Genomic DNA, 56,039 nt, shown 5'->3' with positions numbered 1-56,039 from the left:
GGTGCAGACCGTGCCCGCGACGCTGGAGGGCGACGCGCTGCTGGACCGGCTGCGCGCGTCGGGCCTCCAGACGGCGCTGGTCGTCGACGAGTACGGCGGCACGGCCGGCCTGGTGACGCTGGAGGACCTGGTCGAGGAGATCGTCGGCGACGTGCGCGACGAGCACGACCGGCGCGAGACCTCGCCGGTGCGACCGCTGGGCCGGGACAGCTGGCTGGTGTCCGGGCTGCTGCGCGACGACGAGGTGGCCGAGGCGACCGGGTTCCGGATGCCCGAGGGCGACTACGAGACGGTCGCGGGCCTGGTCATGGCCCGCCTGGGCCGCATACCCGACGCCGGTGACGAGATCCGCGTGGACGGCTGGCGCATCACCGTGGTGCAGATGGACCGGCACCGGGTGGCCGAGCTGCGGGTGGCGCGGGTCGAGGCGACCTCCACCGCGTCGGAGGCGGTCCGATGAGCCTGCTGTTCGTGTTGCTGCTGGTGGCGGGCAACGCCTTCTTCGTCGGCGCGGAGTTCGCGATCATCACCGCCCGCCGGGACCGGCTGGAGGCGCTGGCCGAGCGGGGCAGCGGCCGGGCCCGGACGGTGATCCGGGCCGGCCGCGAGCTGCCGCTGCTGATCGCGGGCGCGCAGCTGGGCATCACGCTGTGCTCGCTGGGCCTGGGCGCGCTGGGCGAACCGGCCGTGGCGGCGATGCTGGAGGCCCCGTTCCACGGCGTCGGCGTGCCGGACGCGGTGCGGCACGGCGTCGCGTTCGCGTTGGCGCTGGTCATCGTGGTGGCGCTGCACACGGTGCTGGGCGAGATGGTGCCGAAGAACCTGGCCATCGCCGGTCCCGAGCGCACCGCGTTGCTGCTGGTGCCCGCGCACCTGTGGTTCTGCCGGCTGGTCGCGCCGCTGCTGCGCGCGTTCACCGTGGTGGCGACGGCGGTGCTCAAGCGGGTCGGCGTGACGCCGCGCGAGGAGCTGGAGTCGGCGTACACGCGGGACGAGCTGGCGCTGCTGATCCAGCAGTCCCGCCGGGAGGGCCTGCTGGAGGACTCGGAGCACCGGCGGCTGGCGCAGACGCTGTCGTCGGCGGAGCGCACCGTGGCCGACGTGCTGGTGCCGCTGGACCGGATCACGTCGGTGCCGGCGCGGCCGACCATGGGCGAGGTGGAGGCCGCCGTGTCGGCCACCGGCTTCTCCCGCTTCCCGGTGCGCGACGAGGACCGGTTGGTCGGCTACCTGCACGTGAAGGACGTGCTGGACATGGCCGACGCCGACCCGTCGACGCAGGTGCCGGCCGGTCGGGTGCGGGGCCTGCCGGAGGTGCCGGTGGACGCGCGGCTGGCCGAGGCGGTGGCGGTGCTGCGGCGCACGCAGAGCCACCTGGCGCAGGTCGTGTCCGCGGACGGCTCGACGCACGGCGTGGTGGCCCTGGAGGACCTGGTCGAGGAGTACGTGGGCACCGTGCGCGACGGCACGCACGTGCGCCGGGAGGTGTGAGGCGCGGGCGGGCGCTGCCGCGCCCGCCCGTCCCGCTCGCCCGGGTCCGATCAGGCCGAGCGCACCGCGGGCACGCCGACCAGCCCGCGGTCCTCACCGGCCAACCTGCGGTCCTCACCGATTGGCCCGCGGTCCTCACCGACCGACCTGCGATCCTCACCGACCGACCTGCGATCCTCACCGACCGGCCCGCGGTCCTCGCCGGCCTCCAGCACCGGCACGCCGACCAGCTCCAGGTCCTGCTCGGCGGCCCGGTCGAGCGCCGAGACCACCCACGCCTCGAAGTCGGCGTTGGCGGCCGCGGCGGCCCGCCGCCACCGGTCCAGCGCCCCGCTGGCCGCGCTGACCCGCGGCAGCACCGCCCGGTAGGACTTCGAGCTCGGGTCCCGGTGCTCCCGCAGCGCCCGGCGCAGCGTGGTGCGCGACCAGCTCTCCCGCTCGGCGCGGTCCAGCCACAGGTCCTGCTCCGCCGGCGGCAGGGCCGCGACCTCGGCGTGGTGCTGGAACGGCAGGCCGGCACGGCGGCGCACCGGCTCGAACTTGCGCGCGATCCACGCGTAGTTGCGCAGCGTCTGGTAGTCGAGGCCGACGGCTTCGACCGCCCGCCGGTACCGGTCGGTGTACTTGTCCTGGCCGAACACGAGCCAGTCGCCGAGGTACCACGCGGACGAGCTGGCGATCCGGGAGATCCGCTTGCCCGCCTGCTCCCACGACTCGAACGTGACGTCGCGGGGGAACGCCAGCCCCACCGGCGTGGTGAGGATCTGCTTCTCGGCCGGGTTGGCGGGCTGTCTGCGCTGCGCCACTGCGTTCACCTTGTTCACCGGTAACCCCCCAAGTGTCCGCTTCCAGGTCTCCTGCCTACCGAAGAGCCCTCACACACCGGTCAACTTCCGCTCACACCGCCGCCGGGGCGGGGTGGGACCGGCGCGTCCGGCGCCGCCCCACTACGGTGGCCCGCGTGGACCCGCGTGACGACGAAGAAGAGGACGACTTCGACCCCGAGGACGAGGACGGGTTCGACGAAGAGGAAGAAGAGGACGAGGACGACCTGTTCGGGGTGACGTCGGACGCGCGCACGATCTGCCACCTGTGCGGCGGGGCCGGTTTCATCGCCAACCCGACGACGGCGGTGATCGGCGGCGCGCCGCGCACGGTCGACAACGGCCGGGAGTGCCCGCACTGCAACGGGGCGCGCAAGTTCCCGGGCCTGGTGCCCCCGCTCTGACCGGCCCTCACGCCGGAGGGCCCGGTTCGGCGGCCCGCCCGGCAGCCCGCCTAGCGGCCCGCCGCCACCAGCTCGGCCTCGCGGAACGCCTTCGGCGACAGCCCGGCCCACGTCACGACCAGCGCGACGAGCTGGACCAGCGCGCCCATCACCCACACCGCCCGCAGCCCGGACTCCGCCGCCACCAGCCCGCCGGCCAGCGCGCCCAGCGGCGTGAAACCCCAGGCCAGCGCCCGGTGGCTGGTCAGCACCCGCCCCAGCAGGGCGGGCGGGGTGAAGCGCTGCCTGCTCGACTGCGAGCACACGTTCCACACCATCACGATCATCGACTGCGCGAACCCGGTGACCGCGACCGCCCACGCCCACGGCGGCAGCACGGCGACCAGCCCCACCGTCACCACCATGCCCAGCTGCGACCACCGCATCGCCCACGAGTAGCCCAGCCGCCCCACCACCGGGCCCACGACCGGCGACGACGCGATCCACCCGGCCGCTATGCAGGCCAGCAGCACGCCGTACCCGACGGCGCCGACGCCCAGGACGTCCTGCGCGTACAGCACGAACATCGACATCGCCGCGCTCGCCCCGAACGAGCCGAGCGCCACCGACAGCGTGATCCACCGCAGCAGGGGCGTGCCCACCAGGTAGCGCAGCCCCTCGGGGATGTCGCGCAGCGGGTTCCTGCCCGACGGCTCGGCCCGCGCCGAGCGCAGACCCCTGACCAGCACGAGCGCGACCAGCGCGGCCACCACCGCCACCCACGCGGGCGCGCCGAGGCCGACCCCGACCAGCACGCCCGCCACCGGCGGCACGCCGAACTGCACCACGCCCCGGTCGATGACCATCAGCCGCGTGTTCGCCGCGGGCAGCCGGTCCGGCGGCACCACCTCGGGCACCAGCGCGCCGGACGCGCCGTCGCCGAGCACCTGCGCCGAGGTCACCACGAACGCCACGACCATCAGCAGCGGCAGGGTGAACGCGTCGAGCGCGCCGGCCGCGGCGATCACGAGCGCCGCGCACAGCTGCACCGCGTAGGCCGTGGCCAGCACCGCGCTGCGCCGCACCCGGTCGATCAGCACCCCCGCGAACAGCGAGAACAGCAGCCACGGCGCCTGGCCGACCACGTTGACCAGCGACACCTGGCGCGGGTCGTCGGTGATCGTGGTCGCGATCCACGGCAACAGGGTCGTCATCAGGCCTTCGGCCACCGAACCGGACACCGCGACGGCTTGCAGCCGCACCCACCCCCTGGACATGTCCCCACCTAACCAACGCGCCCCGACGGGGCGGAACGATTTAGCGTGGGGTGAGCCCGGGGCCGGCCTCGACCCGGAGCCGCTCCGGGGCCAAGTACCCTGGTGGCGTGGGGGAAGTCCTGTCCGAGACCGAGTGGACCGCGCGCCGGGACGCGCACGCGGCCCGCGCGCGGAGGTGGACCGGCCCGCACCACGAGCGCCGCGCGGCCGGCCTCAAGCACCCGGTGCTGGACTTCCTGTTCTCCTACTACTCGCACCGCCCGTCCCGGCTGGAGCGCTGGCACCCCGGTCCCGGCGTGGTGCTGGAGGGCGACGCGGCACGCGCCTACCTGCGGTGGCCGGTCTACCGGGAGACCGGTGACGGCGTGGAGCTGGACGTGGCGGCGTTCGCGCGGGAGCGGGCGAACACGGTCGACTTCGCCCGCCGGCTGCTCACCGCCACCGCGTCCCGCGCGCCCCGGCTGGGCTGCTTCGGCTTGCACGAGTGGGCGATGGTCTACCGGCAGCGGCCGGACCAGGTGCGGCACGACGCGTGGCCGCTGCGGCTGGGCGGGGCGGGCACCGACGCGGTGGTCGAGTCGCAGCGCGTGCAGTGCGGGCACTTCGACGCGTTCCGGTTCTTCACGCCCGAGGCACGGCCGCGCAACGCGCTCCAGCCGACCCGGGAGACCCAGGTGGAGCTGGAGCAGCCGGGCTGCCTGCACGCCAACATGGACCTGTTCAAGTGGTCCTACAAGCTGGACCCCGCGACCCCGTCCGAGCTGGTCGTGGACTGCTTCGAGCTGGCGGTGCGGATCCGCGGGCTGGACATGCGGGCGAGCCCCTACGACCTGTCCTCGCTCGGCTACCGGCCGGTGCGGGTCGAGACGCCCGAGGGCCGGGCGGAGTACGCGCGGGAGCAGGCCGCGTTCGCCGAGGAGGCCGCGCCGCTCAGAGCCCGGCTCGTCGAGCTGACCGGCGTGCTGTCGCGCGAGCTCGTTCCCGGCAGCTGACGTCGCGGTCACCCCGGGTTACTTCACCCGAGTCCCAAATGTCACCTGTTAGCGTGACGCCGGTCGGGATTCGCCAGTCGGTATTCGCCAGTCGTGGTCGACGCTGAGAGGGAAGACGATGTCTCGACACCGCGCACTGCGGACGAAGGTGCGGCGCGGCATCGCCAAGTGGCCGGTCGCGATCGTCGGCCTGGTCGCCCTGCTCGTGCTCGGGTGGCTGGGCTGGACCTGGGTCGGCGGCGTCGTGGAGCGGCGCGCGGTGGTCGAGGCCGGCGCGTGCGACCAGGGCGAGGCGCCGCTCCGGGTGTCCGCGACGCCCAACGTGGCGGAGGCGGTCAAGCAGGTCGCCGAGGCGTGGAGCAGGCAGCGGCCCGTCGTCTACGACCACTGCATCCGCGTCGAGGTGCTGTCCATCGACTCCGAGACCGTGCTGGCCGGCCTCACCCAGGGCTGGGACGAGGGGAAGCTCGGCGCCCGGCCCCACGCGTGGATCACCGACTCGATGCTGTGGGCGAACCGGCTCGGCGCGCAGAACGCCTCGCTGCTGGGCGCGGTGCCCGAGTCGATCGCGGCGAGCCCCGTGCTGCTCGCCCTGCACCAGGAGCCGGCGCAGGCGCTCCAGGCCGGCGACGGGTTCCGGTGGACCGACCTGCCCGACCTGGCGGGCGCGCCCGACGGGTGGGGCCGGTTCGGCAAGCCCGAGTGGGGGCGGTTCGAGGTCGCCCTGCCCGACCCGGCGACCAACGCCGCCACCGCGATGGCCGTGCAGTCCGCGCTGGCCGGCGCGAGCCCGGAGGGCAAGGGGCCGGTGACGACCGGGATGCTCGCGCTCGACCCGGTGAAGACCACGATGGGCAAGCTGACCGCGGCCAAGGCGCGGGAGACGCCCGCCGGGACGTGGGAGGCGCTGAACCTGCTCGCGGACGCGACCGGCGTGAACGAGGCCGGGTTCGGCGCGGTGCCCGTGTTCGAGGTGGACCTGTACCGGCACAACACCGGCAAGGACGGCGGGACGGCGCCGCTGCACCCGCTGTACGGGGTGGTGGCGGGCGGGCCGACGCCGGTCGCGGACTTCCCGTTCGTGCCGCTGGCCGGTGACTGGGTCGGCGAGGCGCAGGTGCGGGCGGCGCAGGCGTTCCGGCAGTTCCTGAAGGAGGACGAGCAGCAGCGGACCCTGGCGCTGGCGGGCCTGCGGGTGGACTCGACCACCGACCGGCCCAAGGAGTCGCCGGGCGTGCGGTGGGCCGCGATCACCGACGAGCTCGCCCCCGCCGACGCCGGCACCACCCAGCAGATCTCGGCCGCGTGGGCGACCGCGGACGACGGCCAGGTGGTGCACGTGCTGGTGGACACCTCCCAGTCGATGGGGGAGCCCGGCGGTGACGGCCGCAGCCGGGTGGAGTGGCTGAGGGAGGCGCTGTCCGGGCAGGTCAACCGGTCCGTGTCGGGTTCGCTGGGGCTGTGGGAGTTCTCCGGGCAGCTCGACGGCGACAAGCCGTACCGGCAGCTCGTCCCCACCGGCCCGGTCGCGACCCAGCGCCAGGCGCTGCTGGACGGGGTGGCCGAGCTGGAGCCGCGGAGCGCCAGCCGGCTCTACACCAGCGTGCTGGCCCTCCACGAGCACGCCCTGGCCAACTTCCAGGACGGCAAGCGCAACCGGATCGTGGTGCTCACCGACGGCGCGAACGACGGCGGCCTGACCTTCGACGAGCTGAAGTCGCGCCTGGCCGCGGCCGGGCAGCCGGGTAAGGACGTCGCGACCAGCGTCATCGCCATCGGCCCGGACCCGGAGCACGAACCCCTGTCCGAACTGGCCCGCTCCACCGGCGGCACCCTGTCGGTCGTCGAGGACGGCCGCGGCATCGACGCCGCCCTGTCCCAACTCCTCTCGACCTGAACGCAGAACTCAGGGGTCCCGAACGTTCGACACGGTCGACCCGAACGTTCGACTCGCGCACCCTGAACGTACGACTCGCCGGTCCCGAACGTACGACTCGCGGGTCCTGGACGTACGACTCGCGCGGCCTGGGTGTTCGACTCGCGCGCGAGTCGTACGTTCAGGGCCACCGTGTCGTACGTCCAGGCACCCCGAGTTCTGCGTTCGCGTCAGTCGTAGACGGCTCGCATGGCGGTCAGGGTGGACTTGACCCGGTCGCGCAGTTCGGGTGGGGCGACGACCTCGGCGTCCGCGCCCAGGCGCATCAGGTCGACCAGGGCGTGGTCCAGGGACTCGACGGGCAGGTCGACGGTGGTCCAGTCGCCCCGGGGGGTCACGCCGTCCAGGGCGCGGGAGGCGACCAGGCTCAGCAGGACCCGCGCCCGGGACAGGCCCGCGGGCGTCAGGCGGACCGTCACGCCCATCGGGTACATGCGCCGCTCGAACCGCTCCGACCAGTCCGCCCAGTAACCGGCCAGGTCGAAGCCGCCGGGCCGGTCGAAGCCCTCGTCCAGCACCGCCGCGTCGAGCACCCGGGACACGCGGTAGGTCCGCAGGTCCTCGCCCGAGCGCACGACCAGGTACCAGAGGCCCGCCTTGAGCACCAACCCCAGCGGCTCGACGGTCCGGGACACCTCGACGTCGTTCCACCGCCGGTACCGGACCCGCACCCGCCGCTGCCGCCACACCGCGTCCGCGACCGCCGCCAGGTGCGGCACCTCCTCGGCGCCCCGGAACCAGCCCGGCGTGTCGAGGTGGAACCTCTCCCGCACCCGGCCCGCCCGCGACCGCAGCTCCGGCGGCAGCGCCGCCAGCACCTTCAGCTGGGCCGCCGCCACCACCGCCCCCAGCCCCAGCTCGGCCGCCGGCCCCGGCATCCCGGCCAGGAAGAGCGAGTCGGCCTCCTCCGTGGTCAGCCCGGTCAACCGCGTCCGGTACCCGTCGAGCAGCCGGTAGCCGCCCGCCGGGCCGCGGTCGGCGTACACCGGCACCCCGGCCCCGCCCAGCGCCTCGACGTCCCGGTAGACGGTCCGGACCGACACCTCCAGCTCGTCCGCCAGCTCCCGGGCCGTCATCCGGCCGCGCGACTGGAGCAGCAGGAGCAGCGACAACAACCGGCCCGCGCGCACGGGTCGGTTCTACCTGACAAGACCTGTCAGGTACAGCCGCCGGGCTGTCCGCATGACCACGCACGCCACCGCCGAGGCCGAGATGACGAGCTGGACCGAGCGCACCCGGGACGGGCGCCGCCACGACGAGGTGACCGGTCCGAAGCAGAGGGCCGGCGCGCCGGCCAGCCGCGAGGGCACGTTCGTCCTCCGGCACGAGGGCGGTTTCCGCGACGGCGTGGCCGACGCGACCGTCACCGTCGTCTCGGCGGGCGGCGGGCCGGCGGGCCTCACCGGTTCGGGGCGCATCACCCGGAACGGCCCCGGCCGCCTCCACCTTGATCACGCGCTCTGAACAGGCACTTCACCCGCTCTGATTGTTCAGCGTTCGCTGTGCACGAGCCAAGTCCTGATCGTGAACAACGTCGAACGGGTAGAACTGACACGTCGGCGCAGGGGGGAGAGGAGCCGACAGCAGGGGGCTCAGGGGCGGGGGGAACGAGGTCTGGTCGTTCCCCCCGCCCCTGAGAGTTCTCCGGGGAGGAGCGGGCCCGGGGGCGTCAGCCGCCGTAGGCCGACACCGGCGGGCAGGAGCAGACCAGGTTCCGGTCGCCCTTCGCGCCGTCGATGCGCCGCACCGGCGGCCACGCCTTGACCGCGGTGACGCCCGCCGGGAACACCGCCACCTCGCGGCTGTACGGGTGGTCCCACTCCGCCGTGACGCAGGCGGCCGTGTGCGGGGCGTTGCGCAGCGGGTTGTCGTCCGCCGGCCACTCCCCCGCGCCGACGCGGTCGATCTCGTGCTTGATCGCGACCATGGCGTCGATGAACCGGTCGATCTCGGCCAGGTCCTCGCTCTCGGTCGGCTCCACCATCAGCGTGCCCGCCACCGGGAACGACATGGTCGGCGCGTGCAGCCCGTAGTCGGCCAGCCGCTTGGCCACGTCGTCCACGGTCACGCCGGTCGCCTTGGTGATCTGCCGCAGGTCGAGGATGCACTCGTGGGCCACGAAGCCGCCCTCGCCGGTGTAGAGCACCGGGAAGTGCTCGTCCAGCCGCCGTGCCACGTAGTTCGCCGCGGCCACCGCGGTCAGGGTCGCCCGGCGCAGGCCGTCGGCGCCCATCATCCGCACGTACGCCCACGAGATCGGCAGGATCGACGCCGAGCCCCACGGCGCGGCGCTGATCGGGCCGACGCCCGTGGCGGGGCCGGCGGCCGGCTGGAGCGGGTGGTTGGGCAGGAACGGCGCCAGGTGCGCCCGCACGCCGATCGGGCCGACGCCCGGGCCGCCGCCGCCGTGCGGGATGCAGAACGTCTTGTGCAGGTTCAGGTGGGACACGTCCGAGCCGAACTTGCCGTACTGCGCCAGGCCGATCAGGGCGTTGAGGTTCGCGCCGTCCACGTACACCTGGCCGCCGGCCTCGTGCACCAGCCCGCACACCTCGCGCACGGTGTCCTCGTACACGCCGTGCGTCGACGGGTAGGTGATCATGATGGCGGCCAGGTCGTCCTGGTGCGCCTCGACCGTCTCGCGCAGGTGCCCCAGGTCGACGTTGCCCTTGTCGTCGCACTTGACCACCACGACCCGCATGCCCGCCATGACCGCGGACGCGGCGTTGGTGCCGTGCGCGCTGGAGGGGATCAGGCACACGTCGCGGTCCGCGTCGCCGTTGGCGCGGTGGTAGGCGCGGATGGCCAGCAGGCCCGCGAACTCGCCCTGGCTGCCCGCGTTGGGCTGGAGCGACACGGCGTCGTAGCCGGTGACCTCGGCCAGCCACCGCTCCAGGTCGCCGATCAGCTCCAGGTACCCGGCGGCGTCCTCGACCGGCGCGAACGGGTGCAGCTCGGCGAACTCCGGCCAGGTGATGGGCTCCATCTCGGCCGTGGCGTTGAGCTTCATCGTGCACGAGCCCAGCGGGATCATGCTGCGGTCCAGCGCCACGTCCTTGTCCGACAGGGACCGCAGGTAGCGCAGCAGCGCGGTCTCCGAGCGGTGGGTGTGGAACACCGGGTGGGTCAGGTACTCGGAGGTGCGGCGCAGGTCGGCGGGGATGCCGTCGGCGGTGTCGGCGTCCAGGCCGTCCACGTCGGCCACGGTGACGCCGAACGCCTGCCACACCCGGTCCAGGTGCTCGCGCGTGGTCGTCTCGTCGCAGGCGATGGACACGACGTCGTCGTCCACGCGCCACAGGTTCACGCCCAGGTCGCGCGCCGCGGCCACGACCTCGGCGGCCCGGCCCTCGACGCGGGCGCGCACGGTGTCGAAGAACTCGCCGTGCACCACCTCCACGCCGGCCTCGCACAGGCCCGCGGCCAGCACCGTCGCCATCCGGTGGGCGCGGGTCGCGATGGCCTTCAGGCCCTCGGGGCCGTGGTAGACGGCGTACATGGAGGCGACCACGGCCAGCAGGACCTGCGCGGTGCAGATGTTGCTGGTCGCCTTCTCGCGGCGGATGTGCTGCTCGCGGGTCTGGAGCGCCAGCCGGTAGGCCGGGTTGCCGTCGGCGTCGACGGACACGCCGACGAGGCGGCCCGGCAGCTGCCGCTCCAGGCCCTGGCGGACGGCCATGTAGCCGGCGTGGGGACCGCCGAAGCCCATCGGCACGCCGAAGCGCTGGGTGGTGCCGACGACCACGTCCGCGCCGATCTCGCCCGGCGGGCGCAGCAGGGTCAGCGCCAGCAGGTCGGCGGCCACGACGGCCTGCGCGCCGGCCCGGTGGATCTCCTCGACGACCGACGCGTGGTCGCGGACCACGCCGGACGCGCCGGGGTAGGACAGCAGCACGCCGAAGAAGTCGCCGCCCAGGCCGAGGCCCTCCAGGCCCTGCGACAGGTCGGCGGTGACGACCTCGATGCCCAGCGGCTCGGCGCGGGTCTCGATGACGGCGAGGGTCTGCGGCAGCGTGTCCGCGTCCACCACGAACTTGTTCGACTTGGCCCGGCCCGCGCGGCGGACCAGCGTCATCGCCTCGGCGGCGGCGGTGGACTCGTCCAGCATGGAGGCGTTGGCCAGCGGCAGGCCGGTCAGGTCGCCGACGACGGTCTGGAAGTTCAGCAGGGCCTCCAGGCGGCCCTGGGAGATCTCCGGCTGGTAGGGCGTGTACGCGGTGTACCACGCGGGGTTCTCCAGCACGTTGCGGCGGATCACCGGCGGCGTGGTGGTGCCGTGGTAGCCGAGGCCGATCATCTGGGTCATCGGGCGGTTGCGGGCCGCCAGGGCGCGCAGCTCGGCCAGGGCCTCGGTCTCGGTGGCGGGCGCGGGCAGGTCCAGCACCAGGTCGCGCTCGCGGATCGCCTCGGGCACGGCGCGCTGGGCCAGCTCCTCCAGGGAGCCGACGCCGATCACGTCGAGGATGCGCGCCAGCTCGGCGGGCCGGGGGCCCACGTGCCGGTCGGCGAAGGGGGTGCCGTGCTCAAGAGCGGCGAGGGGGATGCGGTCCTGCGTCATGGGTGTCGCCTCCGGGGCTACGGGCACACTGCTGCCGTTGCCCTCCCCCTCTGTCTCCTGCCCGTCGCCGGGCGCCTGAGAGCTTCACCCGGTGGTGGCCGGGTTTGCACCGTCGGCGGGGTCTTTTCTTGCCCGACCCGCTTTCCAGAGGCGTCTCACCCGCACGGTCCTTGCGCCTGAGAGGTTCCGGGGAGGATTTGCTCCTTCGGCGCCGAGCGGACTCGGACTCTCCCGCGCGGGATAAAGCGACTGCCCGCGAATCGTACCTGGCAGGGGACGCGCCGGTCCCGCGGGCGCGACGTGGATCTCAATGGCTGGACAACCGGGTTTGACCGGGTTTTCCGGCGGGCACCCCCGAGGTACCCGCCTGTAGCACGCCGTGTTCACGCCGTGGTCGGTGGACCTGTTCGTGCTCCGATTCGGTGCACGGGTTCGGCGTGCGCCCGGTCCGGATCGGTGTTCGGTGTCGGCGCCCGGGATCGGCGGCGCGGGCGTCCGGTGGTTCAGCCGGTGGCGCGGGTGCGGCGACGGCGTGACAGCTCGTCGTTCGGGGCCGGCACGATCTCGGCGCCGTCCGCGCGCTCGGCGGGGAACTCGTGGATGGTGCCGCTGATCTCCCGCATGGCGCCGCTGACCGCGATGCCGAACACGCCCTGGCCGCCCTGGAGCAGGTCCACGACCTCCTCGGGCGAGGTGCACTCGTAGACCGTGGTGCCGTCGCTGAACAACGTGATGCGGGCCAGGTCCTGCACGCCGCGGCGGCGGAGGTGGTCGACCGCGACCCGGATGTTCTGGAGCGAGACGCCGGTGTCCAGGAGCCGCTTGACGACCTTCAGGACGAGGATGTCCTTGAACGAGTACAGCCGTTGGCTGCCGGAGCCGTGTGCGCTCCTTATGGTCGGGCTGACCAGGTCGGTGCGGGCCCAGTAGTCGAGCTGGCGGTAGGTGATGCCCGCGATCTGGCACGCGGCCGGGCCGCGGTACCCCACGAGTTCGTCCGGCAGCGAGGAGTCCGGGAACAGCTCGCCCTGTTCGCCGGAGCCGGAACCGGCCCGGATGATGGGCGCTTCCTCGACCACGCCTGCCTCCCCTCGGTCCGGTCACGACGACCGGCGACCAACGTGAAGCCGCCGCGGCGCTCGAATCACACCGTGGCAATTCACCTGAGCTCGACGGTAAGACCGCCTAGGGGGCAGGTCAACGCGACGCGCGGGACGTGTCTGACCTCAACCTGAGGTAGAGGTTGAGAGAGTCGGCCGTTGTAAGCCATTCGGGTGACGTTTAGTGATCGTTTAGCAGAGAATTGCTGACGTTGTGTAATCCATAAGTGTGACACCGGGGGGTGGCACGCGGGGTTGATCCACAACGCACCGCACACGCCTGCGAGGGGTTCGGAACAGTGGCCGAGCCTCTCGCAGGTGTTACCCGCCCGCCGCGGGTTGAGACTGGGCGGCGGTGGTTTGACGAGGTCCGGGTCCGGGCCGACCGGGGGGTGGCTCGGACCCGCGGCGGGGGCGGCGGTCGAGGTTCGCCCGACCAGTGGGGCGGGGGGGTTGGCGGCGATCGACCCTGCGCGCCCCTGACAGCTCACCGCGGTTGTCCACAGAGCCTGTCCGCACGCGCCACCTGCCACCTGCCACCACTGTCCGCGGACCAGGTTCCGCCTTACCGCCCGCCGCGGTTGTCCACAGATCGCGCCCCGTTTCTTCCGCCTCCACGCGCGAACCGGCAAAATCAAAACAGGGGTCCCCTGGGCAGGGGACCCCTGTTCAAGCATGTCGGGCCTGGTGAACCCGTCAGGCCCATCAGGCCCATCAGGCCCGTCAGGCCTGGTGGGCGACTCAGGTGTCGGCGCCCCGGAAGTCCTCCGGCGACACGGAGTCGAGGAACTCGCGGAACTTCTCGACCTCGTCCTCCTGCTCGTCCGGGATGATCAACCCGGCCTCGGCCAGCACGGACTCCTCCGCGTGGATCGGCACGCCGATCCGCAGCGCCAGCGCCACCGAGTCGCTGGGGCGCGCGGACACCCGCACGTCGCCGTCGAACACCAGCTCCGCGAAGTACGTGCCCTCTTGCAGGTCGGTGATCCGCACCTGCTCCAACTGCCGGCCGAGGGCGCCGATGACGTCCTTGAGCAGGTCGTGGGTCAGCGGCCGGGCGGGTCGCACGCCCTGCTGCTCCAGCGCGATCGCGGTGGCCTCGACTGAACCGATCCAGATCGGCAGGTACCGCTCACCCTCGGTTTCGCGCAGCAACAGGATCGGCTGGTTGGCGGGCAGTTCCACCCGCACACCCACGACGCGCATCTCGCTCATCGGGTCTCGCCTCCCTCAGCGCGCTGAAATCCTGGCGTCCCCGCTGTATGAACGAGGATCCCCCACGTACCCTTTCGACGCTACCCGCCAAGCGGGCCTTGTGCGCAACCGCCCGTCAGGTCCGGGATCACGATGCGGACACTTGTTCACCTCGGCGAAACGCGCTTGCCCGCGCCGTCCCGCAGACCGACCTTGACGAGCAGCGTGTGCAGGGTTACCGAGAGCGCCGCCAGGTCGCGGGCGACCTCGTCGGCCCGCGCCCGGTGCGCCGCCGCGGCGGCCTGCTCGACCAGGGCGACCTCCCGGTCGGCGGCGGCCCGGAACGGGCGCAGGTGCCTGGCCTGGACGCCGTGCTCGGCCATCGCCCGGACCGTCGCGGCGATCTGCACCGCCTCGTGGTCGTAGAACCCGCCCGGACCCGCGGCGACCAGGCCGTGCTGCTCCAGGTCGGCCAGTTCGGCCGACTCGATGCCCGCGCGCGCGAGCAGGTCGTCGCGGGTGATCCGGTGACCGGGGGACGGGCCGAGGTCCACGGCGCGCACGCCCTGGTCGACCGCGTCCAGCTGCTCCTTGATGACCTTCAGCGGCAGGTACCTGTCGCGTTGCGCGGCCAGCACGTACCGCAGGCGCTCGACGTCCGCCGGGGCGAACTGCCGGTACCCCGAGGCCGTGCGCGCCGGGCGGACCAACCCCTCCGATTCCAGGAACCGGATCTTGGAGATGGTGACGTCGGGGAAGTCGGGTCGGAGCTGGGACAGCACCGCCCCGATGCTCAACCCCCCGCGTGGCCGCCCGGCCGCCGTCACCGGAGCCCCACCGTCAGGCTCCCTGGCCCCCGGCGCCCGGACCGGTCAGGAACACCAGGCGGAACTTCCCGATCTGCACCTCGTCGCCGTTGGCCAGCACTGCCTGGTCGACGGGCTCGCGGTTGACGTAGGTGCCGTTGAGGCTGCCCACGTCGATCACCACGAACTCGCCGCCCTCGCGGCGGAACTCGGCGTGCCGGCGCGAGACCGTCACGTCGTCGAGGAAGATGTCGCTGTCGGGGTGCCGGCCGGCGCTGGTCGTGTCGCGGTCAAGCAGGAACCGCGACCCCGCGTTGGGACCGCGCTTGACCACGAGCAGGGCCGACCCGGCGGGCAGCGCGTCGACGCCGGCGACCGCCGGCTCCTGGGCGGGCGCCTCGGCGCCCTCGACCTCGGCGAGGAAGTCGGCCCGGAAAACGGAGGTCCGCTCCGGGGACTGCTCGGGCGGGACGCCGGGCCCGTCGTTCGTGCTCACCTGAGCTCTCCTCCTGCTGCTGGAACCGTCGAGTTCGTTAGAACCTATCGTGCCCGAAGCCTTGTCTGAGGAGCGGCTCCCCCACCGACCGAAGAGCCGCCGGAAGATCGACGTCACCCCTGTGCCGCCAGCTCCTGGTACGCGGCGGCGTCGAGCAGGTCGTCCACCGCGACCGGGTCGTCGAGCCGGAGCTCCACCATCCACCCCTCACCGTACGGGTCGGAGTTCACCAGGTCGGGCTGCTGGTCCAGGGAGTCGTTCCGCGCGACGACCTCGCCCGCCAGCGGCGCGTAGATGTCCGACACGCTCTTGGTGGACTCGACCTCACCGAGGGTCTGACCGGCGCCGACCTGTTCGCCCAGCTCAGGGAGCTGGACGAACACGACGTCGCCGAGCTGCTCCTGGGCGTAGTCGGTGATGCCGACGCGCACGGTGTCCTCGCTCGTGCGCAGCACCCACTCATGTTCCTCGGTGTACTTGAGCTCCTCGGGAATCACCGCGGTGCGCTCCTTCATGACGGTGGATCTTCGGTGCCGGATCTTCCCACGTCCCGCTCAGGCCGGCGCGACCCCCGGCCGTCGGCGCAGCGCGAGGGTGAACTGGTAGACGTACAGGGCTCCCGACCACAGGTACAGGGCCCCGCCCCAGATCATGAACGCGTAGGCGAGCGGCCGGAGCGCCTGGGCGGCCGTCGAGCCGCCCTGGGCGAGCAGGAGCATGGGGAACGCGTAGAGCAGGTTGAAGGTCGCGGCCTTGCCCAGGTAGTTGACCTCGAACGGGCCGTAGCCGCGGGCCCGGAGCACGGGCAGGCAGAGGCCGACCACCACTTCCCTGCCGACCAGGACCACGACCACCCACCAGGGGATGATCTCGCGCACGACGAACGCCACCAGGGTGGCCAGGATGTAGAGGCGGTCGGCGGCGGGGTCGAGGAGGACGCCGAGCTTGCTCGTCTGGTTGAGCCAGCGGGCGATCTTGCCGTCCAGCCAGTCCGACACCCCGGCGGCGATGAGGACGACCACCGCCCACCCGTCGGCGTGCGGGCCGAGCAGGAGGTACAGGAACAGGGGCACGCCGAGCAGCCGGAGGACGCTGAGCGCGTTCGGGATGGTCAGCAGCCGGTCCGTGGGCTCGACGTGATCGTGCGGCACAGGCGGGGACTCTAGTGGCGGGTCGACCCCGGGGCCGCGTCGCCGCCCGAACGGAAATCGCGGCGGGACCGGCCGGCGCCGGGTCGACGGGGTCGGGCGACCGACCGGCGCGCCTGGCGCCGGTTCGTCCCGGTGCGGCTCCGCCCGGCGTCGGTTAGCCGGGGTGCGGCTCCGGCCGGCGCCGGTTCACCTGGCGCCGGTTCACCCGGCGTCAGTTCGCCCGGGTGCGGCTCCACCCCCGTCGCCGCAGCTCGTCGCCGCTGAGCGCCTGCGGGCGGCCCCGGTCGTCGACGCCGACCCAGCGGCCGTGGGAACCTTCGAGCACGTAGGCGTGCCCCTTGCTCCAGACCACGCTGCACGGGGTGGTCGGCAGCGTTCCCGCGCCGCCGCCCCCGGCGCGCGCCGCCACGGGCTTCGCGGGTTCCGACTCGGCTTCCGTCATGGTGTTCATGTGAAAATCCCCTCCACCAGGGGTGTCGTCCGCAAGTCTCGCGGTGTTATCCCCGACACGGTGATTCTGCTCCGCCGACATCCGGGATCCGCTCGATTCCACCGGCATTTCGGTCACCGGTTGCTTGACGCGGCAAGGTGCGCGACGTCTTACGCCGGGGTGTAGCCGGCTGGACCGCGATGAAACCGTTCACCGTCCGTCATCCACCGCACGCCGGGAAGCGCACTACACTGGTACCGATCAAGCCACCACCCTGCGGTGGTGGCGCAGCGGTTGAGCCAACAGCCGCGCCGGGAGGTCCTGGCCGGTGGACGTGTCCGCCACGCTGCTGTTCCGCGCTGCGCGCGGTCGGCGGGCCGCGGACTTCCCACCCAGCGGTTCCAGCTGAAGAGGAGATCCTCGTGACGGTTCAGGATCCGGACGTCGTGGCGACGAGCGGAGCCGAGTCCGCCGCGGCAGGCGGCCCGCGCGTCGGGCAGATCGGCATCACCGTCCGCAAGGCGGGCGAGGGCGCCACCGTGGTCGCGGCCAGTGGGGAGATCGACATGCTCACCGCGCCGCAGCTGCGCGCGGAGGTGCTGCCGCACCTCGACGCCGGCGACACCGTCGTGCTCGACCTGTCCGGGGTGAGCTTCCTGGGCTCGGCCGGTCTCGCGGTGCTCGTGGAGGCGTCCCAGCACGGCAAGCGCCGGGGCTCCGCGTTCCGCGTGGTGGCCGTCGAGCGGGCCGTGATCCGGCCGCTCGCCGCGACCGGTCTCGGTGACGTGTTCAGCGTGTTCGAGTCGGTCGACCGCGCGCTGGAGGCCGACGAGCCCCGCTAGCCGGCTGGGTCCCTCAGCCGTGCGGCACCACGTCCACGACCTGGTCGACGCCCGCCGCGACGAGTGCGCGGCGGGCGTTGCCGTCGACGGGTGCGCGCACGATGACCCGGTTGCCCGCCGCCGCGGCGGCCTCGGCGACCGGTCGCAGGCTCCTGATCAGCCCGTCGCTGCGCTCGCCGAGGGCGCGCAGGTCGACCACGATGGGCACGGTTCCGCCGCGGGCCGCGGTGAGGATGCGGCGGCGGACGGCGGGCGCGGCGTGCGCGGGCACGTCGCCCAGCACCACCACCTCCACCCAGCCGTCGCACTCCGTGACCAGCACGGGTTCGGGCAGCGCGGCGTTGAACGTGCCGCGGGTGGCGTGCCGCGGTCCCAGGACGAGCGTGACGGTGGTGCCGGTCGGCCGGCGGTCGACGAGCACCTCGTCGACGTTCTCGCGCATCAGCAGCAGGCCCCGGCCGCGCGTGGACAGCGCGGCGGGCGGCACGCGCCACGTGCCGTGGTCGGTCACGACGACCCGTACGCTGCCGTCGGGTCGCGCGTCGGCCTCGACGTGCACCACGCCGCCGGTCTGATCGGGGCCGTAGGCGTGCTCCACGGCGTTGCTGGCCGCCTCGTTCACGGCGATGAGCAGGTCGTACCGGTCGTCCTCGGTGAGGCCGGCCCGGTCGAGCCAGTCGTTGAGCTGTGCACGGACCGCAGCGAGCTCCCCGGCCTGCGCCGGGAACTCCACTCCCCAGTGGTGGTCCGCGAGTTGATCGGTCAAGTGGCCCTCCCCGTTGCACCTGTCAGTCTTCCCGGCCTGCGTGTCCGCTACACGTGTGAGCGACGATCAGTTCGGGTACCGATAGCGTCAGCAGCACAACGAACAGAAATGGACGTCGAGGTGAGCGTGTCGCACACTGAGCCGCGTAGCGGTGAGTCGGAAAGCGCCCTGACCGGGGTCGAGCTGCGCATGTCGGCCGATCCCACGCAGCTGTCGGTCGTCCGGGCGGTGGCCGCCGACATCGCCATGCGCCAGGACTTCGACCTGGACTCGATCGAAGACCTGAAGCTGGCGGTGGACGAGGCGTGCTCGACCCTCATCTCGCTGGCCGCGCCGGCTGCCGTGCTGAGCGCGCAGTTCGTCGTGGTGGAAGGTTCGGTCCAGGTCTCCACGAAGGTCAGTTCGCAGCGGTCGACCCCGCCGGACCGGGACAGTTTCGGCTGGCGGGTGCTCAGCGCCCTGGTCGACTCGGTCACGACGTGGGTCGCGCCGCAGGACGACGCGTACGAGGTCCACATCGACCTGGTCAAGCGGTCGCTGGGGACGGTGGATGCGTGACGACGTCCGAAGGGAGCACGGCGCGATCCAGCAGCCAGGGTGATTACGATCACCTGGCGCCGCTGTTCGTCCAGCTCGCTTCCCTGCCCGCGGGCGACCGGGCGCGGGAGCGGTTGCGGGACGAGCTGGTGACCGAGCACCTGCCGGTCGCCAAGCACATCGCCCGGAGGTTCGGCCACCGCGGCGAGCCGCACGACGACCTGGTGCAGGTGGCGACGGTCGGCCTGATCAACGCGGTCGACCGGTTCGACCCGGAGCGGGGCAGCGACTTCCTGTCGTTCGCCGTGCCGACGATCATGGGCGAGGTCCGGAAGTACTTCCGCGACTCCAGCTGGTCGGTCCGCATGCCGCGGCGGCTCAAGGAGCTGCACCTGGCGATCAACGCGGGGTCGGCGCGGCTGTCGCAGGAGCTGGGGCGCGCGCCGACGCCGAGCGAGCTGGCCCAGCACCTCGGCCTGAGCCGCGAGGAGATCCACGAGGGCCTGGCGGCGGGCAACGCCTACCACAGCGCGTCGCTGGACGACCTGCTCGTGGCCGACGACAGCTCCATCTCGCTGGGCAGCACGCTCGGCGAGGAGGACCCGGAGCTGGAGGCGATCGAGCAGCGGGAGGCGCTGCACCCGCTGCTGGAGAAGCTGCCGGAGCGGGAGCGGAAGATCGTGGTGATGCGGTTCTTCGGCAACATGACCCAGACGCAGATCGCCCAGAAGGTGGGCATCTCGCAGATGCACGTGTCGCGGCTGCTGGCGAAGACGCTGCGGCAGCTGCGGGACGGGCTCACCGAGTAGCGCGGTGGCGCCTGGGAGCGCGGAACACGTCGCAAGGGGCCGCCCGGTGTGGGCGGCCCCTTCGGCGTTCGGGGGCCCGGGGTCGGTGGACGGGCCCTGCTGCGACGGGTCGGTGGACGGGCCCTGCTGCGACGCCCGTGTCCCGAGGAGCGGCACGCGCACGTCCCCGTGCGCCGGTCGTGGCGTCTCGGGGACGTGGGATGCCGGTGGTCGGGCGGTGCCGGGCCGCGATGACCGGCTCGCTCGACGGGAGGGCGGCCGCTCGGCGTCGAACCGGCCGCGGTGCTCGAACAGCGGTGGGAGCTCTGGACAACCCGGTCGCGGGGCCCGTCCACGGTGGGAGGGGCCGGTCCGCGGGGTCCGGTCGCGGGTGACCGGGGTGCGGCGGCCGTCGTGGTGCGGGTGGCCGGCGCGGTGCGAGCGGTCGGATCAGGCCGCCTCGGTGCGACGGCGCGAAGCGGAGATGATGCGGCGGCGCTCGTCCTCGCCCATGCCGCCCCAGACGCCGTAGGGCTCCTGGACGGCCAAGGCGTGGTCGCGGCACCTCATCAGGACCGGGCAGCGGGCGCACAGCTCCTTGGCCCGGTCCTCGCGGGCGGCGCGGGCGGCGCCCCGCTCGTTGTCCGGGTGGAAGAAGACCGCGCTGTCGCGGCCTCGGCACAGCCCGTCCTTCTGCCAGTCCCAGACGTCGGTCACGGGCTTTGGCAGGCGCGCAGTGCTGGTCATCGGGTGGACCCCCTTGCGGTGTTGCGGTGCTTGATCACGGCTTACCCGCTATCTGCGGGCGGGCAAACGTGGTGTGCTCGATCGGATTAGGCGTTTCGCAGCGCCGGGGCCACGGACCCCGACCAGAACCGGAAGAACTCCTCTTGTTCCGGGCCGATCTGCTGGACGTACACCTCGTCGTAGCCCGCGTCCGCGTAGGAGCGGACCGCGGCGACGTACGGCTCGACGTCCGGGCCGACGGGCAGCGACGAGCCGACCATCTCCTCGGTGACGAGGGTCGAGGCCTGCTCGAAGTGCTCGGGCGTCGGCAGCAGCTGGGCCAGTTCGCCGGGCAGCTGCTCGTTGGCCCACAAGCGGTGCGCGGTCTTCACGCCGGCCTCGGCCGAGTCCGCGTGGCAGACCTTGAACCCCGCCTGCGCGGGCTTGGCGCCGCCGCCGCCGGAGCGGAACGCGTCGACCAGCGACTTGTCGGGCATGGTCGAGCAGAACCCGTCGCCGATGCGGGCCGCCAGCGCGGCGGCCTTCGGCCCGAACGCCGAGACGTACACCGGGACGGGCTCGGGCGGCAGCGTGTAGAGCCGCGCGTTCTCGACGGTGTAGTGCTCGCCGCGGTGGGTGACCTGCTCGCCCGTCCACAGGGCGCGCATCACCTCGACGGACTCCTCCAGCATCTCCTGCCGCACGGGCGCGGACGGCCACGCGTCGCCGAGGATGTGCTCGTTCAGCGCCTCGCCGGAGCCGACCCCGAGGGTGAACCCGCCGCGGCACTGGACGGCGGCGGTCGCGGCGGCCTGCGCCACCACGGCCGGGTGGACCCGGACCGTCGGGCAGGTGACCGCGGTGGTGATCGGCAGGGAGGTGACCTCGGACAGCGCCCCGATCACGGACCACACGAACGGGCTCTGACCCTGTTCGGAGTTCCACGGGTGGTAGTGGTCGGAGATCCACAACCGCTCGAAGCCCGCCTCCTCGGCCCACCGGGCCTGCCGGACGAGTTCACGGGGGCCGAACTCCTCGCACGAGAGGAAGTAGCCGATGCTGACCATGGCACCCGGTTACCCCTGCCGACCGGCCCGAACCGCGGTCGGCGGAAGCTCCACCGGCTGGATGACGTGCGGGGAGGCGGGAGGCTGCGGGGCGGGGCGCGGTGGGCTCAGACCTCGACCGGCAGCAGCATCCGCCCGCCCAGCAGCAGCGCGCCGACCACGACGACCGCGAACAGCAGCACCCACACCAGCCCCGGCACGCGCGTGATCCGCGCCAACTGGTCGGCGTCGGACCCGGGCGCCCGCCCGCGCAGCCGCCTGCGCTGCAACTCGCCGACCGGCCGCACGCCGCCCAGCAGCAGGAACCAGGTCACGAACAGCGCGAACGCCGCCTGCCACTCCTCGGTCGCGTACCAGGACACGGCGAACACCGCCCCGCCGGTCAGCACGACCGACAGCACCCCGAAGGCGTTGCGGATCATGACCAGCACCCCGGCCAGCAGCGCCACGGTCGCCCACAGCAGCGGTCGGACCTGCTCGGCGACCACCAGCGCGGCCGCGCCCAGCCCGAGCAGGGACGGCGTCACGTAGCCCGCGAAGTACATGAGCACCACGGCGATCCCGGTGGGCCTGCCCCGCGACACGGTCACGCCGGAGGTGTCCGGGTTCAGCTTGATGCCCTCCAGCTTGCGGCCGGTGAGCAGCGCGACGAGGGCGTGGCCCGCCTCGTGCGCGATGGTGATCACGTGCCTGCTGTACCGCCACAGCCCGGGGCCCGCCACCAGGACCAGCGCCGCGACGGCGGGCGCCCACTTCACGAGAGTCGACATCGCCTCCCAGCATGCCAGGCTTGACCTGGAGCGCGCTCCAGCACCCAGGCTGCTCCCCATGAGACGACAGCGCATCGGTTCCCTGGAAGTCAGCGCCCTGTGCCTGGGCACGCTGCCGTTCGGCAAGTGGGTGGACGACGAGACGTCGTTCGCGATCATGGACCGCTTCGTCGAGGCGGGCGGCACGTTCCTGGACACGGCCAACAACTACGTGTTCTGGGACGGCGGCACGGGCGACGAGAGCGAGGAGGCGGTCGGCCGGTGGCTGGCCGCGCGCGGTCACCGCGACGAGCTGGTCGTGGCGACGAAGGTCGGCGCCCGGCCGCGCACCCCGGGCACGGGCCTGGAGAACGCCGAGGGCCTGTCCGGCGAGGTGGTCCGCTCGGCCGCCGAGGCGAGCCTGAAGCGGCTGGGCACCGACCGGGTCGACCTCTACTACAGCCACGTCGAGGACCGGACCGTGCCGCTGGAGGACACGCTGGGCGCGTTCGCCGACCTCGTGGGGCGCGGCGCGGTGCGGGAGGTCGGGGCGAGCAACCACGCCACGTGGCGGCTGGAGCGGGCGCGGGCGGTGTCCCGGGCCAACGGCTGGCCGCTCTACTCGGCGGTGCAGCAGCGGTACAGCTACCTGCGGCCCCGGCCGGGCGTGCGGCTGCCGGAGTCGGGGCACGTGCACATGACCGAGGAGCTGTTCGACTACGCGGCGGCGGAGGGCGACGTGGCGCTGGTGGCGTACTCGGCGCTGCTGTCGGGCCGCTACCGCGACAAGCCGCTGGGCGAGGAGTACGACCACCCCGGCACGGCGCGGCGGCTGCGGGTGCTGGGCGAGGTCGCGGACGAGCTGGGCGCGACGGTCAACCAGGTCGTGCTCGCGTGGGTGCTGCGGCGGGGGATCGTGCCGCTGGTCGGCGCGAGCAGCCTGGCGCAGCTGGAGGAGACGCTGGGCGCGCTGGAGCTGGAGCTGGACGACGACCAGGTCCGGCGGATGGACGAGGCGGTCTGAAACCGGTCGCGGGGCCCGGTCCACTGTGGACCGGGCCCCGCGTGGTGGTGGGACGGTGTCAGCGCGAGTGCCGCGCCCGGTGCTGCTCGGCGACGGCCGGGTCGATGGGGCGCGTCGGCCGCATGGCCGGGTCCACCGGTTCGACCGGCCGGGCGGTCACGGTCGGGTCCATCGACTCGACCCGCTCGTCGTGCGGCGCGACACCCGTGTGGCGGGTGTCGACGCGCTGCGTCGGCATGGGTCGCGTCTCCGGCTCCTCCTGCGGCGACCGGGGTGAGCGGATGGTCTCGTCGCGCTCGAAGCGCCGCGGGTCGTGCTCCGCGGTCTCGTCCTCCGGCACCACGACCTTGCGCCGGGCGGGCAGCACCGCGATCAGCAGGCCGGCGGCGGCCAGGCCGAGGTGCAGCCAGTTGTCGTTGACGTTGAGCGCCAGCGGGTTGCCCAGGCCCGAGACCGGGTTGGTCGCGAAGACACCCGACAGGGCCAGCCCCCACAGCAGCACCGCGCCGTAGGACAGGAACACGATCCAGCCGTAGAGCCTGGACAGGCCCGAGCTGGTCGCCATCAGCAGACCGAGCACGCCGAACGCCAGGTGGATCACGTTGTGCAGCGGGTTCACCGCGAACCCGAGCAGCATGGCGTGCTGGTCGCCCGTGAAGTCGCCGAACCCGGTCTTCACGAAACCGGCGATGCCGGCGACGAGGAAGACCAGGCCGAGCAGGCCCGCCAACACCTGGGCGGGCTGGAGACCCGCGACCTTGACGCGGCCGACGGTCGATTGGGTCATCACGCCCTCCAAACGAGGACCACGAGCCCGCCTTCCGGGCTCCGGACGACCACCGGCTACCCCCGCGCCCGAGACGGCAAACGGCACTTGCGGCGCGGTGCGGGCGGTGCGGGGTGGTGTGGTGCGCGCGGGGTGGTGCGGGGCAGGGCGGGACGCGGCGCGCGCTGCGGGACGGCGGGGCGCTCTACAGCGCGCTGCGCGAGGCGAGGCGCTGCGGTGCGGCGGGGCGCGCTGCGGTGCGGCGGGGCGAGGCCCGGCGGGTGAGGCGCTCTACGGCGCGCGCTGCGGTGCGAAGCGCGCTGCGGTGCGCGCTCCGCCGAACAGCGGCGGCAAGCGCGAGGAGGGGCGGGCGCACGGGCCCGCCCCCATTTTCCCGACCGAAGTCGGCACCCCGCCGTGCCGGGGTTCATATAATCCCGACCCACCCCGTGGGGGCCGGGCGCGCGGTACGGGTAATTGAATTCCATGCCCGCGACGAATGAGGGCGATCAGGTTTGCGGATAGCTCCCGGAACACCTCGGGGAGCCGCCTGCGCCCAGGTCGACCATGCAGTTCAGCGCGGGTAACGGCGCGTTGCGGAGCCGTTCCACTCGGTCTGCCTGCTGTTCACGAAATCCCCCTGGTCGGTCGTGACACCGCTGTGGTGTTGATGTGAATTATCCCTTCGGCGACCGGCTGCCGTCAAAGCAATTACCGTGTGGACCAATTGACGCGCGCGGCGGTCATCCGGTTCCGGGTGCGGTCCACGACATCGAGTAGCGCCAGTAGAGGTGCCGCCGGAACCGGGCGCCGGGCAGGAGGTCGTCCGCCGCGGCCCTGATCTCGCGCAGCGCCCGCGACGGCTCCGCGACCGGGGCGGTGCCGCGCGGGTCGTCCCGGACCAGTCGCCGGGCGAAGTTGAGGGGCACCGAGGCGAGGCTCAGCGCCCGGTCCCACGCGTCCTCCTCGCGCGCCAACCCGAGCACGGCCACCGCGCCGCCGGGCGCGACCAGCGACCGCAGCCGGGCCAGGCCCGCCTCCAGCGGCATGTGGTGCAGGGCGGCGATGCACGACACGAAGTCGTAAGGGCCGCCGAGGTCGTCGGTCAGCGCGTCGGCCCGCCGGAACTCCACGCCGGGCGCCGACACCTCCACCGCGCGGTCCACCGCGGTCACCGCGAGCCCGCGGGCGGCCAGCAGGCGCGCGAACGCGCCGTTGCCGCAGCCGACGTCCACCGCCGTGCGCGCCCCGGCCGGCACCGCGGCCAGCAGGACCGGGTGGTGGTGGGCGTTGTGGTCGAAGTGCCTCACCCCCCGTTGACGCGCGGGCGGCGCCCCGGGTTGGCCGGCGGCCGGAATTCCTTGACCTCCAGCCAACTCGAACTCCTAGCGTGACGGGCGTTCCGAGACGAGGGGGTTTTCCCGCATGCGCGCCATCCGACAGCACGAGTTCGGCCCGGCCGAGAACCTGCGCCACGAAGAGGTGCCCGACCCCGAACCGGGTCCCGGCCAGGTGCGGATCGCGGTGTCGGCCGCCGGCGTGCACCTGGTCGACACCGCGATCCGCCGCGGCGAGCCGGGGCCGTTCCCGCTGCCCGAGCTGCCCATGACACCCGGCCGCGAGGTGGCGGGCGTGGTCACCGCGCTCGGCGAGGGCGCGGACCCGCGCCGGCTCGGCCGGAGGGTCGTCGCCCACCTCGGGCAGGCGAGCGGCGGTTACGCCGAGCAGGCCGTGGCGGACGCCGCCTCGCTGCACGGGCTGCCCGACCACGTGTCCGACGACGCGGCCGTGGCCATGGTCGGCACCGGCCGGACCGCCGTCGGCGTGCTGCGCGTCGCGCGGCTCACCGAGGACGACGTGGTGCTGGTGACGTCCGCGGCCGGCGGTCTCGGCGCGCTGTTCGTGCAGGCCGCCAAGGCGGTCGGGGCGACGGTCGTCGGCGCGGCGAGCACCGCGAAGCTCGACCTCGTCCGGGAACTGGGCGCGGACCAGGCCGTCGACTACACCCGGCCGGGCTGGGCCGGGGACGTCGGCGAGGTGACCGCCGTGCTCGACGGCGTGGGCGGCGACGCCGGCCGCGCGGCCCTGGAGCTGCTGGGCGTCGGCGGGCGCGTCGTGCTGTTCGGCTGGTCCTCCGGCGCGCCCACGCGCGTCGAGACCGCCGACCTGTACCGCCGGGGCCTCACCGCGTCCGTCGCGGTCGGGCCGCGGCTGCTCAAGGGCACGAGCCTGCGCGAGCTGGAGGAGCGGTCGCTGGAACTGCTCGCCGAGCAGCGGCTCACCCCGCTCACCACGACGTTCCCGCTGCGCGACGCGGCACGCGCGCACACCGCGCTGGAGGCGCGCGCCACCACCGGCAAGGTCGTGCTCAAGCCGTGACGAGGCGGGTGGCCCCCGGCGCGGGGGCCACCCGACCCGCTAGACGGGCACGGTGACGATCCGCTCGTCGTCGAAGTTGCGCACCTCGACGGCCACCACGTCCTCCGGCGCGATCAGCGCGGAACCGTCGAGGTTCGTGCCGTCCTCCTCCCCCGCCGGCGAGACCAGCCAGCTGCCGGCCTCCTGCCTGCTCCCGTCCTCGGCGACCACGAACAGCCTGCACTTCTCGTTGGCCGCGATGCCCGCCACCGACGCGTTCACCCGCACCCACCCCGCGGCGGGCCTGACCTGCACCGTCATCCGCGCGCCGGTGCCCGGGTCGGTCGCCGTGCCCAGCCTGGTGCCCGCCGGCGGCGCGGGCGCCGTCGACGGCGTGGGCAGCAGGACGTCCTCGGTGGGCGCGGTGCCGCGGCCCACGGCGAAGCCGCCGCCCAGCACGATCGCGGCCACCGCCGCCGCGACCAGGCCCGAACCGACCCGGCGGCGGCGCACCTGGCCGCCGCGCTCCGACCGCACCTGCCGCAGCGTGCGCCGGAGCAGCAGGTCGCCGCCGTCCGGCGGGCCGTCGAGCAGCGCCTCGGGCGGCACCTCGCCCATCGCCTCCCCCACCGCCCGCAGCTCGGCCAACTCGGCGCGGCACGACGGGCAGGACGCCAAGTGGTCGTCCACGGCACGCACCTCCTGCTGGTCGAGCACACCCAGCACGTAGGCGCCGAGCAGCTGTGGATCGTGGTTCGCGGTCATCCGGCCACCCCCTTCAGCGCGACCTGTTGCCCGGCGAACGTCTCTCTCAACGCGCGTAAGGCGTAATGCGACCTCGATTTCACCGTTCCGGGTGGCACACCCAGGGCCTCCGCCGCCTCGGTCACGCTCCGGCCGCGGAAGTAGATCTCCATCAACACGTCCCGGTGGTCGGGCGACAACCGGTCCAGCGCTTCGAGCACCACGACCGAGTCCACCACGGCGTCCGCGTGGTCGCGCTCCACCGGCGGCGCCGCCGGCGTCTCGGCCACCTCCTGGGGCCGGGCCGCCTTCGCCCGGAACCGGTCGGTGACGATGTTGCGCGCCACGGTGAGCAGCCAGCCGCGGACCGAGCCCCTGCCGTTGACCAGGGCGTCCGGGTGCCGCCAGGCGCGCACGAGGGTTTCCTGGACGACGTCCTCGGCCGCCGCCCGATCGCCGGTCAGCCGCGTCGCGTAGGCGAGCAACGCCCGACCGTGCTCCTCGTAGAGGGATCGGATCAGCGCCTCGTCGGCCGCGGCCTCCCGTTTCCGGGACCACAAAGCCGCCATCCACCCACTCCTCTCGTCAACCCGTCGACGAGCACACGGATCCGGGACGGGTTCGGTTCAGCGCGGCGGCGGGAGAACTTCGCCGGGCGGGGTCACGAGCAGGCGCGGCCGGCGTTCAGGCAGGTCACGACCTCGTTCATCAGGGCGTCCGGCATGACGTCGATGAACATGGCGTGGTCGGTGCGCGGGTCGCGGTGCTGCTCGGGGAAGCTGTCGACGGCGAACGGCCGGCCCGGCGGCACGTCGTAGGCGACCCGCAGGCGCAGCCTGGGCACCGGGAAGGTGCCCAGCCGGCAGACCCCGTTCGAGGCGGGGAACTCGACGTGCGCGCGGTGGCTCGGGCTGTCGGTGTTGCGGCCGTCCCAGCAGCTGGGGAAGTCGAAGGTGCGCAGGACCCGGCTGCCCGGGGCGCACTCGGGGTAGCGGTCGGTCCACCGGTCCTCGAACCCGGCGCAGCTCCACCGCGCGCTGCCGCGGCCGGTGGTGACGGCGGCGGGGTCGCCGGTGATCACGCGCAGGAACCGGGGCATCGCGACGACCCGGCTGACCGGGCTGCCGGTGAAGGTGACGGAGACGCTGTCCGGTGGCAGGACCTCGCCGGTGTTGCCGTGCGCCCCGCCGCCCGGCGCGTGCTCGTCGTGGCCCCGGCGGTCGGTCAGGCGCAGGACCGGCCAGTAGTAGGTGGACCGGTCGCCCGCCGCGCAGGTGGTGCCCGCGGCGGCCAGGGACTCGTCGGTGGAGTGGGCGTCGGTGGTGGTGTTGCCGACGTACTCGTGGGTGTGGTGGGCGCCGTAGGACTGGCCCGGGGTGATCACCACGTTGTCGGCGTTGAGGTGGCGCCGCTCGTTGCGGCCGCAGTCGAGGGTGAAGGAGCCGGTGGAGGCGTCCTCGGTGGTGGCGACGTCGTCCACGGCGACGGGCACCTGGTCTATCGCCACCGTGCGGCTCTGCGAGCAGCCTGCCGCCAGCGAGAGGACCAGGAGCGCGGGTAACCACCTCACGCGGAACAGCTTATTCGGCTCGGGGCCGGCGGGGTCGCGGACTTGCCGCCGGCCGGGGTGCGGTGTCGGTCGTCGGCGCGAGGGGTGTCGGCGGTGCGGGGTGCCCGGGTGGAGGGCTCGTGGTGCCCGGGTGGAGGACTCGTGGTGTCCGAGTGGAGGACACGCGATGCCTGAGTGGAGGACACGCGGTGTCCGAGTGGAGGACACGCGGGGGTGCTTGGTCAGGGGGTGGCGGTGATCAGGGTTCGGTCGTCGGTGGTGACGATGCTGACGGTGGACAGGTCGGCGGGGGCGACCACGGCGGCTCCGGCCAGGGTGATGTGGTCGCGGCCCGGCGCCACCCAGCCGCCCGCCACGTGGTGGTGGCCGCCGGTGTCGGTCACCACCAGCCGGCAGCGGTAGCCAGGGGGGATGCCGTCGACCTCCGCGCGCAGGCGGACCCAGCCGCCGGCCGGGGTGACCGTGGTGGTCATGTGGATCCCGTCCGGCGAGGAGGCCACCAGGACCCGCGCGACCGGCGCGTGCTGCCGGCCGAGGTGGACGCCGGCGGCCAGCACCGCGGCGGCGAGGGTCGTGCCCACCGCCGCGACGACGCCGCCGCGACGCCGGCGGTCCCTGGTCCGCTCGGTCCGGACCAGGCCCAGCGTGCGTTCGAGGATCGGATCGCGCATCTCTTCTCGTTCAGCTCTTCTCGTTCAGCCGGGGCCCGGGGCCTGCGCTCCGAGCGGTGACGGGTTGCGGCGAGCGGACGGCATCGGCGGGACCTCCCTCGACGGTGGACGCCACCTACACGGGGCCGCCGGCCGTTCGGTTCACCGGGCGCACGTGTCGCCCTGCCGCGACCGGACCCGGGAGGGGCTCGCGGTCACGCCGAGGTCGACCTGGAGCCGGGCGGGGTCCACGCCGGGGGCCGCCGGCCCAGCGGGTGTCGGGGTCGCCGTCCACGGCGAGCGGCGGCTCCGGGTCCGGACCGGCGGTCGTCGACGCGACGACCGGTTCGCCCTGGGACGAGAGGGCGGGCGCGGGGCGCGGGGCTCGGGGCTGGGCAAGGCGCGCGGCGCGGGACGCGGCGCAGGCGGCGCGGCACCCGCCACCCCTCTGTCTACTGTGGACCCTTGTCGCCCGGCAGCCCGTACACCGAGCGCAGCCACACGCAGGTCAGCGTGTCGACCAGCTCGCGGTCCCGGGCGGTGGAGCGGCGGGAGCGCGAGCGGTTGAGGAAGGTCTGCTCGTTCATCGACACCAGCACCGCCGCCAGGGACCGGGCGTCCGGTCCCCCCGGCGCCACGCCCGCCGCCCGTTCCAGCTCGATCCGGGACGCCGTCGCCTCGACGAAGCGGCGCGCCACGCCCGACCAGAACTCGCGCATCATCGGGTCCGTGTCACGCGCCCGGGCGGCGGCCCGCAGGACCGCGCCGTGCTTGCGCCACACCGCGAGGCCGGCGCCCAGCGCCCGCCGGACGGCGACCTCCGGCGGCTCGTCGCCCCGGCGCAGCCAGGCCGACGCCGACTCGTACAGGGCGTCGACGACCGCGCCGGACAGGGCGTGCAGCACGGCTTCCCTGGACGCGAAGTGGAAGTAGAACGTCGACCGCGAGATGCCCGCGCCCGCGGCCAGCTCGTCGACCGCGACGTCGTCCAGGGCACGGGTCCGCAACAACCGCGCGGCGGTGTCCAGGATCGCCTGGGAGGTGACGTCGCCCTTGCTGGGCCTGCGCCGCGACCCGACCGTGCCGGCACGTGGGGACATGGCGGACATCCTGGGTTCACCGGCACCGCAGCCGCAAGCTCTTCCGGTACTCCGCAACCAAGTCGAGCAGATCGGGCACGGGTCGGCGCGCGTCCGGCCGCCGGCCGGGGTACACAGGACCGGTGGACCCACTCTCGGCACTGCGGCAGGTCGCGCTCAGGCTGGAGCGCGCGGGCGAACCCGCGTACCGGGTGCGGGCGTTCCGGCGGGCCGCCGACGTGGTGGGCGCGCTGGCCGCCGGCGAGCTGGAGCGCCGCGTCGAGGAGGGCACGCTGACCGACCTGCACGGCATCGGCGAGTCCACCGCGGGCGTGGTGGTCGACGCGCCGGCCGGGCGGGAGCCCTCCTACCTGAGCCGGTTCCGCGAGGCGGTCCCGGTCGGCGGGCGGGAGCTGCGGGCGGCGTTGAAGGGCGACTGCCACGCGCACTCGGACTGGTCCGACGGCGGCAGCCCGATCCGCGAGATGGCCGAGGCCGCCCGCGACCTCGGCCACTCGTGGATGGCGCTGACCGACCACTCCCCCCGGCTGACCGTGGCCAACGGCCTGTCCGCCGACCGGTTGCGCAGGCAGCTGGAGGTGGTGGCCGAGCTGAACGCCGAACTGGCGCCGTTCCTGGTGCTGACCGGGATCGAGGTGGACGTCCTCGACGACGGGGCGCTCGACCAGCGGGAGGACCTGTTGGCGCAGCTGGACGTCGTGGTGGCGAGCGTGCACTCGAAGCTGCGGATGCCCGCGCCGGAGATGACCGCCCGCGTGGTGGCCGCGGTGTCCAACCCGCACGTGGACGTCCTGGGCCACTGCACGGGGCGGCTGGTCACCGGCAAGGGTCGGCCGGAGTCGGAGTTCGACGCCGTGGAGGTGTTCGCGGCGTGCGTCGGGAACGGCACCGCGGTGGAGGTCAACTCGCGGCCGGAGCGCCGGGACCCGCCGGGGCGGCTGCTGCGGCTGGCCGTCGACATGGGGTGCGACTTCGCCATCGACAGCGACGCCCACGCGCCCGGTCAGCTGGACTGGGTCGACTACGGGTGCGAGCGGGCCGAGGAGTGCGGTGTCACGCCGGACCGCGTGATCAACACCCTGGGCGCGGCCGAGCTGCTGTCCCGCCGCTGAGCAGCCGGGCCGCTGAGCAGCCGGGTTGCCGGGCCACTCGCGCCGCCGGGTTTCAGCGGCCCGCGGTCGCCGGCCGCTGGGTGCGGGACGCGCGGACCAGGTGGCCGTACCAGGTGACCAGCGGGCCCGTCCGCCCGTCCAGCAGGCGCTGCCAGGTGGCCCGGCACAGCGCCAGGAACGGGGCCGGGTCCCACGACCGCGCCAGGTCCGCCAGGGGCCGGTCCTGGACGTTGCCCAGGCCGTAGCGGCGGTCGAAGCCGTAGGACACCGGCACGGCCGCGCCGTTCGCCTCGACGACCAGCGGGGTGAGCCAGTGGCCCAGCGGGCTGCCGTCGTCGACGGGCGCGGCCATGAACGCCCGCGGGCTGCGGGCCAGCACGGTCCTGGGCACGGCGTCCAGCTGCACGGCCAGGCCGTGCTCCTCGGCGATCCGGCCCAGCTCCACCGCGGCGTAGGCCAGCTCCACCGCGTCCGGCCGCTCGCCCGACATGAGGCGGTTGGCCGCGCCCTCGGGTTCGAGCGGGTGGACCTGGAGCAGCAGGGCGCCGGAGCCGGCGGCGGCCACGGCGACCTCGCCGAGCTGGGTGGCGTTGCCCTGCGTGAGGGTGGTGACGACGCCGACCGGGATGCCCGCCTCGGTCAGCCGCCGGATGCCGGCCAGCGCCTTGTCGAAGCAGCCCTCCTGGTCCCGGATGCGGTCGTGGGTCGGCCGGTCGCCGTCCAGGGACACGGCCACCAGGTCGACCAGCCCGCGCACGACGCCGATCCGGCGCTGGCTCAGCGCGACGCCGTTCGTCGTGACGGTCGTCCGCATCCCCGCTTCCCGCGCCGACCGCAGCAGCGCGGGGAGTTCCGGGTACAGGAACGGTTCGCCGCCCGACACGTTCAGCACGTCGTAGCCGAGCTCGGCGGCGTCCCGCACCACCCCGGAGAGCACCGTGATCGGCACCGACTCCGCCACGTCGGGGCCCGAGCTGGAGTAGCAGTGCCGACAGCGCAGGTTGCACAGCCTCGTCGGGTGCACCTGGAGCACCGCCCGACCCCCCGTCCGCCCCATGCCACCCTCCTGAGGGTTCGACTATCCATATGGAGCACGCTGGTTGGGCCGTGATACGTCGTTGCGTCACGACACTTCGGCTCAGTTCGCTCGATAGTGGGAACCTCCCTCGGCGTTGAAACGGCCCGTGAGACGGTGACGACTTCTTCAACAGGCGAAGCAGCCGAGCGCTCACCCAGTGGGGAGGGGACATGCGCCGCGAGTTCACGGTTCCCACCGACGCTGCCGACGCCGCTCGGCGCAGGCTGCTGCGCGACCTGCACGACGGGTTGGGCCCCTCACTGGCGGCCGTCGCGCTGGGCCTGCGGGCCGCCAGGCTCCTGGCGCAGCGGGACCCGGCGTCCGCCGGTCGGCTGCTGGCCCGGTTGGAGGACGAGGTGCACGCCGCGGTGGGCGAGGTGCGGCGGCTGGCCGGCGGCGCGTGCCCGGCGGTGCTGGCGCGGCTGGGCCTCGTCGGCGCGGTGCGGGACCACGTGGCGTCGCTGACCGGCAGGCACCCGGTGCGGGTGGACGTGGAGTGCGCCGGCCTGCCGGAGCTGCCGGTGGCGGTGCAGGTGGCGGCGTACCGGATCGTGTGCGAGGCGCTGACCAACGTGGTGCGGCACGCGGGCGCGCGGCACTGCGCGGTGCGGCTGGTGTTCGACGACCGGTTGCGGGTGGAGGTGGTGGACGACGGCGTCGCGCCGTGGCCGGCGGGGGACGGCGGGAGCGGCGCGGGGCTAGCCTCGATGCGCGAGCGGGCCCGCGAGGCGGGCGGCACGTGGCAGGTGGAGCGCGCCGACGCGGGCGGCACGCGGGTCGCCGCCGACCTGCCCGTGCCCGGAGGGGTGTGACCGGTGCCTGCGCTGCGGGCCCTCGTGGTGGACGACCACCCGCTGTTCCGCTACGGGCTGTCGGCGGCGCTGGCCGACGCGCCGGACCTGGAGGTGGTCGGCGAGGCGCCCGGCGGGGTGGCGGCGGTGTCGATGGCCGCCGCGCTGAGCCCGGACGTGGTGGTGATGGACCTGAACATGCCCGACCTGGGCGGGGTCGAGGCGACGCGGCGGATCGTGGCGCACGCGCCCGGCGTGCGGGTGCTGGTGCTGACCATGTTCGACGACGACGAGTCGGTGTTCGCCGCGATGCGCGCGGGCGCGCTGGGCTACCTGCTCAAGGCGGCCCGGCCGCAGCAGATCGTGCGGGCGGTGCGGGCCGTCGGCGAGGGCGAGGCGATCTTCGGCCCGGCCATCGCCGCGCGGCTGCCGGCCTACTTCGCCGGCGCGCCGCCCGAGCCGGTGGAGGCGTTCCCGGAGCTGACCGCGCGGGAGCGGGAGGTGCTGCGGCTGATGGCCGACTGCCGGGGCAACGCCGCGATCGCCCGGCAGCTGGTGCTCAGCCCCAAGACCGTGCGCAACCACGTGTCGCACATCCTGCGCAAGCTCCACGTCGCCGACCGCGCCCAGGCGGTGTCCCGGGCCAAGCGGGCCGGGCTGGGCGACGGGCCGGGACACATCGGGACGCCTGGCCCGTAGTGCCCGTGCGCGCCGTGCGGTGACGATGGCGGTGGGCACTTCGGGCGGCACCTCGGGGCGCGGATCGCGGCCCGTCCGGGCGGATGGCGGGAGCACGGCATGAACGGTGAGCAGATCGCGGTCGTCCTGCACGCGACGGACTCGATCACCAGGGCGGGCGTCACCGCGGCCCTGCGGTCGCGGTCGGAGATCAGGCTGGTGGAGCCGCACGAACCCGCGCCGGTGGCGCTGGTGGTGCTGGAGCGGTGGGACGCCGAGGCCCAGCAGCTGCTGCGCCGGCTCCAGGCGCCGGGCGGCGCGGGCATCGTGCTGGTGGCGGGCGACATCGCGGACCCGGAGCTGCTGAACGTGGTCAGCAGCGGCGTGTCCGCGGTGATCCGCCGGTCCGAGGCGACGCCGGACACGCTGGCGCGGCTGGTGAGGGCCACCGCGGCGGGCCAGGGCGCGCTGCCGCCGGACCTGCTGGGCAGGCTGCTGGACCGGGTGTCGCGGTTGCAGCGCGACGTGCTCAACCCCAACGGGTGGACGATGGCGGGCATGTCCGACCGGGAGACCGAGGTGCTGAAGCTGATCGCGGACGGCTTCGAGACCCGCGAGATCGCCGAGAAGCTGTGCTACTCGCAGCGCACGGTCAAGAGCATCCTGCACGACGTCACCAACCGCTTCCAGCTGCGCAACCGGGCGCACGCGGTGGCCTTCGCGCTGCGCGAGGGGCTGATCTAGGCGCCCGGGCCCCGGTCGCGGCCGGGGCCCGGGTGGGGCGTTCAGGGCACGTCCACGGCGCGGCCCGAGAAGGAGACCGACGGCGTGCAGTCGCCCTTCTCCGCCGCGTTCTGGCAGCTGACCTGGACCACGACCTTCTCGCCCTCGCGGAACTGGATCGGCTCGACGTAGTGGCGGTCGAGGTCGCGGAAGTTGGCCAGGCCCACCTCCAGCAGCACGCCGCGGGTCCCGTCGGCCGCCTCGCGCAGCACCCGGATCGTGCCGGTGTCGCCGCGCGGGTTCTGGAGCACGACGTCGGAGATCAGCAGCGCCCCGTCCGCCGGCGGCGCGGACGTGAAGTCGGTGAACTGGTCGGTGTCGGCGGTGACGCGCGCGTCGGTGGCGACCCGGAAGTCGACCGGCCGGCCCTCGGCGGCCGCCGCGCCGGGTCGCGCGGTGGGCGGCGAGCCGGGCGGCGCGCTCGGGTCGAGGCCGACCTCGCGCATCGCGGCCTCCGAGTTCGTCCTGGCCCGCGCGGCCTCGTCCCGGGCCTGCTCCGCGCCCGCCTGCGCCTGCTCCGCGACGGCCCGGACCTCGTCGGCGTGCTCGACCGCGGCGTCGCGGGCCGCCGACTTCACCGCGGGCCGCAGCACGGTGAACCACAGGGCGACCAGCGCGACCGCCAGCGCCAGCAGCGCGGCCAGGGCGGGCAGCAGCCACCGGGGCAGCAGCTGCCGCTGCACCAGGGTGCCCGCCGCGGTCAGCCGCGGCCCGGAGCTGGGCACCACCTCCACCCGGAACGGCCGCGGCTGCGACGGCCCGCGCAGGAACGTGTTCCGCGGCTTGGCGACCAGCCGCACGAACGCCGCCGTGCCGGGCGGGAGGACGAGGTCGTGGCGGTCGAGCCGGAACTCCAGCTCGCCGTCCGGGTCGGCGGGGTGCAGGCGCACCGCGACCGGCGAGTTGCCGACGTTGTCGATCGCCAGCTCGAACCTGCCCCGGACGCCCGCCTCGACCTTGGCGGGCACCAGCTCGGCGGACAGGTCGGTGAACTCGCCGACCTCGATCGAGCCCTCCTCGACCACCGAGCCGTAGGGGTCCTCGCGCGAGGTGACGCGGATGCCGAACGGCACCGCGCCCACCGCCCCGGCGGTGCGCGCCGGCGCGAACCGCACCACGACCGAGGCGGTCGCCCGGGGCACCAGGTTCACCGACCCCGGCTCGACGGCGGCCCAGTCGGCGGCGTCGCCGACGACGTCCACGGTGAACTCGTCGACCAGGTCACCGGTGTTGCGCACGACGACCGTGCACGTGACCTCTTCGCCCGGCACCACGGCCAGGCCGGTTGCGGACAGCGTCGCGGTTGCGCCCATGGCGGGAATCCTCCGGTGGTCGGCCGGGTCCGGGTACCGGCGCGGGGGTGGGGAGCGGTGCGCCCACCGCTGCCCCGTCGGGCAGCCGGCCGGGTCACTCCCGGCTCGCGAAGTCGGGCGGTTGCAGGGTTCGGGGCACGACCAGGAACTCGTCGGACCGCACCGGGCCGAACCCCGGGCCGAGCACCGCCGCGCCCGCCAGCCGCCGCGGCCCGACGACGTCGTTGTGGAACACCAGGACCTGGGTCTCGAAGGTGCCGTCCGGGCCCACGGCGACCTCGTCGGGCACGGGCGGGATGCCGACCGACCAGGCCAACCGGACGGTCGCGCCGGGCGGGAACCCGCGGCCGGTGGCGAGCGGCACGGACCCGGTGGGCCCGACGCCGGGTTCGACGGCGAGCACCGGCTGCCGCACCAGCACGCGGGCCGCCGCGGTGTTGTCGGCCGGGTCGCTGTCCGGTCCGGCGCCGAGCACCGAGCCGCCCGCGGTGGTGTCGACGGCGGCGCGGGCGGGCAGGGCGACGCGCACCTCGGCCTCCTGGCCGGGCGCGAGGACGCCCAGCTCGCACGTGGTGCAGCCGCCGGCGGGCAGCAGCTGCGGCGGCAGCGACGTGACCACGCGGACGTCGGTCATCGGCTGCGGCGCGCCGTTGCGGACCCGGTAGGACAGCACCAGGTCGTCGCCGCCGACGAAGGCCTCCGCCGGCAGCACCGCCAGGGCCAGCGACAGCGAGCCCGGGTGGTCCGGCGGCCTGATCTCCTCGGCGACCTCCACCGCCGCCTCGGCGGTGTCGTCGCCGGGGTTGACGTCACCGGGCAGGACCGCCCGGACGACGTGCCGGCCGGCGGCGACGCCGGTGAGGGCGAGGGTGACCTCGGCGGTCGCGCCGGGTGCGAGGCGGCCCAGCGCGCAGCCGGTCGGCGCGCACGTGCCCGCGGTGGTGGTGACCGAGTCCACGCGCAGCCCGTCGGGCGCGGTCAGCGCCAGGTCCGCCGCGCGCGGCGGCGCCAGGCCGCGGTTGACCACGGTGAACCGCGCGGTGGCCGTGCCGCCGAACGGGACCGCGCCGGGCGCGACCACGCCGGTCACCCGCAGGTCCGGCAGGGGCTGGAACGCGGGCCGCGCCACGTCGTCCGCGCCGAAGTCGACGACGGGCGCGGGTTCGCCGCCCGCCGGTGGGACCGCCCACAGGCGGCTGGGCCGGTCGCCGTCGTGGCGGGTGAACGCGATGACCGCGCCGTCCGGCGACCACGCGGGGTCGTCCGGGTGGCCGTCGGCGACGGGGCGGGCGACCCGGGGGCCCAGCTCCAGCACGCACAGCGCGTCACCGGAGGCGTAGGCGAGGCCCTCGCCGTCCGGCGACCAGGCGGGCGCGTCGTCGTCGCGCCCGCAGCCCTCGGTGAACCCCTCCGTCACGTCGACCTGGCGGCGGACCGCCGCGCCCGACAGCTCGGCCAGCCAGATCGTCCGCAGGTCGCCCTCGCCCGGCCGGTGGACGGTGACGACCGCGCTCGCGGTAGCGGTGCGGCCGTCGTCGGTGGCCGTGCACGTCACCGTGGTCAGGCCGACCGGGAACAGCGCGCCGGGCGTGGCGTCGCAGGTCGGCGTGAGCGGTTCGCCGTCGCCGCCGGTCGCGGTGGCGGTGAAGTCCGCCGGCACGGGCTCCCCGTCCGGGCTGGCGACCGCGTCCGCCGCCACGACGACCGAGGGGCCGGTGGCGCGGGTGAGGTCGATGTGCTGCTCGTGCGGTCGCTCGGGGTCCTTGCCGTCGAACCGGAACCTCACCCGGCAGCCCAGGTCGCCCGGCGCCGGCGCGGCCGGGTCCACCCGCACGGTCCCGGTGAACCGCACCTCGGTGTCGCCGGGCGCGGTCACCTCCTCCGGCTGGAAGGTGATCGAGACGTTCGGCGGGCACTCGGCGACCGGCCGCACGGTCACCGGGATCCGGGTGATGCCCCGCTCGACCGCGGCGGCGACCTGGTCGGGCGTCGCGCCCTCGGCGACCAGGGCCCCGCCGGTGGCGGCGGTGATCGCGGTGGCCTGGCCCCGGCTGTCCAGGCCCTCGGGTGGCGTGGTGGCGACGGGCACGGCCACCACGCGGATGGCGCGGGACCCGGTCTCGCCCTCGTGGGCGGTGAGGTCCTTGACGACGGTGTCGCGCCGCCAGTACGGGAAGCACGCGGGCGGCTCGCCCGGCGGTGCGGGCGCCGGGCTCGCCCCCGGGCTCGGCGGGCGGGACGGCGTGGGGTCGGTCAGCCGGCACTCCTTGCTGCTCGCGTCGCCGATCAGCACGACGATCCGGTTCGTGCCGGGCCGGTCGAACAACTGGTAGGAGCCGTCGGGGTTCGTCCGGCGCGCCACCTCGTGCAGGGCGTTGAACCAGTCCTCCGGCAGGTCGGGCGCCCCGTGCCCGGGGTTGATCTCGACGCCGTCGAGCGCGGCCCGCACCTCCGACGCCGCGCCGAGGCCGCGCAGCAGCCGGTAGCGGCGCTCGTCGTCCTGGTAGTCCTGGTAGGTGGCCAGGCCGAACGCGGCGCCCGGCGCGCCCGTCCCGATGCGCGCCATGACCTCGCCCAGGTGCGCGCGCAGGCCCTGGACCGCGGCGCCCATGGAACCGGTGGTGTCGAGCAGGAACACGATCTCCGGCCGGGTCGGCGCGGTCGGCGTCCGCACCGCCGCGGTGGTGGTGAACCCGCGCTCGGCGGACGCGCCGACGACGAACGGCGAGACGCGGGGCTCGGTGGCGTCGGAGGTCTCGCGGGCGAAGGCGATGGCGTCACCGTCCGGCGACCACGCCGGCCCGCTGTCGCGGGCGCGGGCGTGCCGGGGAGCCGGGACGCGGCCGAGGACCGCGCCGTCGGACGCCCGCACCACCGCGATGCCGCGGTCGTCGGTGACCGCGAGCGCGGCGCCGTCCGGCGACCACGCCGGGTCCCGCTCACCCCGCCGGTCGCTCAGGTAGCGGGGGTTCGCGCCGTCCGCGTCCGCGATGACGACCCGGCCGGGCGCTCCCGGGCCCGCGTGCTCGGTGCGGGCGAGCAGCGCGCCGTCCGGCGAGTAGGCCGGGTCGGTGTCGTGCCGCAGGTCCGCGCCCGCGGCCCGGCGCGGGCCGCCGCCCGCGGCGTCGGTGCTCCAGATGTCGGCGGGGTGGCCCCGGGCCACCCCGATCCGGTAGGGCGTGGTGGGGTCCACCTGCGCGCGGACGAGGTGCGGCCGCTCGGCCGGCAGCAGCCCGCCGAGCAGGAGCACGACCAGTGCCAGCTGCTTCACGACTCACCTCACCGCGAAGAACTCGACCTCGGCGAGCGCCACGTGGTCGCCCCGCAGCGACCGGTGCAGCTCGACCACGTGCACCTCGACCTTCGCCGCGCCCGCGCTGTTCCCGATCCGCACCAGCTGCTCGTCCGGCGTGTCGGCCAGCTCGACGTCGAACGACCCGCCGGTCGGGTAGACCAGGTGCAGCTTCTTCGGGCGGTGGGCGGCCTGGAAGTCGTCCGGGTCCCCGATCCTCACGATCGCCTCCCTCAGGTCGACCTCGCGGCCGAAGTCCAGCACCAGGGCCGGTGGCCGCGGCACGACCGGCGCGAGCCAGAACGTGTTCTTCGCGTTGTCGGCCGCGAGCAGCGCCGGGTGGTCGGCGGCCTCGGCGGTGGCGGTGATCGCGGTCGGGCGGACCGGCGTCAGCTCGGTGCCGAAGGCGTTCTCGACGTCCCGGGCGCGGTCGAGCGCCCAGGTGTTGACCGCGCCCCGGACGGCGGGCGCGAGCCCGTAGAGGCCGAGCGCGCCGAGCAGGGCGACCAGGAACGACCAGCGGAGCACCCGGACGACGGCGCGGCCGACGTCGGCCCGGCGGCGGCGGGCGCCCGCCTTGGCCGGCGCGCGCTCGGGCAGCAGGCGGCGCCACCACTCCCGCGCCACCACCTCGGCCTCGATGAGCGAGGAGCCGCAGTGGGAGCAGAACCTGCGGGTCGGCGGGTCGGCCTCGCCGCACTGGCCGCAGATCAGGTCGCCGGGCCGGGGTTGGCGGCGCTCGGTCAGGCGGGGCGTCGGCGCGGTCGGGGCCTTCCGGTCGGCCGGTTGCATGGCGGCGGGTTGCCGGGCGGCGGGTTGCGGAACAGGTTGCTGGGCAGGTTGCGGGGCGACCGGCTGCGGAGCGGGTTGTGCCACCGCCGCTTGTCCGACGGCGGGTTGCGGGTCAGCCGGTTGCGCGACGGCGGGTTGCGCGACGGCGGGTTGCGCGACGGCGGGTTGCGCGACGGCGGGTTGCGCGGTCTCGGGCTGCCGGGGCGAGGGGCGCCGCGCCTCCGGTCGGCCGTCCGCCGGTCGCCGCTCCCGGGGCTCCCACTCCAGGTACGTCCCGCACGCGCCGCAGAACTCCGCGCCCGCCGCGTTCCGCTCGCCGCACTGCGCGCACACGATCACGGCCCCACCACCTCCAGGTCCACCTCGACGTGCGCGGGCACCGCCGAGGCGATGGCCGCGCCGAGCCGGGTCCGGTCCACCTCGTCCGGGCGCGCCACGCGCACCCGCACGCCCACCCGCGGCGGGTCCTCCACCACCGGCAGGCCCGGCCGGTCGGTCGAGGTGACGCCGCCGCTGTCGCTGACCTCCACGTGCCCGCCGGTCAGCAGGGCCACGTGCTCGGCGAGGCCGCGGCGCGTGCCGCGCCACCGGTGCAGCTCCACCGCCCGCGCCACGAGCAGCCTCCGGTGCGGCGCCGACCAGCCCTCGCCGACGTCGAGCGCCACCCAGTGCGCCAGCCAGTCGAGGAAGTCCTCGGGCGAGAGCCCCGGGTCCAGGTACGCGGCGAACCCGTCCAGCACCGTGAACACCGGCTCCAGCACCTCGTCCAGCGCCGCCAGGAACCGCTGCGTGAACAGGTCCTCCAGGTACACGGCGGGCAGCCGGTCGGCCAGCGGGTGCGGTGTCATCGCGCCACCCGCACCTGGTGCCCGTAGGAGAACGCCAGCCCGTTGGGCGGCAGGTCGAGCCGCGCCGCGGCGGCGCCGCGCTCGCCCGTCACCGGGTTCGCGCCGAACAGCTTGATCTCCTCGACCAGCTCCACCCCGGGCAGCCGCTGGAGCACCGCGAACACCTCGCCCGACTGCACCGGCCGCCCGAACGGCCACCCGGTGCCGGCCGGGCCGCCGCTGACCGGGTTGAAGTAGTCGTACAGGGCCTGCACGGCCCGCGTCCTCAGCACGTCCTCCGGCGTGCCCGCGGCGGCCTTGAGCTGCGCCACCACCGTGACGCCCTGGTAGAACGGCGGCTCGACGGACACCCGCGCGCCGACGCACCGGCGTTCCTCCAGGAACCGCTCGATCCGCTCGCGCACGTCCGCGCCGGGCTGGAGCGCGCCGAAGTCCGAGCCCTCGTCCGCCGCGACCGAGGGCACCACCAGCACCCGCACCGCGGCCGACCCCGGTCCGGCGGGCACGCACCGCACGCGGCCGATCTCCGGCGCGGCCTCGCGGGTCAGCAGCTCGTAGTCCTCGGCGGTCACCGCCCGGTCGCGGGTGCGCAGCAGCAGCGGCCCGCGCAGCGCCGCGTCCCGCACCGACTCGCCCGCCACCCCGCCGGACGCGGGCCGCCGGTTGGTCACCGAGCTGACGAACGGCACCGGGTCCCGCTGCACCCGCAGCAGCCCGCGCGCCACGTTGCCGCGCGGCCCGCCGCCCGTCCGGTACTCGGGCACCCGGATGGCGGCCGACTTCGCGGGCACCGCGCCGTAGTGGCGCAGCCCGCCGCCGGGCTGCCGCACGGCCGGGCCGAACAGCACCACGCCGCCGACCCGGTCGAGCACCACGTGCCGGTCACCCGGGCCGGAGTCGGCGAACGACCGCACCTCCTGCCACCGCTCCCAACCGCCCGGCGCGGCGACCTCGACGACCAGCGCGCCGTCGTCCACCACGACCGGGGTCCGGGCGAGCGGGAACCGCTGGCCGGGCACGCCCTCGGACACGCCGACGGTCTCGCCGCGCACCACGTCGGCGTGCGTGGCGCCGGTGGTGCCGCCGATGGTGGCGGCGGCGACCGCGAGCAGCTTCGGCGGTCGCTGGTAGAACGGCCGGTCGGGGGCCGGTTCGACGGCGCGGCAGCGCAGCCAGCCCGCGCGCCGCCTGGCGATGACCGACACGGCGTGCGTGGGCGGCACGTGCAGCACCACGTCACCGGGCTGGTTGAAGCCGCCGGTGGTGTCGCGGTCCACCTCGCACGGGCTCCACCCGGCGCCGTTCCACGCCTCCCAGGCCCACGGCGGGTCGCGCGGGTCGACGCCGCGGCCCTCGGCGCGCGCCTCGACGCGCAGCAGCACCGCGCACCCCGGCACGGCGCCCGACAGGCCGAACAGCACCGCGTCGCCCGCGGCGGGCGGGTCGGCGAACACCTCGGGGCACTTGCCGTCGCGCAGCTCGCCGGTGCGGTCGGCGGGCGGCACGTCCACGTCCTCGACCGCGGTGACCAGGTGCGCCAGCGAGCACGGCACGACGGTCAGCTCCCGGTCCACGGTGAACACCACCGGTTCCTCGACGTCGCCGCGCTCGGTGGCCACCTGCGCGCCGGCGGGCACCACCACGGGCACGTCGCGCGGCGCGGACAGCCAGAACGTCACGTCGCCGCACGCCGCGGTCGGCGGGAACAGCGTCACCCCGATCAGGTCCAGGAACCGCAGGTAGTGCAGGTCCGGCACGCGGTTGAGCCGGTACAGCAGCTCGTCGACCATGTGCGCGAACGCCTCGATCAGCGTCACGCCCGGGTCGGAGACGTTGTGGTCGGTCCACTCGGGGCAGTGCTGCTGGACGCGGCGCTTGGCCTCGTCGACCAGGTCCTGGAAGCGGCGGTCGTCCAGGTTCGGCGCGGGCAGGTTCGGCGCGGGCAGGGGCGTCACGCGTCCTCCTCGTCGGCCTCGTGCGGCGGGATGACGTAGAAGGGGAACACCAGGTTGCGGACGTCGTTCGTGCCGCGCAGCGCGTACCTGATGTCGATGAGCAGGGCGCCCGGGTCGACCTCGTCGAAGCCGACCGAGACGTCGTCGAGGGTGATGCGCGGCTCCCAGCGCTCCAGCGACAGCCGCACCTCGTAGGCGATGCGGCCGGCGGTGGCGGCGTCGGCGGGCGCGAACACCAGGTCGTGGATGGCGCAGCCGAACTCGGGGCGCATGGGGCGCTCGCCGGGCGCGGTGGCCAGGATCAGCCGGATGCTCTCCACGACCTCCCGCGCGCCGCCGACCAGCGCCAGGGAGCCGGTCGCGTCGGTGCGCACGGGGAAGGACAGGCCGCGGCCGATGAAGTCCACGTCACCCTCCGATCAGGACGGTCGGGCAGCCGGCGACGACCGGCGCGCCGCAGCCCGCCAGGTCGCCGACCCGGGCCGCGGGGCGGCCGCCGATCAGCACCGAGGGGCAGCCGGGCGGCAGCACGGGCGTCGGCGGGTGCGGTGGCAGGCCGGGGAACGAGCACGTGTGCGCGCCGCCGACGGTCGCGGCGGGCAGGCCGCCGATCAGCACGGTCGGCACGCCCGGCGGCGCCAGCGCGCCGGGGTGGCCGGTCGGGTCGCCGACCCTCGCCGCTGGTGGCATCCGCACCGCACCCCCTAGTTGATCCGGACCAGCGCGCCGCGCACCGTGACCGGTCCGCTCGCGGTCAGCTCGGCCTGGCCCTGGCCGGCGACGGACACCGTCGCGCCCTCGACCCTCACCCCGGCCTGGCCGGCGGCCGTGAGCCGCGTGCCCGCCTCGATGGCCACGTCCGCCCGCGCCGTGGCGCTGATCCGCTGTCCCCTCAGCTCCAGGGGACCCGCGCCGGAGTCGATGGTCACGCCGTTCGCGGCCTTGACCGTCACGGCGCCGCCGCTGACCACCTCGACGACCTGGTCGCGCTGGTGGAGCCGGACCACGAACCTCCCGTCGCCACTGGCGATGACGATGCCCTCGTCCTCGACGAACTCGACCTTGTGGCGCCGGCGGGAGACGAACGCGCGCGTGGCGATCTCGCCGGAGTTGGCGTCCACCGGCTCCTTGACGAGCTTCGGCGGCGCGTCCTTGCCGTTGTAGAGGCCGCCGAGCACGTAAGGCGCGTCGAAGTCGCCGTGCTCGAAGCCGACCAGCACCTCGTCGCCGACCTCGGGCAGCGCGAGCGCACCGTAGCCGTTGCCCGCGCTCGCGTGCACGGTCCGCGCCCAGCCGCTGGTGAAGTCCGCGGCCAGCCACGGGAAGGTGAGCTTCACCCGGCCGGTCCCGGTCGGGTCGCGCACGTCGCTGACCACGGCGGGCACCAGGCCGCGGCCCGCCGCGCCGCGCGGGCCGCCGTTGGCCAGCCCGTACAGGGAGCGCTCCTGGCGGCCGGACACGGTGAACTCGGTGGTGTAGCCGACGTCGGCGGAGAACAGGTGCCGGGTGCCGGTGAGGGTGTACTTGCCGGAGAACGGCTCGCCGATGTTGGTCAGCGCCACCGCGGCGCCCGCGCGCAGCTCGGGGTTGCCGCGCGCGACGCCGGCCAGCTCCGCGCACGCCCCGCCGAGCTGGGCGGCCAGCGCGGTGGCGGCGGCGGTGGCCGCGGCCTGGGTGCGGTGCGCGCCGGCGGCCAGGAACGGCGGTGCGGCGAACTTCCCGGCCAGCGCCACCGGGTCGACGCCGGGCAGCTCCACGCCCACCGCGTCGGCCGGTTTCGCGGCCAGGACGTGCTGCTTGTTCTCCACGTCCCAGCCCCGCACCCGCACCTCCGGCACCTGCTCGGCGGCGGTGACCGCGGCGCGCAGGGACAGCAGGGTGCGGTGCATCTCCAGCACCAGCGGGTTGGACCGGGCCTTGGCGCCCGGGGCCGGCGCGGACGTCGGCTCCTCGGGCAGGCGGAACTCCAGCTCGCCCCGCACCACCGCGATCTGCGCGCCGACCAGCGCGGCGAGGCGGGCCAGGAACTCCCAGTCGCTCGTGCCGTCCTGGCTGAGCTGGGTGTCCGGCCGGCCGAAGCCGCGCACGTCGTCGACGCGCCCCACCGGGATCCGCGCCCGCCGGGCGACCTTGCGGACCACGTCGGCGACGGTCATGTTCGGGTAGGACGCGACCCGGTGGCCCCGGAACAGGCGGTGCGCCAGGTCGTAGCCGCGGACCTCGGTGAAGGTGCCGCCCGCGTCGAACTCGACGCCGACGGCCGTGACCTCGCCGCTCATCAGCGGCCGCGGGCCGCCCGGGTCGGAGGTCTGCGCCTTCAGCACGACCCGCGCGCCGACCTTGAAGCCCGCCTTGTCGAGCACCACGTGCCCGGGGTCGCGGAAGCGCAGCACGAACAGGTCGGGCAGGTTCCGGCTGTCGTCCACGTACGCGTAGGTGAGCAGGCCCTTGACGTCCGCGGGCAGCGGGCCGCCGCCCACCTCGACCACCAGGGAGTGGGTGAAGGTCTCATTGACCACGGCGAACCCCCTGGCCGCGCGCCTCGTCCAGGGCGGGCACCAGCAGCCGCGCGCCGGGCCGCAGCCGCATCGGGTCGTCGATCTCGTTGGCCTCGGCGATCCCGCGCCACAACCCGGGGTCGCCGTAGGCGCGGTGGGCCAGCGACTGGAGCGTGTCGCCCGCGACCAGGACGTGCGAGTCGCGGGCCGCGAGGGCCCCCGAGGTCGGGTTCTGCCCGCCCACCTCGCCGGCGATCTCCTCCAGGTCGACGGCGCACGTGGCCCGCACCGGCACGCCGGCGGGCGTGAACAGGGTGTACTTGGCGCTGACGCTCGCCACGAACGCCGGGAACCCCGTCATCCCGCCCCACTTGAAGACCACCCACGGCGGCGAGCCCTGGGCCCGCTGCCTGCTCTCGGCGGTGGGGGCGCAGCAGGTGAACAGCTGCTCGACCTTCTTCACCACGCCGTCGTCCATGCGCTCGGTCGCGTCGAGGAAGACCTCCAGGCTCAACCTGCACGGCTCGGAGCCCTTGAACTCCGGGGTGCCGCTCTTGGGCACGTTCGGCTGGGGCGTGCGCTCCCACCTGGCGTTCTTCGTCAGGGACAGCTCTTTGGGGTTGAACTGGAAGGTGATGTCGTGCATGTGGGCGCCGGGCTTGGCCGCGCCGCCCGCCCTGGGCGGTTGGTGGACGCTCAGCACGGCTTTCTGGAGGTTGGTCGGGGCGGCGCGGCCGGCGGCGCCGGAGGAGCCGGCGGAGGTGAAGGTGATCGGGGAGGCCACGGCCGGGTCACCTCGCCGTGCCGAGGAAGCCGTGGTGGGCCAGCTCCAGGGTCTCGGTGGCGACCTTCGGCGAGTCGGCGGACAGCTGCGGTCCGCTCCACCGCACCGGGACCACGCCGGACAGGGCCCAACCGGCGATCACCGCGCCCTCCAGGGTGCGGGCCTCGATGATCGCGGTCTTGCGCTCGACGCCGGCGGCCATGCCCGCGATCCAGGCGATGACCTTGGCGCTGTCCCTGGTCACCGGGCGGGACAGCTTCACGGTGGAGTACCGGATGCGGGTGGGCAGCTGCCACACCATGCCGTTGTTGCCGCCCTCCTCGCGCTGTTCGAGGGTGAACTCGACCCCGAGGCCGTCGCAGCTGTTGAACGAGCCGAGGCTCTGGTCGTCGATGCGGACCGCGAAGCACACCGCGACCGCTTCCTCCACCTGGGTCACTTCCCTCACCACCGTCCTGGTTCAGCGCCATCGGTCGGTCAGCGACCCGCGTCGCTCGCGGTCCAGCCACAGCTCGGCCTTGAGGCGGCGGACGAGCGGGTCGTAGAGCTTGTCGAGCAGTTCTTCCGGGCTCGGCGCCGGTGGTCCCGTCCGCCGGGAAGGGGTTGCACCGGGTTCCACCGGGTTCGCCGCGCCGATCGGGTCCGGCGGGCCGGTGTCGCGCCGCGCCACCCGGGGCGGTCCGACCTCGGGCGGGGGCGGGCCGGACGCGCGGGGCGGCGGGCCGAACTCGATCCGCTGCACCGGCGGGGGGTCGGTTCCGCCGGTGTCGCCCCGGGCGGTGATCGGGAGGCCCAGGCCCCGGCGCGGGGTGCTCGGCGCGGTGGGGGCGGGGGCGGGGATCGGGGAGAGGGGTTCGGCGAGGGGTTCGGCGGGGTGCGCGCCGTCGACCGGGGTGGGCTGCGGGAGGGGGCGCGGAGCAGGGTGCGGGACGGGATGCGGGACGGGGTGCGTTCGAGCACCCACCAGCGGCGCACCGCTCTCCGCCGCCCTCGCCCTCCCCTCCCCCGTCGGCGGCTCGACGACGCGCTGCACCACGCCCTCGACCACACCGGACGGCTCGTCGACGTCCACCCGGTGCCCCAGCGGGGCCAGGTGGGCGGGCGACCGCCACGACGTCAGCGATCCCGAGAACCGCTCCACCGGGTTCACCAGCGGGTGGTCCGGCACCACCCGCCGGATCGGCGGCGCCGACCGCCAGTCGCCCCGGCGCACCGGCAGCGCCGCGGGGGTCCCGGGAACCTCTTCCCGTCGCCGGAACGGCCACATCGCCCCTCACCTCCCCTGGCTGATCCGCGTGTTGATGCGGGCGATCTCGGCCACGTACCGCAGCCGGTCCGCGTGCTCCAGGTCGAGGATCGAGTCCCACGACCAGTGGAAGTGGTAAGCCACGTACGCGACCTCCTCGTGCAGCCGGTCGGCCGCGCACGTCACGATTCCCCCGGGCGACCACCCGCGACGTCCACGCCGAACCCGTGCCCGCACTCGGGACAGGCCACCGCCGCGCGCGTGTGCCCCTCGCTGTTGATCCGCCGGTACACGTCCTGGAGGAACGCCAGGTCGGCCGCGAACAGGTTCTCCACCACGCCGGCGTGCACGTCGGTCACCGCGCCGAGGCGCACGACCACCCGCGCCAGCAGCACCACGGTCAGGTAAGCCGGGTTCTCGCGCACCCGGTCGTCGCGCAGCGGCACCAGCTCGTCCCGCGCGGTGGCCAGGCGCATCACGCCGGACCGGTGCACCACGCCGCTGTCGTCGACGTACCCGCGCGGCAGCTCGAAGGCGAACTCCGTGCGCATCGGCTCGGGCGGGGCGACCGGGGCCGCCGGGGCCGGAGCGGCCGGAGCGGCCTGGACCGGGGCGGCGGCGGGGATCGCCGACATCATCCTGCGCATCGCGTCACTCGACTTCCATCGTCTCGTAGGTGACGACGAGCTTCTCGGTGAGCACGCTGGTGTCCCCGGCCTTGAGCGACCCGATCTCCAGCGACTTCGGCCACGCGTTGGTCAGCTTGTACCGCTTGATCGGCTGGCCCTCGTAGTCGTAGACGATGACCGCGCCGCCCTTGCGCGCGTTGCCCATCTTCCCGAACTGCGCGTCCTTCACCCACTTCTCGAAGCTGTTGTCGGCGGTCAGGCCCCTGGTGAGGGTCACCTCGCCCGCCTTGGGCCTGCCGGGCAGCTTCTTGATGACGTACTTGCCGTCCGAGGTGTTCTGCTTCAGCTCGATGACGTCCTGCTCCATCTTGAGGCCGGACACCTCGTTGATCTGCTTGATGACGACGCCGTCCATCTCCAGGCCGAACGAGTGGCCGACGGACGTGTCGAGTTCGGGGAGTGCCATCGCGTACCGCCTCTACTCGTTGACCAGACTGGTGCCGCCGGAGACCTGCGCCAGGCGGAAGACGACGAACTCCGCCGGCTTCACCGGCGCGATGCCCACCTCGCAGACGACCTGGCCGAGGTCGATGCTCTCGGCGGGGTTGGTCTCGCGGTCGCACTTGACGTAGAACGCCTCGTCGGGGGTGATCCCGAACAGCGAGCCCTTGCGCCACTCGGTGACCAGGAACGCGCTGATGGTGCGCCGGATCCGGGCCCACAGCGCGTCGTCGTTCGGCTCGAACACGACCCACTGGGTGCCGTTGAGGATGGACTCCTCCAGGTAGTTGAACAGCCGCCGCACGTTGAGGTAGCGCCACGCCGGGTCGGAGGACAGGGTGCGCGCGCCCCACACCCGGATGCCCCGGCCGGGGAACGACCGCACGCAGTTCACGCCGATCGGGTTCAGCAGCTCCTGCTCGGCCTTGGTCAGCTGGGTCTCCAGCGCCACCGCGCCGCGCACGACCTCGTTGGCGGGCGCCTTGTGCACGCCGCGCGTGCCGTCGGTGCGCGCCCACACGCCCGCCACGTGCCCGCTGGGCGGGATGTGCACGTGCTCGTCGCTGGCCGGGTCGAAGACCTTGACCCACGGGTAGTACAGGGCGGCGTACTTCGAGTCGTAGCCCGCGCCGTTGAGCCGCCAGTCCTTGACCTGCTGCGGGTTCAGGTCGGGCGGCGGGTCGAGCACGGCGACCCGGTTGCCCATCAGCTCGCAGTGGGCGATCATCGCCAGCTGCACGGCCTTCACCGACTCCAGCGTGATCTCGCCGCGCCGGTAGCTCGACATCAGGTCGGGCACCGACACGATGGTGATCTCCTCGACCGCCTCCAGGCCGCCGAAGCCGGTGCGGTCGGCGACGTCGCCGACGTAGTCGTCGGCGGCCGCCTTGCGCGGCGCGGGGGTCGGGGCGGGCGCGTCCACCAGCGTGACGCTGCCCCGGTCGGGCTTGGCGAGGCCGGCGGGCGCGGTCTCCTCGATCGTGATCAGCTCGGACTTCTCCCGCACGACGGTGACCACGTTGTCCTTGGTGCGCCTCGTGGTCACGTGGTGGGTCTCGACGACCTTGCCGTCCTGCTTGACCAGCAGGACGAACCGGTCCTCGGGCGGGTTGTCGCCGTGCGCGTCGGCCAGCTCGACGGTGATCTCCCCCGCGCCGAGCCGCTTGGCGGCGACGCGGTAGCCGCCGAGCTCGGCGGGCGGGTTCGCGGCGGCCCGGCCGTCGCCGGCGGCCGGGCCGCCGTTGCCGCCGGACCGCTCGCCGCCGATGCGGACCACGTAGCAGTTGGTGCCGCCGTTGAGGAAGTACCCGTACACCGACTGGGCCAGGTAGCAGTCCCGGACGTAGTCGCCGAACGCCTGCGTGTACTGGGCCCAGTTGGTCACCAGCGTCGGTGTGTTGAACGGGCCCTTGGCCGCGAAGCCGACGAAGGCGGCGACGGCGGTGCCCACGCCCTCGATGGGCCGCGCGCCGGCCTCGACCTCCTCGACGTACACACCCGGCGAGAGATAGGTGGGCATCCGTTGCCTCCCAAGTGGTCGTGCGTGCTCCGGGACGGCTCGCGCCGTGCCAGCGATGCTGCTCGGGGTCCGGCGTGGTGCGGAACGTTCGCCCGGCTGTGCCGGGGTGTGCCGATCGCTGCCCAAAGGTGCAGCCGCCCGTTCGGGCGACCGGGGACGAGCACGACCGGGAGCGCGCCCGCCCCGGCGGGGAGGTCCCGCTACCCGGTCTCCTCGCCCTCTTCCCGCTCGCCCCCTTCCCGCTCGCCCCCTTCCCGCTGCACGGTCGCGGCAGGCGGCTCGACGCAGGTCTGGGCCACCTCCTCCGCGGGCAGGGCCTCCTCGCGCTGCGCGACCGGTTCCGCGACGCGCTGCACCGCCGACGCGGGCGTCGGGGCCGGCCCCGGCATGAGGCGGTCGGCGTTGGCGCTCGCCTCGCGCTCGAAGCGGTCGGAGGGGTCGCTGACCCTGACGCCGCCGCCGGCGTCCGTGCCGTCGACCGGGCCGCTGCGCTGCTGCACCACGTGGGTCAGCTCGTGCGCGATCATGTGCTGCCCCGACTCGGAGGACGGGTCGTACTCGTCGCGCTGGAACACGATGTCGGAGCCGACCGTGTAGGCCTGCGCGTGGACCGACTTCGCGGACTCGTGCGCGGCCCCGTCGGTGTGCACGCGGACGTCGCCGAAGTCCTGGCCGAAGCGGGCTTCCATGTCCTCGCGCACGCCCGCGTCGAGCGGGCTGCCCGGCGAGCCGACCACGTCGTGCACCGACGACTCGTCGACCAGGGCGCCGGCGCCCGCGTTGCCGACGGCGCGCTGGAGGCCCAGCAGCCCCGCCTGGCCGAGGACGTCCGGCCGGCCGGCGGCCGCGGCGCGGCCCAGCAGGTCGTGGTCCTCGCGCTCGACGTGGTCGCCCTTCGGCCGGAACGCGCCGTCACCGGAAAGCTCGTGCTCGTGCCCGCGCATGTCGCCCCCTCACCGGGAATCGTGCTCCCATCCTGAACCCGCGCCGCCGAGCGGACCACGCCCGCGCGGGCCGCGCTCTCCGCCCGACCGGGCGGTCACCGCGCCCCACGACCCACGCCGCGGCGCGCTCACCGGGCCGCGCCCTCGACCGCCAGCCCCAGGTACCGGCCGAACTCGCGCTCGCCGACCAGCCGGCCGAGCTTGCGGTACTCGCGGGCCACCGCGCCGACCACCTCGGCCATGCCGACCGGCCGCCCCGCCGCCGCGGCCAGGTACGCGGCGGTCACCGCGGCCGACCGGATGTGCCCGCCCGCCAGCTCGAACGCGGCGGCCAGGAAGTCCAGGTCCACGTCGCCGCGCGGCGCGGACGCGCCCAGGCACCGGTCCCACAGCCCGCGGCGCAGCGGCTCGTCGGGCAGCGGGAAGTCGACCACCACGTCCAGCCTGCGGGTGAACGCCTCGTCCAGGTTCGCCCGCAGGTTCGTGGCCAGCACGGCGACGCCGTCGAAGGTCTCCAGGCGCTGGAGCAGGTAGGCGCTCTCGATGTTGGCGTACCGGTCGTGCGCGTCGCGCACCTCCGACCGCTTGCCGAAGATCGCGTCGGCCTCGTCGAACAGCAGCACGCCGTTCACGCCGGCCGCCCCGGTGAAGATCCGCTCCAGGTTCTTCTCGGTCTCGCCCACGTACTTGTCGACCACGGTCGCCAGGTTCACCGCGTAGAGGTCCAGCCCCAGGGAGCGGGCGATGACCTCGGCGGACATGGTCTTGCCGGTGCCGGAGTCACCCGCGAACAGGCCGGTGACGCCCCGCCCGCGCCCACCGCCCGGCCGCATCCGCCACTCGTCGATCACCCGGTCGCGGTGCCGGGCGCGACCGGCCAGCTCGCGCAGCAGGCCGGCCACCGGCGCGGGCAGCACCAGGTCGTCCCAGCCGACGGCGGGCTCGATGCGGCGGGCCAGGCGCTGGAGCCCGGCCGCGTTCTGGGCGCGGGCGCCCGCCCGCAGGTGCTCGTCGGTCACCGCGCCGCCGTCGACCAGCGCGGACACCGACGCGGCGCGCGCGGCGCGGGCGATCTGGCCGGGGCCGAGCACGAAGTGCGCGGTGGCCGCGACCGGGTCGGCGCCGGGCGCGAGGCGGCCGTCCAGGTGGGTCCGCCACACCCGCGCGCGGTCGGCGGCGGGCAGCGGCTCGGCGTCGTGCGGCAGCGGCGGGTCGACGTGCCACCGGGGGTCCCACACGCCCGGACCGAACACCACCAGCGGCACCGCGGGGTGGGCGAGGTCGGCGGGCGGCTCGTCCTCCACCGGTCCGAGCACCACGCCCGCGCCGCGCAGCACGGCCTCGCGCAGGACGGCGGTCCGCACGTGCCGGTCCGGGTCGGCGCGCAACCGGTCGGCGTCGACCTCCAGCACCGCGAACCCGGCGCGGCGCAACGCGGCGGCGGCCGTCTCCCGCGCACCACCCCCCGGTCGTTCTCGCAGGTGGACGAGGCGGATCCCGGCGCGGAAGGCGCGCACGAGCGGATTGGCGTCGGTCACCCCAGTACCGGCAGTCACCCCGGTCCCATTGGCCCCTGGAGCCCCGCCGGTCCCTCCGGTCCCCTCCTCGACGACGTGGGCGACGCCGGTGAGCGCCGCGTCCGGCCGGTCGCCGCCGAGCAGGTGGTCGACCACCCGGTCGGGCACGCGCAGCGACCGCGACAGGAACGGCCGCTCCCGGTCCTCCACGACCAGCAGCCCGCCGGCGGGCAGCGGCGCGGACGGGTCCAGCCGCGCCCGGCCCGCCGCGTGCGCCTCGGGCAGGCCGCACAGGCGCAGCGCCAGCCCGGCGGTGGCGCGCCGGCGCGTGACGTCGTCGTTGAGGTAGCCGTAGAACTGCTCGAACCGGCTGTCCACGTCCGGCGCCAGCGCCACCAGCAGCAGCTCCACGTCCAGCCCGGTCAGCCCGGCGGTCTCGGCCAGCCGGCCCAGCCGCCCGGGGGCGGGCGAGCCCTGGAACGGCGCGAACGGCTCGCGGCGCGCGGCCAGCAGCGCGTCGACCGCCTCGTCGGACAGGTAGAGGCCCCGGAACGGGTCGTCCGGGTTGTGGTCGGCGCCCCGCCGGGCCGCGACCGCGTCCCGGATGCGCCGCTCCAGCGCGGCGAGCCGGGTGAACAGGTGGGGCGGGCTCCCGGTGTTCACGGTCGCCCGCGCACGGTCACCGGGCGGTGCGCGACGTGGTCGCCGCCCATGGTCAGGCCCAGGCCCTCCTCGACCGGCGGCCCGGCGGCCACCGCGCGCCCGGCGTCGACCGGGGCCGACACGACCACGTCCAGCGAGGGCTTCAGCTCGCCGCCCAGCGCCGACCACACGTCGGCGAACGCCCGGTCCTCGGGCGGCGGCAGGGCGACGGTCACCGGCACGGGCAGCCCCAGCTCCTCCAGGGACCCGGTGAGCAGCCGCGGCGGCAGCGACTCGTGCCGCAGGAAGCCGACCAGCAGCTCCGACAGCAGCCGGTGCTCGTCCTCGGAGCGCTGCGTCCACGCCGTGACCAGGTAGGACAGCTTGATGTGGCGGGGCGGCAGGTGCCGGGCGGTGACCCGGCCGTTCTCGTACTCGTTGAGCAGGCCGCGCTGGCGGCGGCGCAGGTCCTCGCGGATGTCGTAGAGGTAGACGTTGACGGTGGGCGCGTTCCGGCGCGCGGCCCAGTCCTTCGTGGGCGCGTCGAACGCCACCTCGACGTCCGTGCCGCGCAGGGCGTCGTCGCGGACCAGTCGCCGCAGCGCCTCGTCAACCTCGTGGATCACGTTCCCACGATGGCGGGGCGGGTCGCGGCCGACCAGCGGCGGCGCGGCGGACCTCGGGGCAGCGCCCGCTGCCCGTGCGGGCAGGGGCCGGCGACCCGGGCGCCCGTGCCCGGTGATCGCGACACCACTCCAACGGCCGGTGCGGCGAGGGCCCCGCCGTGGTTAGCCTTCGCGGGTCCCCGCGCCGGGCAAAGGAGCTCCGCCATGCCGAGCCGTGTTCGCCACCTCCTCCTCACCGCGGCCACCGTGGCCGTCGCGGCCGGTCTCGCCGCGGTCACGCAGACCTCGGCGCAAGCGGTCACCTGCAACGCGAAGGCGAGCCTGCACGACGCGGGCGGCGCCCTGCGCGGCCAGGCGATCACCCTGTGCCGCGGCGGCGCCCCGCTGCCGGGCGAGCCGACGCCGATCCACGTCGTGGACGACAGCGGCGTCGTCCAGCGCCTGGACCCGGTCACCGGCGAGTGGCGCGCGGTGGCGGGCGGCACCGGCACCATCACCTACACGTGCGCCGGCACCGCCACGAACACCTACCGGACGGTGAACACCTCCGCCGGGAAGGCCTCGACGCCCCTGACCACCGCCTGCGGCTGAGGGCCGCGCCCACGACCGGGGTCACCCGACCGGGGACGCGGCCGGGTGCTCAGGCGAGCTCCACGCGCTCGTTCGGCACGCAGTGGGTCATCTGGAGCCCTTCGACGTCCCGGGGGCCGTTCGCGCCGAGGTTCTCCAGGCGCTTGCGGTCCTCGACGGTGAGGTCCTGGCTCGCCAGCGGCTCCAGGTGGGCGACGTCCTCGGGCCTGAGGCCGAGGCCCTCGCCGACCCGCAGGCCGAGGTCGTCCTCGACGAGCAGGAAGTGCCAGACCATCCGCTCCCGGATCGGCTGGTCGCACTGCGAGAGCAGGGTGACGAGGTTGCGCACCAGGTCGTCGCGCTCCCACTGCACCATGAGCAGGTACCGCTGACCGGCCTGGGCGTAGTCGTTGGTCCGGGGGATGCGCTTGCGGGTCAGCCTGCCCTGGATCACCGGGCCCTGCTCGTCGTGCGTGGGGTACCGGGCCTCGCGCAGGCCGCCGGTGATCGACGGCTCGTAGTTGACGTGCGGGTTCGTCCCGGCGGTGTCGTTGTAGTAGGCCATCTGGCCGTCGCGCTGGTTGGTGCGGACCTCCACGTCCTTCGGCTGGTTGACCGGCAGCTGGAGGTAGTTGGTCCCGACCCGGTGGCGCTGGGTGTCGCTGTAGGAGAAGGTGCGGCCGACGAGCATCTTGTCGTCGGAGAAGTCCAGGCCGTCGACCAGCACGCCGGTGCCGAAGGCGATCTGCTCGTTCTCGGCGAAGAAGTCGCTCACGTTGCGGTCGAGCACCATGCGGCCGACGGGCTTGGCCGGGAACTCGTTCTCCGGCCACACCTTCGTGTCGTCCAGCGGGTCGAAGTCCAGCTCGGGGTGCTCCTCCTCGGTCATGACCTGCACGAGCAGCTCCCACTCGGGGTGGTCGCCGCGCTCGATGGCGTCGCGCAGGTCCTTGGTGGCGTGGCCCAGCTCGGTGGCCTGGACCTTCGCCGCGTCGGCCTCGGTCATGCTCCGGACGCCGGCCTTGGGCATCCAGTGGTACTTGACCAGGATCGACTCGCCCTCGCCGTTGAGCCACTCGTAGGTGTTGACCCCGAAGCCCTGCATGTGGCGGTAGTCGGCGGGGATGCCGCGCGGGCTGAACAGGTTGACCAGCATGTGCATCGACTCCGGCGTCTGCGACATGAAGTCGAAGATCCGGTTGGGCTCCTGCCGGTGGGTCACCGGGTCCGGCTTGAGGGCGTGGATGACGTCGGGGAACTTGATGGCGTCCCGGATGAAGAACACCGCCAGGTTGTTGCCGACCAGGTCCCAGTTGCCGTCCTCGGTGTAGAACTTCACCGCGAAGCCGCGCGGGTCGCGGGCGCACTCCGAGGAGTCCCGGCCGCCGATGACGGTGGAGAACCGCACCGCCACGTCCGTCCGCTTGCCCTTCTCCTGGAACAGCTTCGCCCGGGTGTATCGCCCGATCGGCTCATCCCCCCAGCCGCCGTACGCCTCGAAGTAACCGAAAGCCACCGCCCCGCGCGCGTGCACCACCCGTTCCGGGATGCGTTCGCGGTCGAAGTGGCTGATCTTCTCCAGGAACTGGTAGTTCT

The 56,039-nt window shown here is 74.5% G+C and carries 58 protein-coding genes and 1 riboswitch (2 of these 59 cut by a window edge); of the genes, 16 read left to right on the top strand and 42 right to left on the bottom strand.

What is annotated here, in order from left to right; genetic code table 11:
• Both ABD223_RS32790 and ABD223_RS32785 read left to right on the top strand, forming a co-directional pair.
• Positions 1-460 carry the final stretch of a hemolysin family protein gene (locus ABD223_RS32790; RefSeq protein WP_344040576.1) on the top strand. Its footprint begins 878 nt before the window's first position, so only the last 460 of its 1,338 coding nucleotides appear in the window; its start codon lies beyond the left edge, outside the window; its stop codon occupies positions 458-460.
• Positions 457-1,491 carry a hemolysin family protein gene (locus tag ABD223_RS32785; protein WP_344040575.1) on the top strand — a complete coding sequence of 345 codons (1,035 nt, stop codon included), beginning with the start codon at positions 457-459 and terminating at the stop codon, positions 1,489-1,491. The genes ABD223_RS32790 and ABD223_RS32785 overlap by 4 nt, the downstream gene beginning before the upstream one ends.
• Before the next feature lie 50 nt (positions 1,492-1,541).
• Here the strand turns inward: ABD223_RS32785 and ABD223_RS32780 are convergent, their stop codons facing one another.
• Entirely contained in the window at positions 1,542-2,297 is a 756-nt protein-coding gene (locus tag ABD223_RS32780; RefSeq protein WP_344040574.1) for an LmbU family transcriptional regulator, read from the bottom strand.
• A 155-nt stretch (positions 2,298-2,452) separates the two neighbouring features.
• On the opposite strand from ABD223_RS32780, the gene ABD223_RS32775 reads away from it, so the two are divergent.
• Positions 2,453-2,719, top strand: a complete 267-nt coding sequence (locus ABD223_RS32775) for a hypothetical protein (RefSeq protein ID WP_344040573.1) — start codon at positions 2,453-2,455, stop codon at positions 2,717-2,719.
• 50 nt (positions 2,720-2,769) lie between these two features.
• On the opposite strand, the gene ABD223_RS32770 is transcribed toward ABD223_RS32775, so the two are convergent.
• On the bottom strand, positions 2,770-3,975 hold the full coding sequence (locus tag ABD223_RS32770; protein WP_344040572.1) for an MFS transporter: 1,206 nt from the start codon (positions 3,973-3,975) through the stop codon (positions 2,770-2,772).
• 107 nt (positions 3,976-4,082) lie between these two features.
• Between ABD223_RS32770 and ABD223_RS32765 the strand changes: the two genes are divergently transcribed.
• Entirely contained in the window at positions 4,083-4,967 is an 885-nt protein-coding gene (locus tag ABD223_RS32765) for a 3-methyladenine DNA glycosylase (RefSeq protein WP_344040571.1), read from the top strand.
• Between the two features lie 118 nt (positions 4,968-5,085).
• Entirely contained in the window at positions 5,086-6,864 is a 1,779-nt protein-coding gene (locus tag ABD223_RS32760; protein ID WP_344040570.1) for a substrate-binding domain-containing protein, read from the top strand.
• Positions 6,865-7,073: 209 nt separating this feature from the next.
• On the opposite strand, the gene ABD223_RS32755 is transcribed toward ABD223_RS32760, so the two are convergent.
• Positions 7,074-8,033: a helix-turn-helix transcriptional regulator gene (locus tag ABD223_RS32755; protein ID WP_344040569.1), complete on the bottom strand. Its 960-nt coding sequence runs from the start codon at positions 8,031-8,033 to the stop codon at positions 7,074-7,076.
• Positions 8,034-8,085: 52 nt separating this feature from the next.
• Between ABD223_RS32755 and ABD223_RS32750 the strand changes: the two genes are divergently transcribed.
• Positions 8,086-8,367, top strand: a complete 282-nt coding sequence (locus ABD223_RS32750; protein WP_344040568.1) for a DUF3224 domain-containing protein — start codon at positions 8,086-8,088, stop codon at positions 8,365-8,367.
• Positions 8,368-8,572: 205 nt separating this feature from the next.
• Here the strand turns inward: ABD223_RS32750 and gcvP are convergent, their stop codons facing one another.
• From gcvP to ABD223_RS32710, 8 genes are all read right to left on the bottom strand, one after another.
• A complete protein-coding gene (gene gcvP, locus ABD223_RS32745; RefSeq protein WP_344040567.1) occupies positions 8,573-11,461 on the bottom strand; it encodes an aminomethyl-transferring glycine dehydrogenase in 2,889 nt (962 codons plus the stop codon).
• 154 nt (positions 11,462-11,615) lie between these two features.
• Positions 11,616-11,705, bottom strand: a riboswitch (glycine riboswitch).
• Positions 11,706-11,964: 259 nt separating this feature from the next.
• Complete coding sequence (locus ABD223_RS32740; protein WP_344040566.1) at positions 11,965-12,540, bottom strand: MerR family transcriptional regulator; 576 nt, start codon at positions 12,538-12,540, stop codon at positions 11,965-11,967.
• Between the two features lie 762 nt (positions 12,541-13,302).
• On the bottom strand, positions 13,303-13,776 hold the full coding sequence (locus ABD223_RS32735; protein WP_033427967.1) for a bifunctional nuclease family protein: 474 nt from the start codon (positions 13,774-13,776) through the stop codon (positions 13,303-13,305).
• 146 nt (positions 13,777-13,922) lie between these two features.
• A complete protein-coding gene (gene ftsR, locus ABD223_RS32730) occupies positions 13,923-14,582 on the bottom strand; it encodes a transcriptional regulator FtsR (protein ID WP_344040565.1) in 660 nt (219 codons plus the stop codon).
• 13 nt (positions 14,583-14,595) lie between these two features.
• Positions 14,596-15,057, bottom strand: a complete 462-nt coding sequence (gene garA, locus ABD223_RS32725) for a glycogen accumulation regulator GarA (protein ID WP_033427969.1) — start codon at positions 15,055-15,057, stop codon at positions 14,596-14,598.
• 113 nt (positions 15,058-15,170) lie between these two features.
• A complete protein-coding gene (gene gcvH / locus ABD223_RS32720; RefSeq protein ID WP_344040564.1) occupies positions 15,171-15,572 on the bottom strand; it encodes a glycine cleavage system protein GcvH in 402 nt (133 codons plus the stop codon).
• 39 nt (positions 15,573-15,611) lie between these two features.
• Entirely contained in the window at positions 15,612-16,208 is a 597-nt protein-coding gene (gene clsA, locus ABD223_RS32715; protein ID WP_344040563.1) for a cardiolipin synthase ClsA, read from the bottom strand.
• Between the two features lie 211 nt (positions 16,209-16,419).
• Entirely contained in the window at positions 16,420-16,659 is a 240-nt protein-coding gene (locus tag ABD223_RS32710) for a hypothetical protein (protein WP_344040562.1), read from the bottom strand.
• Between the two features lie 401 nt (positions 16,660-17,060).
• Between ABD223_RS32710 and ABD223_RS32705 the strand changes: the two genes are divergently transcribed.
• The gene (locus ABD223_RS32705) at positions 17,061-17,480 is read left to right on the top strand and encodes an anti-sigma factor antagonist (protein WP_344040561.1); all 420 of its coding nucleotides are present in this window, start codon (positions 17,061-17,063) and stop codon (positions 17,478-17,480) included.
• Between the two features lie 13 nt (positions 17,481-17,493).
• On the opposite strand, the gene ABD223_RS32700 is transcribed toward ABD223_RS32705, so the two are convergent.
• Positions 17,494-18,246, bottom strand: coding sequence for an ATP-binding protein (locus ABD223_RS32700; protein ID WP_344040560.1), 753 nt, complete (start codon positions 18,244-18,246; stop codon positions 17,494-17,496).
• A gap of 126 nt (positions 18,247-18,372) precedes the next feature.
• On the opposite strand from ABD223_RS32700, the gene ABD223_RS32695 reads away from it, so the two are divergent.
• Entirely contained in the window at positions 18,373-18,804 is a 432-nt protein-coding gene (locus ABD223_RS32695; RefSeq protein WP_344040559.1) for an ATP-binding protein, read from the top strand.
• Positions 18,801-19,592, top strand: coding sequence for a SigB/SigF/SigG family RNA polymerase sigma factor (locus ABD223_RS32690; RefSeq protein ID WP_344040558.1), 792 nt, complete (start codon positions 18,801-18,803; stop codon positions 19,590-19,592). Before ABD223_RS32695 ends, ABD223_RS32690 begins: the two co-directional genes overlap by 4 nt.
• 429 nt (positions 19,593-20,021) lie before the next feature.
• Here ABD223_RS32690 and ABD223_RS32685 read toward each other — a convergent pair whose 3' ends face one another.
• The 3 genes from ABD223_RS32685 to ABD223_RS32675 form a co-directional block, all read right to left on the bottom strand.
• Entirely contained in the window at positions 20,022-20,318 is a 297-nt protein-coding gene (locus ABD223_RS32685; protein WP_344040557.1) for a WhiB family transcriptional regulator, read from the bottom strand.
• Between the two features lie 86 nt (positions 20,319-20,404).
• Positions 20,405-21,364, bottom strand: a complete 960-nt coding sequence (locus ABD223_RS32680) for a TIGR03557 family F420-dependent LLM class oxidoreductase (protein WP_344040556.1) — start codon at positions 21,362-21,364, stop codon at positions 20,405-20,407.
• A gap of 107 nt (positions 21,365-21,471) precedes the next feature.
• Positions 21,472-22,134, bottom strand: coding sequence for a M50 family metallopeptidase (locus tag ABD223_RS32675; RefSeq protein WP_344040555.1), 663 nt, complete (start codon positions 22,132-22,134; stop codon positions 21,472-21,474).
• 58 nt (positions 22,135-22,192) lie between these two features.
• On the opposite strand from ABD223_RS32675, the gene ABD223_RS32670 reads away from it, so the two are divergent.
• The gene (locus tag ABD223_RS32670; protein WP_344040554.1) at positions 22,193-23,137 is read left to right on the top strand and encodes an aldo/keto reductase; all 945 of its coding nucleotides are present in this window, start codon (positions 22,193-22,195) and stop codon (positions 23,135-23,137) included.
• A 58-nt stretch (positions 23,138-23,195) separates the two neighbouring features.
• On the opposite strand, the gene ABD223_RS32665 is transcribed toward ABD223_RS32670, so the two are convergent.
• Positions 23,196-23,924, bottom strand: a complete 729-nt coding sequence (locus tag ABD223_RS32665) for a DUF4383 domain-containing protein (RefSeq protein ID WP_344040553.1) — start codon at positions 23,922-23,924, stop codon at positions 23,196-23,198.
• 722 nt (positions 23,925-24,646) lie between these two features.
• Positions 24,647-25,213: a class I SAM-dependent methyltransferase gene (locus tag ABD223_RS32660; protein ID WP_344040552.1), complete on the bottom strand. Its 567-nt coding sequence runs from the start codon at positions 25,211-25,213 to the stop codon at positions 24,647-24,649.
• A 115-nt stretch (positions 25,214-25,328) separates the two neighbouring features.
• On the opposite strand from ABD223_RS32660, the gene ABD223_RS32655 reads away from it, so the two are divergent.
• On the top strand, positions 25,329-26,282 hold the full coding sequence (locus ABD223_RS32655) for a zinc-binding dehydrogenase (protein WP_344040551.1): 954 nt from the start codon (positions 25,329-25,331) through the stop codon (positions 26,280-26,282).
• A gap of 39 nt (positions 26,283-26,321) precedes the next feature.
• Here ABD223_RS32655 and ABD223_RS32650 read toward each other — a convergent pair whose 3' ends face one another.
• The 5 genes from ABD223_RS32650 to ABD223_RS32630 all read right to left on the bottom strand — a co-directional run bounded on the left by ABD223_RS32650 (position 26,322) and on the right by ABD223_RS32630 (position 30,325).
• Positions 26,322-27,026, bottom strand: a complete 705-nt coding sequence (locus ABD223_RS32650; protein ID WP_344040550.1) for an anti-sigma factor family protein — start codon at positions 27,024-27,026, stop codon at positions 26,322-26,324.
• Positions 27,023-27,574: a sigma-70 family RNA polymerase sigma factor gene (locus tag ABD223_RS32645; RefSeq protein WP_344040549.1), complete on the bottom strand. Its 552-nt coding sequence runs from the start codon at positions 27,572-27,574 to the stop codon at positions 27,023-27,025. The genes ABD223_RS32650 and ABD223_RS32645 overlap by 4 nt, the downstream gene beginning before the upstream one ends.
• Before the next feature lie 92 nt (positions 27,575-27,666).
• Positions 27,667-28,575 carry a DUF1996 domain-containing protein gene (locus ABD223_RS32640; protein WP_344040547.1) on the bottom strand — a complete coding sequence of 303 codons (909 nt, stop codon included), beginning with the start codon at positions 28,573-28,575 and terminating at the stop codon, positions 27,667-27,669.
• 221 nt (positions 28,576-28,796) lie between these two features.
• Positions 28,797-29,246, bottom strand: a complete 450-nt coding sequence (locus ABD223_RS32635) for a hypothetical protein (RefSeq protein ID WP_344040546.1) — start codon at positions 29,244-29,246, stop codon at positions 28,797-28,799.
• A 431-nt stretch (positions 29,247-29,677) separates the two neighbouring features.
• Complete coding sequence (locus ABD223_RS32630) at positions 29,678-30,325, bottom strand: TetR/AcrR family transcriptional regulator (protein WP_344040545.1); 648 nt, start codon at positions 30,323-30,325, stop codon at positions 29,678-29,680.
• Positions 30,326-30,447: 122 nt separating this feature from the next.
• Here ABD223_RS32630 and ABD223_RS32625 point away from each other — a divergent pair, with 122 nt between their 5' ends.
• On the top strand, positions 30,448-31,437 hold the full coding sequence (locus ABD223_RS32625) for a PHP domain-containing protein (protein WP_344040544.1): 990 nt from the start codon (positions 30,448-30,450) through the stop codon (positions 31,435-31,437).
• Positions 31,438-31,489: 52 nt separating this feature from the next.
• On the opposite strand, the gene ABD223_RS32620 is transcribed toward ABD223_RS32625, so the two are convergent.
• Complete coding sequence (locus ABD223_RS32620) at positions 31,490-32,494, bottom strand: radical SAM protein (RefSeq protein ID WP_344040543.1); 1,005 nt, start codon at positions 32,492-32,494, stop codon at positions 31,490-31,492.
• Between the two features lie 191 nt (positions 32,495-32,685).
• Between ABD223_RS32620 and ABD223_RS32615 the strand changes: the two genes are divergently transcribed.
• The 3 genes from ABD223_RS32615 (at position 32,686) to ABD223_RS32605 (ending at position 34,728) form a co-directional block, all read left to right on the top strand.
• A complete protein-coding gene (locus ABD223_RS32615; RefSeq protein WP_344040542.1) occupies positions 32,686-33,327 on the top strand; it encodes a sensor histidine kinase in 642 nt (213 codons plus the stop codon).
• Between the two features lie 3 nt (positions 33,328-33,330).
• On the top strand, positions 33,331-34,005 hold the full coding sequence (locus ABD223_RS32610) for a response regulator (protein ID WP_344040540.1): 675 nt from the start codon (positions 33,331-33,333) through the stop codon (positions 34,003-34,005).
• Positions 34,006-34,104: 99 nt separating this feature from the next.
• Entirely contained in the window at positions 34,105-34,728 is a 624-nt protein-coding gene (locus ABD223_RS32605) for a helix-turn-helix transcriptional regulator (RefSeq protein WP_344040539.1), read from the top strand.
• Between the two features lie 41 nt (positions 34,729-34,769).
• On the opposite strand, the gene ABD223_RS32600 is transcribed toward ABD223_RS32605, so the two are convergent.
• From ABD223_RS32600 to ABD223_RS32515, 18 genes are all read right to left on the bottom strand, one after another.
• Complete coding sequence (locus tag ABD223_RS32600) at positions 34,770-36,080, bottom strand: COG1470 family protein (RefSeq protein WP_344040538.1); 1,311 nt, start codon at positions 36,078-36,080, stop codon at positions 34,770-34,772.
• Positions 36,081-36,174: 94 nt separating this feature from the next.
• Entirely contained in the window at positions 36,175-39,351 is a 3,177-nt protein-coding gene (locus tag ABD223_RS32595; RefSeq protein WP_344040536.1) for a hypothetical protein, read from the bottom strand.
• A gap of 3 nt (positions 39,352-39,354) precedes the next feature.
• A complete protein-coding gene (locus ABD223_RS32590; protein WP_344040535.1) occupies positions 39,355-40,503 on the bottom strand; it encodes an NADase-type glycan-binding domain-containing protein in 1,149 nt (382 codons plus the stop codon).
• On the bottom strand, positions 40,500-41,012 hold the full coding sequence (locus ABD223_RS32585; RefSeq protein WP_344040534.1) for a phage tail protein: 513 nt from the start codon (positions 41,010-41,012) through the stop codon (positions 40,500-40,502). Before ABD223_RS32585 ends, ABD223_RS32590 begins: the two co-directional genes overlap by 4 nt.
• Positions 41,009-42,967 (bottom strand): putative baseplate assembly protein, encoded by a 1,959-nt coding sequence (locus ABD223_RS32580; RefSeq protein ID WP_344040533.1) that lies wholly within the window; start codon positions 42,965-42,967, stop codon positions 41,009-41,011. The genes ABD223_RS32585 and ABD223_RS32580 overlap by 4 nt, the downstream gene beginning before the upstream one ends.
• Positions 42,964-43,374: a GPW/gp25 family protein gene (locus ABD223_RS32575; RefSeq protein WP_344040532.1), complete on the bottom strand. Its 411-nt coding sequence runs from the start codon at positions 43,372-43,374 to the stop codon at positions 42,964-42,966. Before ABD223_RS32575 ends, ABD223_RS32580 begins: the two co-directional genes overlap by 4 nt.
• A gap of 1 nt (position 43,375) precedes the next feature.
• Positions 43,376-43,657: a PAAR domain-containing protein gene (locus ABD223_RS32570; protein ID WP_344040531.1), complete on the bottom strand. Its 282-nt coding sequence runs from the start codon at positions 43,655-43,657 to the stop codon at positions 43,376-43,378.
• A 14-nt stretch (positions 43,658-43,671) separates the two neighbouring features.
• Positions 43,672-45,486: a VgrG-related protein gene (locus ABD223_RS32565; protein WP_344040530.1), complete on the bottom strand. Its 1,815-nt coding sequence runs from the start codon at positions 45,484-45,486 to the stop codon at positions 43,672-43,674.
• Entirely contained in the window at positions 45,476-46,249 is a 774-nt protein-coding gene (locus ABD223_RS32560; protein ID WP_344040529.1) for a CIS tube protein, read from the bottom strand. Before ABD223_RS32560 ends, ABD223_RS32565 begins: the two co-directional genes overlap by 11 nt.
• 7 nt (positions 46,250-46,256) lie before the next feature.
• Positions 46,257-46,688 carry a phage tail protein gene (locus tag ABD223_RS32555; RefSeq protein ID WP_344040527.1) on the bottom strand — a complete coding sequence of 144 codons (432 nt, stop codon included), beginning with the start codon at positions 46,686-46,688 and terminating at the stop codon, positions 46,257-46,259.
• A 21-nt stretch (positions 46,689-46,709) separates the two neighbouring features.
• Complete coding sequence (locus ABD223_RS32550) at positions 46,710-47,516, bottom strand: hypothetical protein (RefSeq protein ID WP_344040526.1); 807 nt, start codon at positions 47,514-47,516, stop codon at positions 46,710-46,712.
• Between the two features lie 6 nt (positions 47,517-47,522).
• On the bottom strand, positions 47,523-47,681 hold the full coding sequence (locus tag ABD223_RS32545; protein WP_344040525.1) for a DUF6760 family protein: 159 nt from the start codon (positions 47,679-47,681) through the stop codon (positions 47,523-47,525).
• Positions 47,678-48,142, bottom strand: a complete 465-nt coding sequence (locus tag ABD223_RS32540) for a hypothetical protein (protein WP_344040524.1) — start codon at positions 48,140-48,142, stop codon at positions 47,678-47,680. Before ABD223_RS32540 ends, ABD223_RS32545 begins: the two co-directional genes overlap by 4 nt.
• Positions 48,143-48,146: 4 nt before the next feature.
• The gene (locus ABD223_RS32535; protein WP_344040523.1) at positions 48,147-48,590 is read right to left on the bottom strand and encodes a phage tail protein; all 444 of its coding nucleotides are present in this window, start codon (positions 48,588-48,590) and stop codon (positions 48,147-48,149) included.
• Between the two features lie 12 nt (positions 48,591-48,602).
• Entirely contained in the window at positions 48,603-50,144 is a 1,542-nt protein-coding gene (locus tag ABD223_RS32530; protein WP_344040522.1) for a phage tail sheath family protein, read from the bottom strand.
• A 200-nt stretch (positions 50,145-50,344) separates the two neighbouring features.
• Complete coding sequence (locus ABD223_RS32525; protein WP_344040521.1) at positions 50,345-51,088, bottom strand: eCIS core domain-containing protein; 744 nt, start codon at positions 51,086-51,088, stop codon at positions 50,345-50,347.
• A 128-nt stretch (positions 51,089-51,216) separates the two neighbouring features.
• Positions 51,217-53,268: an ATP-binding protein gene (locus tag ABD223_RS32520; protein WP_344040520.1), complete on the bottom strand. Its 2,052-nt coding sequence runs from the start codon at positions 53,266-53,268 to the stop codon at positions 51,217-51,219.
• Positions 53,265-53,873, bottom strand: coding sequence for a Pvc16 family protein (locus ABD223_RS32515; RefSeq protein WP_344040519.1), 609 nt, complete (start codon positions 53,871-53,873; stop codon positions 53,265-53,267). The genes ABD223_RS32520 and ABD223_RS32515 overlap by 4 nt, the downstream gene beginning before the upstream one ends.
• A 204-nt stretch (positions 53,874-54,077) precedes the next feature.
• Here ABD223_RS32515 and ABD223_RS32510 point away from each other — a divergent pair, with 204 nt between their 5' ends.
• Positions 54,078-54,464, top strand: a complete 387-nt coding sequence (locus ABD223_RS32510) for a hypothetical protein (protein ID WP_344040518.1) — start codon at positions 54,078-54,080, stop codon at positions 54,462-54,464.
• 49 nt (positions 54,465-54,513) lie between these two features.
• On the opposite strand, the gene ABD223_RS32505 is transcribed toward ABD223_RS32510, so the two are convergent.
• Positions 54,514-56,039 carry the 3' portion of a catalase gene (locus ABD223_RS32505; protein WP_344040517.1) on the bottom strand. The gene runs 178 nt beyond the window's last position, so 1,526 of the gene's 1,704 nt are visible here — the last part of the coding sequence; its start codon lies off the right edge, out of view; its stop codon occupies positions 54,514-54,516.

Source organism: Saccharothrix xinjiangensis (genome assembly GCF_039527585.1).
Taxonomy (GTDB): Bacteria; Actinomycetota; Actinomycetes; order Mycobacteriales; family Pseudonocardiaceae; genus Actinosynnema; species Actinosynnema xinjiangensis.
The sequence above is the reverse complement of the archived record's forward strand: the minus strand, read 5'-3'. Positions and strand labels throughout refer to the sequence as shown.

Coding starts and splice junctions, on each gene's coding strand:
- ABD223_RS32785 (WP_344040575.1), top strand. CDS start 457: ATGAGCCTGCTGTTCGTGTTGCTGCTGGTGGCGGGCAACGCCTTCTTC.
- ABD223_RS32770 (WP_344040572.1), bottom strand. CDS start 3,975: ATGTCCAGGGGGTGGGTGCGGCTGCAAGCCGTCGCGGTGTCCGGTTCG.
- ABD223_RS32760 (WP_344040570.1), top strand. CDS start 5,086: ATGTCTCGACACCGCGCACTGCGGACGAAGGTGCGGCGCGGCATCGCC.
- ABD223_RS32750 (WP_344040568.1), top strand. CDS start 8,086: ATGACCACGCACGCCACCGCCGAGGCCGAGATGACGAGCTGGACCGAG.
- gcvP (WP_344040567.1), bottom strand. CDS start 11,461: ATGACGCAGGACCGCATCCCCCTCGCCGCTCTTGAGCACGGCACCCCC.
- ABD223_RS32735 (WP_033427967.1), bottom strand. CDS start 13,776: ATGAGCGAGATGCGCGTCGTGGGTGTGCGGGTGGAACTGCCCGCCAAC.
- gcvH (WP_344040564.1), bottom strand. CDS start 15,572: ATGAAGGAGCGCACCGCGGTGATTCCCGAGGAGCTCAAGTACACCGAG.
- ABD223_RS32710 (WP_344040562.1), bottom strand. CDS start 16,659: ATGAACACCATGACGGAAGCCGAGTCGGAACCCGCGAAGCCCGTGGCG.
- ABD223_RS32685 (WP_344040557.1), bottom strand. CDS start 20,318: ATGACCAGCACTGCGCGCCTGCCAAAGCCCGTGACCGACGTCTGGGAC.
- ABD223_RS32680 (WP_344040556.1), bottom strand. CDS start 21,364: ATGGTCAGCATCGGCTACTTCCTCTCGTGCGAGGAGTTCGGCCCCCGT.
- ABD223_RS32675 (WP_344040555.1), bottom strand. CDS start 22,134: ATGTCGACTCTCGTGAAGTGGGCGCCCGCCGTCGCGGCGCTGGTCCTG.
- ABD223_RS32670 (WP_344040554.1), top strand. CDS start 22,193: ATGAGACGACAGCGCATCGGTTCCCTGGAAGTCAGCGCCCTGTGCCTG.
- ABD223_RS32665 (WP_344040553.1), bottom strand. CDS start 23,924: ATGACCCAATCGACCGTCGGCCGCGTCAAGGTCGCGGGTCTCCAGCCC.
- ABD223_RS32655 (WP_344040551.1), top strand. CDS start 25,329: ATGCGCGCCATCCGACAGCACGAGTTCGGCCCGGCCGAGAACCTGCGC.
- ABD223_RS32650 (WP_344040550.1), bottom strand. CDS start 27,026: ATGACCGCGAACCACGATCCACAGCTGCTCGGCGCCTACGTGCTGGGT.
- ABD223_RS32645 (WP_344040549.1), bottom strand. CDS start 27,574: ATGGCGGCTTTGTGGTCCCGGAAACGGGAGGCCGCGGCCGACGAGGCG.
- ABD223_RS32635 (WP_344040546.1), bottom strand. CDS start 29,246: ATGCGCGATCCGATCCTCGAACGCACGCTGGGCCTGGTCCGGACCGAG.
- ABD223_RS32630 (WP_344040545.1), bottom strand. CDS start 30,325: ATGTCCCCACGTGCCGGCACGGTCGGGTCGCGGCGCAGGCCCAGCAAG.
- ABD223_RS32620 (WP_344040543.1), bottom strand. CDS start 32,494: ATGGGGCGGACGGGGGGTCGGGCGGTGCTCCAGGTGCACCCGACGAGG.
- ABD223_RS32615 (WP_344040542.1), top strand. CDS start 32,686: ATGCGCCGCGAGTTCACGGTTCCCACCGACGCTGCCGACGCCGCTCGG.
- ABD223_RS32605 (WP_344040539.1), top strand. CDS start 34,105: ATGAACGGTGAGCAGATCGCGGTCGTCCTGCACGCGACGGACTCGATC.
- ABD223_RS32600 (WP_344040538.1), bottom strand. CDS start 36,080: ATGGGCGCAACCGCGACGCTGTCCGCAACCGGCCTGGCCGTGGTGCCG.
- ABD223_RS32585 (WP_344040534.1), bottom strand. CDS start 41,012: ATGACACCGCACCCGCTGGCCGACCGGCTGCCCGCCGTGTACCTGGAG.
- ABD223_RS32570 (WP_344040531.1), bottom strand. CDS start 43,657: ATGCCACCAGCGGCGAGGGTCGGCGACCCGACCGGCCACCCCGGCGCG.
- ABD223_RS32550 (WP_344040526.1), bottom strand. CDS start 47,516: ATGTGGCCGTTCCGGCGACGGGAAGAGGTTCCCGGGACCCCCGCGGCG.
- ABD223_RS32540 (WP_344040524.1), bottom strand. CDS start 48,142: ATGCGCAGGATGATGTCGGCGATCCCCGCCGCCGCCCCGGTCCAGGCC.
- ABD223_RS32535 (WP_344040523.1), bottom strand. CDS start 48,590: ATGGCACTCCCCGAACTCGACACGTCCGTCGGCCACTCGTTCGGCCTG.
- ABD223_RS32530 (WP_344040522.1), bottom strand. CDS start 50,144: ATGCCCACCTATCTCTCGCCGGGTGTGTACGTCGAGGAGGTCGAGGCC.
- ABD223_RS32525 (WP_344040521.1), bottom strand. CDS start 51,088: ATGCGCGGGCACGAGCACGAGCTTTCCGGTGACGGCGCGTTCCGGCCG.
- ABD223_RS32510 (WP_344040518.1), top strand. CDS start 54,078: ATGCCGAGCCGTGTTCGCCACCTCCTCCTCACCGCGGCCACCGTGGCC.